General features: G+C 64.9%; 54 protein-coding genes and 1 tRNA gene (1 of these 55 only partly in view). 32 read left to right on the top strand and 23 right to left on the bottom strand.

The genetic code is table 11. The annotated features are described in order from the left end of the window. The 5 genes from AC0L23_RS22205 to AC0L23_RS22185 form a co-directional block, all read left to right on the top strand. Window positions 1–418 carry the 3' portion of a GatB/YqeY domain-containing protein gene (locus tag AC0L23_RS22205; protein ID WP_018453597.1) on the top strand. Its footprint begins 38 nt before the window's first position, so the window shows 418 of its 456 coding nt (coding positions 39–456); its start codon lies beyond the left edge, outside the window; it ends in the stop codon at window positions 416–418. 160 nt (window positions 419–578) lie between these two features. Further along, window positions 579–1,715, top strand: a complete 1,137-nt coding sequence (locus tag AC0L23_RS22200; RefSeq protein WP_085360531.1) for an epoxide hydrolase family protein — start codon at window positions 579–581, stop codon at window positions 1,713–1,715. A 118-nt stretch (window positions 1,716–1,833) separates the two neighbouring features. Beyond that, window positions 1,834–3,444: an acyl-CoA synthetase gene (locus AC0L23_RS22195; protein ID WP_094183291.1), complete on the top strand. Its 1,611-nt coding sequence runs from the start codon at window positions 1,834–1,836 to the stop codon at window positions 3,442–3,444. A 9-nt stretch (window positions 3,445–3,453) separates the two neighbouring features. Continuing rightward, window positions 3,454–3,921 carry a MarR family winged helix-turn-helix transcriptional regulator gene (locus tag AC0L23_RS22190; protein WP_018453600.1) on the top strand — a complete coding sequence of 156 codons (468 nt, stop codon included), beginning with the start codon at window positions 3,454–3,456 and terminating at the stop codon, window positions 3,919–3,921. Between the two features lie 81 nt (window positions 3,922–4,002). Then, window positions 4,003–4,446: a hypothetical protein gene (locus AC0L23_RS22185; RefSeq protein ID WP_085360599.1), complete on the top strand. Its 444-nt coding sequence runs from the start codon at window positions 4,003–4,005 to the stop codon at window positions 4,444–4,446. On the opposite strand, the gene AC0L23_RS22180 is transcribed toward AC0L23_RS22185, so the two are convergent. Continuing rightward, on the bottom strand, window positions 4,447–6,675 hold the full coding sequence (locus tag AC0L23_RS22180) for an ATP-binding protein (RefSeq protein WP_085360527.1): 2,229 nt from the start codon (window positions 6,673–6,675) through the stop codon (window positions 4,447–4,449). 310 nt (window positions 6,676–6,985) lie between these two features. Between AC0L23_RS22180 and AC0L23_RS22175 the strand changes: the two genes are divergently transcribed. After that, a complete protein-coding gene (locus tag AC0L23_RS22175) occupies window positions 6,986–7,759 on the top strand; it encodes a DUF2189 domain-containing protein (RefSeq protein ID WP_085384411.1) in 774 nt (257 codons plus the stop codon). A 27-nt stretch (window positions 7,760–7,786) separates the two neighbouring features. Here the strand turns inward: AC0L23_RS22175 and AC0L23_RS22170 are convergent, their stop codons facing one another. Beyond that, on the bottom strand, window positions 7,787–7,978 hold the full coding sequence (locus AC0L23_RS22170; RefSeq protein ID WP_018453604.1) for a hypothetical protein: 192 nt from the start codon (window positions 7,976–7,978) through the stop codon (window positions 7,787–7,789). Further along, the gene (locus tag AC0L23_RS22165; protein ID WP_018453605.1) at window positions 7,978–8,784 is read right to left on the bottom strand and encodes a transglutaminase-like domain-containing protein; all 807 of its coding nucleotides are present in this window, start codon (window positions 8,782–8,784) and stop codon (window positions 7,978–7,980) included. Before AC0L23_RS22165 ends, AC0L23_RS22170 begins: the two co-directional genes overlap by 1 nt. Before the next feature lie 360 nt (window positions 8,785–9,144). Between AC0L23_RS22165 and AC0L23_RS22160 the strand changes: the two genes are divergently transcribed. Continuing rightward, the gene (locus AC0L23_RS22160) at window positions 9,145–9,369 is read left to right on the top strand and encodes a hypothetical protein (RefSeq protein WP_007614662.1); all 225 of its coding nucleotides are present in this window, start codon (window positions 9,145–9,147) and stop codon (window positions 9,367–9,369) included. 18 nt (window positions 9,370–9,387) lie between these two features. Here the strand turns inward: AC0L23_RS22160 and AC0L23_RS22155 are convergent, their stop codons facing one another. Genes AC0L23_RS22155 through AC0L23_RS22145 form a run of 3 tightly spaced genes read right to left on the bottom strand, consistent with a single transcriptional unit; the run spans window position 9,388 to window position 10,674 of the window. Continuing rightward, window positions 9,388–9,900, bottom strand: coding sequence for an SRPBCC family protein (locus AC0L23_RS22155; protein ID WP_085360525.1), 513 nt, complete (start codon window positions 9,898–9,900; stop codon window positions 9,388–9,390). Continuing rightward, window positions 9,897–10,367 (bottom strand): SRPBCC family protein, encoded by a 471-nt coding sequence (locus AC0L23_RS22150; RefSeq protein ID WP_085360523.1) that lies wholly within the window; start codon window positions 10,365–10,367, stop codon window positions 9,897–9,899. The genes AC0L23_RS22155 and AC0L23_RS22150 overlap by 4 nt, the downstream gene beginning before the upstream one ends. Then, window positions 10,360–10,674: an ArsR/SmtB family transcription factor gene (locus AC0L23_RS22145; RefSeq protein ID WP_007614659.1), complete on the bottom strand. Its 315-nt coding sequence runs from the start codon at window positions 10,672–10,674 to the stop codon at window positions 10,360–10,362. The genes AC0L23_RS22150 and AC0L23_RS22145 overlap by 8 nt, the downstream gene beginning before the upstream one ends. Window positions 10,675–10,785: 111 nt before the next feature. Between AC0L23_RS22145 and AC0L23_RS22140 the strand changes: the two genes are divergently transcribed. After that, the gene (locus tag AC0L23_RS22140; RefSeq protein WP_085384410.1) at window positions 10,786–11,406 is read left to right on the top strand and encodes a LysE family translocator; all 621 of its coding nucleotides are present in this window, start codon (window positions 10,786–10,788) and stop codon (window positions 11,404–11,406) included. 11 nt (window positions 11,407–11,417) lie between these two features. On the opposite strand, the gene AC0L23_RS22135 is transcribed toward AC0L23_RS22140, so the two are convergent. Next, complete coding sequence (locus AC0L23_RS22135; protein WP_085360521.1) at window positions 11,418–12,224, bottom strand: N-formylglutamate amidohydrolase; 807 nt, start codon at window positions 12,222–12,224, stop codon at window positions 11,418–11,420. Between the two features lie 91 nt (window positions 12,225–12,315). Between AC0L23_RS22135 and AC0L23_RS22130 the strand changes: the two genes are divergently transcribed. Both AC0L23_RS22130 and AC0L23_RS22125 read left to right on the top strand, forming a co-directional pair. Continuing rightward, window positions 12,316–13,227, top strand: coding sequence for a transglutaminase family protein (locus AC0L23_RS22130; RefSeq protein ID WP_018453611.1), 912 nt, complete (start codon window positions 12,316–12,318; stop codon window positions 13,225–13,227). A gap of 45 nt (window positions 13,228–13,272) precedes the next feature. Next, complete coding sequence (locus AC0L23_RS22125) at window positions 13,273–13,671, top strand: gamma-glutamylcyclotransferase family protein (RefSeq protein WP_018453612.1); 399 nt, start codon at window positions 13,273–13,275, stop codon at window positions 13,669–13,671. Here AC0L23_RS22125 and AC0L23_RS22120 read toward each other — a convergent pair. Next, entirely contained in the window at window positions 13,668–14,231 is a 564-nt protein-coding gene (locus tag AC0L23_RS22120) for a chlorite dismutase family protein (protein ID WP_085360595.1), read from the bottom strand. The two genes, AC0L23_RS22125 and AC0L23_RS22120, sit on opposite strands and share 4 nt — an antisense overlap. A gap of 161 nt (window positions 14,232–14,392) precedes the next feature. On the opposite strand from AC0L23_RS22120, the gene dnaG reads away from it, so the two are divergent. The 3 genes from dnaG (at window position 14,393) to AC0L23_RS22105 (ending at window position 19,520) form a co-directional block, all read left to right on the top strand. After that, window positions 14,393–16,405 (top strand): DNA primase, encoded by a 2,013-nt coding sequence (gene dnaG / locus AC0L23_RS22115; RefSeq protein WP_018453614.1) that lies wholly within the window; start codon window positions 14,393–14,395, stop codon window positions 16,403–16,405. A 377-nt stretch (window positions 16,406–16,782) separates the two neighbouring features. After that, the gene (rpoD, locus tag AC0L23_RS22110) at window positions 16,783–18,933 is read left to right on the top strand and encodes an RNA polymerase sigma factor RpoD (protein ID WP_085360519.1); all 2,151 of its coding nucleotides are present in this window, start codon (window positions 16,783–16,785) and stop codon (window positions 18,931–18,933) included. A gap of 206 nt (window positions 18,934–19,139) precedes the next feature. Beyond that, on the top strand, window positions 19,140–19,520 hold the full coding sequence (locus tag AC0L23_RS22105) for a thiol-disulfide oxidoreductase DCC family protein (protein WP_410706472.1): 381 nt from the start codon (window positions 19,140–19,142) through the stop codon (window positions 19,518–19,520). An 18-nt stretch (window positions 19,521–19,538) separates the two neighbouring features. Here the strand turns inward: AC0L23_RS22105 and AC0L23_RS22100 are convergent, their stop codons facing one another. Continuing rightward, the gene (locus AC0L23_RS22100; RefSeq protein WP_007614643.1) at window positions 19,539–19,775 is read right to left on the bottom strand and encodes a hypothetical protein; all 237 of its coding nucleotides are present in this window, start codon (window positions 19,773–19,775) and stop codon (window positions 19,539–19,541) included. A 503-nt stretch (window positions 19,776–20,278) separates the two neighbouring features. On the opposite strand from AC0L23_RS22100, the gene AC0L23_RS22095 reads away from it, so the two are divergent. Then, a complete protein-coding gene (locus AC0L23_RS22095; protein WP_085360517.1) occupies window positions 20,279–21,085 on the top strand; it encodes a lytic murein transglycosylase in 807 nt (268 codons plus the stop codon). A 195-nt stretch (window positions 21,086–21,280) separates the two neighbouring features. Here AC0L23_RS22095 and AC0L23_RS22090 read toward each other — a convergent pair whose 3' ends face one another. Next, window positions 21,281–22,114 (bottom strand): SDR family NAD(P)-dependent oxidoreductase, encoded by an 834-nt coding sequence (locus tag AC0L23_RS22090; protein ID WP_085360515.1) that lies wholly within the window; start codon window positions 22,112–22,114, stop codon window positions 21,281–21,283. A gap of 129 nt (window positions 22,115–22,243) precedes the next feature. Here AC0L23_RS22090 and AC0L23_RS22085 point away from each other — a divergent pair, with 129 nt between their 5' ends. The 4 genes from AC0L23_RS22085 (at window position 22,244) to AC0L23_RS22070 (ending at window position 25,724) form a co-directional block, all read left to right on the top strand. Further along, window positions 22,244–22,618 (top strand): response regulator, encoded by a 375-nt coding sequence (locus tag AC0L23_RS22085; RefSeq protein WP_018453620.1) that lies wholly within the window; start codon window positions 22,244–22,246, stop codon window positions 22,616–22,618. Window positions 22,619–22,674: 56 nt separating this feature from the next. Next, on the top strand, window positions 22,675–23,286 hold the full coding sequence (locus AC0L23_RS22080) for a LysE family translocator (RefSeq protein WP_473357435.1): 612 nt from the start codon (window positions 22,675–22,677) through the stop codon (window positions 23,284–23,286). Between the two features lie 565 nt (window positions 23,287–23,851). Further along, the gene (locus AC0L23_RS22075) at window positions 23,852–25,063 is read left to right on the top strand and encodes a GGDEF domain-containing protein (RefSeq protein WP_085360511.1); all 1,212 of its coding nucleotides are present in this window, start codon (window positions 23,852–23,854) and stop codon (window positions 25,061–25,063) included. 34 nt (window positions 25,064–25,097) lie between these two features. Further along, on the top strand, window positions 25,098–25,724 hold the full coding sequence (locus AC0L23_RS22070; RefSeq protein ID WP_018453624.1) for a peptidoglycan recognition protein family protein: 627 nt from the start codon (window positions 25,098–25,100) through the stop codon (window positions 25,722–25,724). Between the two features lie 184 nt (window positions 25,725–25,908). Here AC0L23_RS22070 and AC0L23_RS22065 read toward each other — a convergent pair whose 3' ends face one another. The 3 genes from AC0L23_RS22065 to AC0L23_RS22055 form a co-directional block, all read right to left on the bottom strand. After that, window positions 25,909–26,250, bottom strand: coding sequence for a hypothetical protein (locus AC0L23_RS22065; RefSeq protein ID WP_018453625.1), 342 nt, complete (start codon window positions 26,248–26,250; stop codon window positions 25,909–25,911). Window positions 26,251–26,440: 190 nt separating this feature from the next. Then, on the bottom strand, window positions 26,441–27,340 hold the full coding sequence (gene rpoH, locus AC0L23_RS22060) for an RNA polymerase sigma factor RpoH (RefSeq protein ID WP_007596598.1): 900 nt from the start codon (window positions 27,338–27,340) through the stop codon (window positions 26,441–26,443). A 217-nt stretch (window positions 27,341–27,557) separates the two neighbouring features. Further along, the gene (locus AC0L23_RS22055) at window positions 27,558–28,565 is read right to left on the bottom strand and encodes an RluA family pseudouridine synthase (protein ID WP_473357434.1); all 1,008 of its coding nucleotides are present in this window, start codon (window positions 28,563–28,565) and stop codon (window positions 27,558–27,560) included. Here AC0L23_RS22055 and AC0L23_RS22050 point away from each other — a divergent pair. From AC0L23_RS22050 to AC0L23_RS22040, 3 genes are all read left to right on the top strand, one after another. Further along, a complete protein-coding gene (locus AC0L23_RS22050; RefSeq protein ID WP_018453628.1) occupies window positions 28,564–28,908 on the top strand; it encodes a hypothetical protein in 345 nt (114 codons plus the stop codon). The genes AC0L23_RS22055 and AC0L23_RS22050 overlap by 2 nt on opposite strands. A gap of 223 nt (window positions 28,909–29,131) precedes the next feature. After that, a tRNA-Glu gene (locus AC0L23_RS22045) sits at window positions 29,132–29,206 on the top strand. 61 nt (window positions 29,207–29,267) lie between these two features. Then, entirely contained in the window at window positions 29,268–29,801 is a 534-nt protein-coding gene (locus AC0L23_RS22040; protein WP_085349596.1) for a 2'-5' RNA ligase family protein, read from the top strand. Window positions 29,802–29,863: 62 nt separating this feature from the next. Here AC0L23_RS22040 and AC0L23_RS22035 read toward each other — a convergent pair whose 3' ends face one another. Further along, on the bottom strand, window positions 29,864–30,817 hold the full coding sequence (locus AC0L23_RS22035) for an alpha/beta hydrolase (protein WP_085384409.1): 954 nt from the start codon (window positions 30,815–30,817) through the stop codon (window positions 29,864–29,866). Between the two features lie 992 nt (window positions 30,818–31,809). On the opposite strand from AC0L23_RS22035, the gene AC0L23_RS22030 reads away from it, so the two are divergent. Next, on the top strand, window positions 31,810–33,300 hold the full coding sequence (locus AC0L23_RS22030; RefSeq protein WP_085360509.1) for an amidohydrolase family protein: 1,491 nt from the start codon (window positions 31,810–31,812) through the stop codon (window positions 33,298–33,300). Between the two features lie 3 nt (window positions 33,301–33,303). Further along, complete coding sequence (locus AC0L23_RS22025) at window positions 33,304–34,269, top strand: CobW family GTP-binding protein (RefSeq protein WP_085349593.1); 966 nt, start codon at window positions 33,304–33,306, stop codon at window positions 34,267–34,269. Between the two features lie 10 nt (window positions 34,270–34,279). Here AC0L23_RS22025 and AC0L23_RS22020 read toward each other — a convergent pair whose 3' ends face one another. Continuing rightward, on the bottom strand, window positions 34,280–34,657 hold the full coding sequence (locus AC0L23_RS22020; RefSeq protein WP_026232569.1) for a tautomerase family protein: 378 nt from the start codon (window positions 34,655–34,657) through the stop codon (window positions 34,280–34,282). Window positions 34,658–34,767: 110 nt separating this feature from the next. Between AC0L23_RS22020 and AC0L23_RS22015 the strand changes: the two genes are divergently transcribed. Continuing rightward, window positions 34,768–35,367: a TetR/AcrR family transcriptional regulator gene (locus AC0L23_RS22015; RefSeq protein ID WP_085384407.1), complete on the top strand. Its 600-nt coding sequence runs from the start codon at window positions 34,768–34,770 to the stop codon at window positions 35,365–35,367. Between the two features lie 3 nt (window positions 35,368–35,370). On the opposite strand, the gene AC0L23_RS22010 is transcribed toward AC0L23_RS22015, so the two are convergent. After that, window positions 35,371–35,844, bottom strand: coding sequence for a hypothetical protein (locus AC0L23_RS22010; protein ID WP_018453635.1), 474 nt, complete (start codon window positions 35,842–35,844; stop codon window positions 35,371–35,373). A 12-nt stretch (window positions 35,845–35,856) separates the two neighbouring features. Further along, window positions 35,857–36,207, bottom strand: coding sequence for a hypothetical protein (locus AC0L23_RS22005; protein ID WP_240543218.1), 351 nt, complete (start codon window positions 36,205–36,207; stop codon window positions 35,857–35,859). A gap of 440 nt (window positions 36,208–36,647) precedes the next feature. Here AC0L23_RS22005 and AC0L23_RS22000 point away from each other — a divergent pair, with 440 nt between their 5' ends. The 4 genes from AC0L23_RS22000 (at window position 36,648) to AC0L23_RS21985 (ending at window position 44,430) form a co-directional block, all read left to right on the top strand. After that, a complete protein-coding gene (locus tag AC0L23_RS22000; RefSeq protein ID WP_085349591.1) occupies window positions 36,648–38,330 on the top strand; it encodes a methyl-accepting chemotaxis protein in 1,683 nt (560 codons plus the stop codon). A gap of 12 nt (window positions 38,331–38,342) precedes the next feature. Further along, a complete protein-coding gene (locus AC0L23_RS21995; protein ID WP_085360507.1) occupies window positions 38,343–39,008 on the top strand; it encodes an aspartate/glutamate racemase family protein in 666 nt (221 codons plus the stop codon). A 126-nt stretch (window positions 39,009–39,134) separates the two neighbouring features. Next, complete coding sequence (locus AC0L23_RS21990; RefSeq protein ID WP_473357433.1) at window positions 39,135–42,440, top strand: acetyl-CoA carboxylase family protein; 3,306 nt, start codon at window positions 39,135–39,137, stop codon at window positions 42,438–42,440. Window positions 42,441–42,549: 109 nt separating this feature from the next. Next, entirely contained in the window at window positions 42,550–44,430 is a 1,881-nt protein-coding gene (locus tag AC0L23_RS21985) for a sigma-54-dependent Fis family transcriptional regulator (RefSeq protein WP_085384405.1), read from the top strand. Window positions 44,431–44,620: 190 nt separating this feature from the next. Here the strand turns inward: AC0L23_RS21985 and AC0L23_RS21980 are convergent, their stop codons facing one another. Both AC0L23_RS21980 and AC0L23_RS21975 read right to left on the bottom strand, forming a co-directional pair. After that, window positions 44,621–45,190, bottom strand: a complete 570-nt coding sequence (locus tag AC0L23_RS21980) for a flavin reductase family protein (RefSeq protein ID WP_085384404.1) — start codon at window positions 45,188–45,190, stop codon at window positions 44,621–44,623. Window positions 45,191–45,247: 57 nt separating this feature from the next. Then, window positions 45,248–46,345 carry an LLM class flavin-dependent oxidoreductase gene (locus AC0L23_RS21975; protein ID WP_085360501.1) on the bottom strand — a complete coding sequence of 366 codons (1,098 nt, stop codon included), beginning with the start codon at window positions 46,343–46,345 and terminating at the stop codon, window positions 45,248–45,250. A gap of 239 nt (window positions 46,346–46,584) precedes the next feature. On the opposite strand from AC0L23_RS21975, the gene AC0L23_RS21970 reads away from it, so the two are divergent. From AC0L23_RS21970 to poxB, 3 genes are all read left to right on the top strand, one after another. Then, window positions 46,585–47,499: a 2-dehydro-3-deoxygalactonokinase gene (locus AC0L23_RS21970; RefSeq protein ID WP_085360499.1), complete on the top strand. Its 915-nt coding sequence runs from the start codon at window positions 46,585–46,587 to the stop codon at window positions 47,497–47,499. Between the two features lie 13 nt (window positions 47,500–47,512). After that, window positions 47,513–48,145 (top strand): 2-dehydro-3-deoxy-6-phosphogalactonate aldolase, encoded by a 633-nt coding sequence (locus AC0L23_RS21965; RefSeq protein ID WP_085360497.1) that lies wholly within the window; start codon window positions 47,513–47,515, stop codon window positions 48,143–48,145. Window positions 48,146–48,225: 80 nt separating this feature from the next. Next, window positions 48,226–49,962, top strand: a complete 1,737-nt coding sequence (gene poxB, locus AC0L23_RS21960) for a ubiquinone-dependent pyruvate dehydrogenase (RefSeq protein ID WP_085360495.1) — start codon at window positions 48,226–48,228, stop codon at window positions 49,960–49,962. Here the strand turns inward: poxB and AC0L23_RS21955 are convergent. Together AC0L23_RS21955 and AC0L23_RS21950 are read right to left on the bottom strand one after the other, a co-directional pair. Beyond that, the gene (locus tag AC0L23_RS21955; protein WP_018453646.1) at window positions 49,959–50,324 is read right to left on the bottom strand and encodes a hypothetical protein; all 366 of its coding nucleotides are present in this window, start codon (window positions 50,322–50,324) and stop codon (window positions 49,959–49,961) included. The two genes, poxB and AC0L23_RS21955, sit on opposite strands and share 4 nt — an antisense overlap. A 69-nt stretch (window positions 50,325–50,393) precedes the next feature. Further along, on the bottom strand, window positions 50,394–51,302 hold the full coding sequence (locus tag AC0L23_RS21950) for a PaaI family thioesterase (protein WP_085360493.1): 909 nt from the start codon (window positions 51,300–51,302) through the stop codon (window positions 50,394–50,396). Between the two features lie 148 nt (window positions 51,303–51,450). Between AC0L23_RS21950 and AC0L23_RS21945 the strand changes: the two genes are divergently transcribed. Next, window positions 51,451–51,771, top strand: a complete 321-nt coding sequence (locus AC0L23_RS21945) for a hypothetical protein (RefSeq protein WP_027565258.1) — start codon at window positions 51,451–51,453, stop codon at window positions 51,769–51,771. A 38-nt stretch (window positions 51,772–51,809) separates the two neighbouring features. Here the strand turns inward: AC0L23_RS21945 and AC0L23_RS21940 are convergent, their stop codons facing one another. Both AC0L23_RS21940 and atzD read right to left on the bottom strand, forming a co-directional pair. Then, window positions 51,810–53,279, bottom strand: a complete 1,470-nt coding sequence (locus AC0L23_RS21940; protein WP_085384401.1) for an amidase — start codon at window positions 53,277–53,279, stop codon at window positions 51,810–51,812. 124 nt (window positions 53,280–53,403) lie between these two features. Continuing rightward, window positions 53,404–54,516, bottom strand: coding sequence for a cyanuric acid amidohydrolase (atzD, locus tag AC0L23_RS21935; protein ID WP_085349583.1), 1,113 nt, complete (start codon window positions 54,514–54,516; stop codon window positions 53,404–53,406). Window positions 54,517–54,729 lie beyond the last annotated feature (213 nt).

Here is a 54,729-nt window from a genome sequence, read left to right as displayed (position 1 = left end):
CATGAAGGCCAAGGAAGAGCGCAAGCTGTCCACGCTGCGCATGGTCAACTCGACCATCAAGAACGCCGACATCGAGGCGCGCGGCAACGGCAAGCCGCCGCTCTCGGACGCGGACCTGCTCGGCGTGTTTCAGAAGATGATCAAGCAGCGCCAGGAATCGGTTGAGCTCTACGAGAAGGGCGGCCGTGCCGAACTCGCCGCGCAGGAGCGCGACGAGATCGCGGTGATCTCCGCGTACTTGCCGAAGCAGATGTCGGATGACGACGTCAAGAAGGTGATCTCGGACGCGATCGCCGAGACCGGCGCCGCCGGCATGAAGGACATGGGCAAGGTGATCGCCGTGTTGAAGACCAAGTACGCCGGCCAGATGGATTTCGGCAAGGCCTCTGGTTTGGTGAAGGCTGCTCTGACGGGCTAAGCGGCCGCGCCGAAGGTTTGCCAGGAGCTGACAGACTATCATCCTGGTCATGCCCGGCCTTGTGCCGGGCATCCACGTTCTTCAAAATGGAGAGAAAGAACGTGGATGGCCGGGACGAGCCCGGCCATGACGAGAACCTCCGATGAGCAGGGCCTCTCCCATGACCGCCATCAAGCCGTTCCGCATCGCCATCAGCGACGACGTCCTCACCGACCTCAAGTCGCGCCTCGCCCGCACGCGCTGGCCGGAGGCGGAGCTGGTCGATGATTGGAGCCAGGGCGCGCCGCTGGCATGGATCCAGGAAATCTGCACCTATTGGGCTGATGGCTACGACTGGCGCGCGCGCGAAGCAAAACTCAACTGCTTCGAGCAGTTCACCACCGAGATCGACGGGCTCGACATCCACTTCCTGTATGTGCGCTCGAAGGAGCCGTCGGCACTGCCGCTGATCATCACCCATGGCTGGCCCGGCTCGATCGTCGAATTCCAGAAGGTGATCGCGCCCTTGGTCGATCCTGTCGCGCATGGCGGCAATCCTGCCGATGCCTTCCACGTTGTCTGCCCGTCGCTGCCGGGCTTTGGCTTTTCCGGCAAACCCAAGACCACCGGCTGGGGCGTCGATCGTATCGCCGCGACCTGGGCCCAGCTGATGGACCGGCTCGGCTATACCAGATACGGCGCGCAGGGCGGCGACTGGGGCTCGGCAGTGACGACCTCGCTTGGCATGCAGGACGCCGAGCATTGCGCCGGCATTCACGTCACGCTCGCCTTCAACGCCGCGCCGAAAGTCGAGGGCGAACCGACGCCGGAAGAGAAGCGCGCGCTCGCCGGCCTCAAGCATTACGTCGACCTCGACTCCGGCTATTCGAAGCAGCAATCGACGCGGCCGCAGACACTCGGCTACGGCTTGACGGATTCGCCGAGCGGGCAGGCGGCCTGGATTCTGGAAAAATTCTGGGCCTGGACCGATTGCAACGGTCATCCCGAGAACATCTTCACCAAGGACGAGCTGCTCGACAACGTCATGCTCTACTGGGCGACGGAGACCGCGACCTCGTCGGCGCGGCTCTATTGGGAAAGCTTCGGCAAGCGCCGGACCACGCCGGTCGTCAAGGTGCCGACGGGCGTGGCTGTCTTTCCCAGGGAGATCATCACGCCGGTGCGGCGCTGGATGGAGCCGAACTTCCGCAACATCACGCATTGGAGCGAGATGGAGAAGGGCGGCCATTTCGCCGCATTCGAGCAGCCGGAGCTGTATGTCGGCGAGGTCAGAAAGTTCTTCCGGACGGTGCGCTGAGACGCATTCTCCGTCAGGCCCGGACTTGTCCCGGGCATCCGCGCCCTTAAACTCAGGTCAAACAAGAACGTGGATGGCCGGGACAAGTCCGGTCAGACGACGCTGCCGGGAAACGACCATGCTCACCGAAGCCAGCACCTATGACGAGCTCTACGGCAATTTCCGCTGGGAGATCCCGGCGCGCTTCAACCTGGCGGAGGCCTGCTGCGATCGCCACGCCGACGGCACCGGCCGGCTGGCGCTGGTCTATCTCGACGAGAACGGCGCCACCACGCGCACATCCTTTGACGAAGTCGCGGGGATGTCGCGCCGCTTCGCCAATGTGCTGAAGGCAGATGGTCTTGCCCGCGGCGACCGCGTCGCGGTGTTCCTGTCGCAGTCGCTGGAGCTGCCGATCGCGCACATGGCGGCGTTCCGATCGGCGATGATCTCCATTCCGCTGTTCGCATTGTTCGGCGAAGACGCGCTGGAATTCCGCCTGTCGAACTCGCAAGCCAGGGCGATCGTCACCGACGAGGGTGGCTGGGAGAAGCTTTCGAAGATTCGCGACCGTCTGCCGGAGCTGAAGAAGGTCTACATCGTTGGCGAACGAACGCCGGCGGGTACGACATCGTTCTGGAATTCGGTCAAGGCTGCATCGCCCGACTTCAGGCTCGTGGACACGTCTGCTGACGATCCCGCGCTGATCATCTACACCTCGGGCACGACGGGCAATCCGAAGGGCGCGCTGCACGCCCACCGCGTCGTGCTCGGACATCTCCCCAATGTCGAGATGTGCCACAACTTCCTGCCGCGCCCCGGCGATCTGATGTGGACGCCGGCGGACTGGGCCTGGATCGGCGGCCTCATCAACGGCCTGTTCGCGTTCTGGTACCACGGCATTCCCCTGGTCGGTCACCGCGCGCGAAAGTTCGAGCCGCAAGCGGCGATGCAGATGATGGCCGATCTCGGCGTGCGTAATGTGTTCCTGCCGCCGACCGCGCTGAAGCTGATGCGGCAGGCCGGCGTGACGCATTCCGGCGTCAAGCTGCGCAGCATCTTTACCGGCGGCGAGTCCCTCGGCGGCGAGCTGCTCGGCTGGGTGCGCGAGACCTTCGGCGTCGACGCGCACGAGGTGTTTGGCCAGACCGAATGCAATCTCGTGATCGGCAGCAACGCGAATCTGTTTCCGATCCGCCCCGGTTCGATGGGCAAGGCGACGCCGGGTTTCGACGTCCGCATCGTCAATGACAGAGGCGAGGAGCAGCCACGTGGCCAGCGCGGCATCATCGGGGTGCGCCAACCCTGTCCTTGCACGATGCTCGAATACTGGCGCAATCCGGAGGCAACGTCGAAGAAATATGCCGGCGAGTTCCTGCTCACCGGCGATCTCGGGGTGCAGGACGAGGACGGTTACTTCTGGTACGTCAGCCGCGAGGACGACGTCATCACCACCGCCGGCTATCGTGTCGGCCCGTCCGAGATCGAGCACACGCTGATGAAGCACCCGGCGGTGGCGATGGCGGCGGTGGTCGGCATTCCCGATCCGATCCGCACTGAATCGATCAAGGCCTGGATCGTGCTGCGCCCGGGCTTTGCCGCCAGCGACGCACTCGCGCGCGAGATCCAGGAGTTCGTCAAGGTGCAACTCGCCGCCCACGAATACCCACGGTTCGTGGAGTTCGCGGAGACACTTCCAATGACCGCCACCGGAAAGGTGCTGCGGCGCGAGCTGCGGACGAGGGGTTAGCTTCCTGCAATGGCAAAGACGTCTCAAGCCGCGGGGCTTCACCGCGCTTCACTTGCGAAGCTGAGCGAACTCGATGCGGCGCTGGAGCTCATGTATTACGGCTGGCGCGGGATGACACTCGAAGCCGACGCATATCTCGCCAAGCAAGGACTGTCGCGCCCGCACCATCGCATCCTCTACGTGGTGGCGCGCCGGCCCGATATCGCGATCGGCTCGCTGATCGAGATCCTCGGCATTTCCAAGCAGGCCCTGAACCGGCCGCTCAATTTGTTGCTTGAGCGCAAGCTCCTGACCTCAAAACGCTCGCCCGAGCAGCATCGCTCGAAGCTGCTGCGCCTGACGGCCGCGGGGCAGCGCATCGAGCAGCGCGCATCGGACCACGAGCGCAAGGTGCTGCGCGAGGCGTTCGATCGCGTCGGAGCGACAGGTGCGGCTGCGTGGATGGGCGTGATGGAGGCGATCGCCGACACCAACTGACGATTCCTGAAGTCAATATGGTTGACATGAGGAGTGGGCTTTGCCACTTTCCTGGCCAACGAGCCGTGGGAGGGCTCCGCCATGCGTCTTTCGGATATCGTGCTGCTCCTCAACGCGCTCTGGTTCGGCGGCGCCTTCATCCAGTTCAGCATTGCGCAAGCCAATACACTGAAGATTCTCCTGCCGCGGGAAGAGCGCACCAATCCGATCGCGCCGACATTGTCGGCCAGCGTGGCATTCCTTGGCGGCATCAATCTGCCAATCGGCCTTCTGTCGCTCTACTTTCTGGCAGCCCGTCCGGTCTTCTTCCAGCCGGTCGAAGCGCAGCTGGTGCTGTTCCTGTTCTTTGCCGCCTGCCATTTCAGCCAGTTCGCCTACAACCTTCCGGTCCTGCTGCGCGGAGGACGCGTCGGGGTCGCTTATTGGCCCGTGTTGAAAGGCCCGATGCTCAGGATCTTCGTCATCGACGCGGCCTTGTTCGTGGCCAATCTGGGTGCGGCGCTTCTCCTCGCGTCGCGCTCCTGACTACCGCGACGGCGTCGACAGCGCAGATCGCAGCATGGCGGCGAGGTCTCGCCGCCGGAACGGCTTGGTCAGGATGCGGGCATCGCCGATTGCGTCGGGCGCCGAGACCGGATTTTGGCTGTAGCCGGAGGTGAAGAGCACCTTGAGCCCGGGTCGCAGCTGGATTGCTTGCCGGGCAAGCTCCGGCCCGAACATGCCGCCGGGCATCACGACGTCGGTGAACAGCAGGTCGATATCCCCGGACTGGCGCAACAAGTCGAGCGCCGCCGGGCCGCTCGCGGCCGTGATGACGCGATAGCCGAGCGTCTTCAGCTCGCTTTCGACATAAGTCCGAACCATGTCGTTGTCTTCGACGACGAGAATGGTCTCGCTTCCTTCGCGCGTGACGATCCCTTCGGCGGGTGAGGCGTCCTCGTTTGGCGGTGTTGCCAGGCGGGGAAAGAACAGCCTGACGGTGCTGCCTTGTCTCGGTGCGGACTGCATCTGCACCAGCCCGCCGGACTGCCGCACAAAACCGTAGACCATGCTCAGGCCGAGCCCGGTTCCCTTGCCGACCTCCTTGGTGGTGAAAAACGGCTCGAACGCCCGGCTCGCCACCTCGGCGGTCATGCCGCTGCCGGTGTCGATCACGGCCACCATGACATAGTCGCCTGGTCGCCGTTCGCCATTGATGTCCAAGTCGGATTCACCGAGCGAGACGTTGCGCGCCTCGATGGTCAGCCTGCCGCCCAACTGCATGACATCGCGCGCGTTGAGCACGAGATTGAGCAGCGCAGTCGTGAGCTGGCCGGGATCGACGCTGATCAACCACAGGTCCGGTGCGAGCGCGAAGGTGCATTCGATGTGCTCGCCCAAGGGGCGGCGCAACAAGTGCTCCACCTCCTTAATCTTTTCGCCGATGTCGATGTCTCGCGGCCTCAGGGGCTGCTTGCGCGCGAAGGCGAGCAGGCTCCGCGTCAGGTCGGAGCCGCGTTCGGCAGCTGTCGCGATGTCGCCGGCGATCCGGTGCAACTCCTTGTTCCCCGCCAGCCTGTCGGCAAGGTGCTCCGAATTGCCGAGAATGACGGTGAGGAGATTGTTGAAGTCATGCGCCACACCGCCGGTGAGCTGACCCATGGCCTCCATCTTCTGGGATTGGCTGAGCTTCTGGTTGAGGTCCGCGATGGCCGCCCGTTGCTGCTCAAGCGACTCGGCGGTGCCGTTGAGCAGAGTCATCAGTCCGCCCAGCTCGCCGCGCGGATGGGGAGGAGGAATTCGCGCGCTGAGATCGCCGAGCCCGAGTCTCTTCGCCATGTTGGCGAGCCGCCCGACCTGGCGCCCGACGCTCACGGTCGCGAGGATCCATACGCCGGCCAGCAGCAGCAGCAAGGCCACCGCGAGGATCGCCATATCCTCATAGAGCCGGCGATTCGCCGCCGCGACCAATCCGTCCTTGGACCGTCCGACCAGGATGTAGAGGCCGGCATCACGGATCGAAGGTGAGTGGGCGACGGCCCAGACCTGCGTGCGGCCGTCGCGATCGGTCACTTCCTGAAATGCCTTTTGATCGGGAGCCGTCGCGAAGCCGAGCAGGTCGGATCCCGCGATCGACGCGCCCACGGGCGCGGTCCAGCCGGCTCCCGAGGGAGCGACGAGAACGGTGCCCTTGCCGTCAATGAGCAGAATATCCTTCTCGGCGAGCAGCCGCTTGTGGTGATACTCGGCGAATTTGCGCAGGTTGAACGAGGCAAGCAGCACCAGCTTCAGCGCGCCCGCCTCCGATCGCACCGGATATGCGATCTGGAGCACCGATATTCCGGTCAGCCGGCCGAATACCGGCTCAACCACGACGTTGCGCGAGACCAGGGCCTGCTTGAAATAGGCGCGATCCCTCAGATCGAGGGTGCGGTTGGTCCGTAGCGAGTCGCAGAACAGGCTGCCGTCCGGATCGATGGTCAGGATTCCCGTGAACTGAGGATATTCCTCGCGCACGTCCGACAGAAACGCCGAGCACGCCGCCTTGTCGCGCGTGTCGAGGTCGCGCGCGCGGGCCAGACCATAGTGAAGCTGAGCGGTGCCCTGAATCTTCCCACCCAGATCGCTCGCAATGTCGTCGGCCGAGGCCGCCAGATTGGCCAGGGCGGCGTTGACTTCACTGCTCCGGTTCTGCACGAAACGCAGCCCGACGAGGCTCGCCGGCACCAGCATGGCCGCGATGACGAGTATCAGTAGCCGGGTACGCAAGCTCATCGGTCGGACGGTCCATTCGGGTCATCGCGCGCTCGTTCAAAGACCCAATTTGCGGCACCACCCGCCGCTCAGTCCATAGGCATCGGGTCGAAAAAGTCCCCCACGGGGAAAGATTTGGAGCCGCGGGCAGCGCGGATGAGCTTCCCGAAGGGAGCGCCGCCGTCGGCGCGGTGGTTCTCCCGGGTCTGTGCCGGCGGCTTCGAGATACCATCGTCCGGCCATCAACTCGCGCGTGCGCACCGGCCGCGGGGACGCTAAGATCGAGGTCCGCGTGCGACGGAGATCGCGCCGGCCAACGAAGAGGAAGCTGATGTCCATTTCGGGCAAGGTCGACCCGGTGGTGCGTCCCGTCGCGGCGACCGACATCGCCGAGGCGCTCGTCGAAGGCCTGCGGGATTTCCAGGCGCTGCCGCTTTACGGCCTCTGCTTCGGTACGCTCTACGCCGCCGGCGGCATCGCCATCATGCTGTGCTTCACTGCGTTCGGCATGGTCTATCTGGTCTATCCGCTGGCCGCCGGCTTCGCGCTGCTCGGGCCATTCGTGGCGATCGGGCTCTATGAAGTCAGCCGCCGTCGCGAGCGCGGCGAGCCCGTCTCGCTCGGCGCGATCTGGTCGGCTGTGCGCGCGCGCAGCGAGATCGGCTGGATGGCCTTCGTCACGCTGTTCGTGTTCGTGGTCTGGATGTATCAGGTGCGGCTTCTGATCGCGCTGCTGCTTGGCCTGCATGCCTCGTTCTCGAGCCTGCAGGAGTTCATGACGGTGGTGCTGACCACGAACGAGGGCCTGCTGTTCCTCGGCATCGGCAACGCGGTCGCCGCGGTGCTGTCGCTGATCCTGTTTTCGCTGACGGTCGTGTCGTTTCCGCTGCTGCTCGACCGCGAGGTCGATTTCGTCACGGCGATGGTGACAAGCGTGCGCGCGGTCGTGGCCAGCCCGCTGCCGATGATTGGCTGGGCCGCGGTGATCGTGATAGTCCTGATCGTCTCGGCGCTGCCGTATTTTCTGGGGCTGGTGGTGACGCTGCCGGTGCTCGGGCACGCGACCTGGCATCTTTATCGGCGGATCGTGGTGCCGGTGGCGTAGCGGGAAGCCGGACGCAACGGCAGCGAGCTATTCGCCGGTTGCCAGCCGGCGTTCGCCGGATGAGGTCAGTTCGAGTTCGCCGAGGCGCCTGATTGCATAACCGAGGTTGGTCAGGCGCTCGCCGTGCGCTTGCGGGATTTCGCCTTGCGCCTTGCCCTTGCCGATCTCGGCCAAGGACGCAAATTCATCGGCGCTGAGTGCAACGCTGCTGTCTGTCATCAGGCAACCTCGTCGGTCCATACCTTGAAATTGACAAGGGTATTCGGACCGAAGGTTTGGGTGATCGGGACGTCCGCGGCATCGCGTCCTTGTGCGATCAACACGCGACCGATCCGCGGCGTGTTGTTGCGCGGATCGAACATGTGCCAGCTTCCGCCGAGATAAGCCTCAAACCAGCCGGCGAAATCTCCCACGGCCCAGGGCTTCGGCGTGCCGATGTCGCTGAGATAACCGGTGCAGTAACGCGCCGGGATGTTCATGCAGCGGCAGAACGCGATGGCAAGATGAGCATAGTCGCGGCACACGCCCTTGCCTTCGTCGTAGGCTTCCCGCGCCGTCTTGGTCGCGCGCGCGTGCTCATAGCCGAAGGCGATGTGACGATGAACGAAATCGCAGATGGCCTGGACCCGCGCCCAGCCGGGCGGCGTGTGCTCGAACAACTTCCATGCGATATCCGACAGGCGATCGGTCTCGCAGTAGCGACTGCCGAGCAGATAGACGAGCGTGTCGGTCGGCAGCGCCTCGACGGCGTGCTGAGCCGCGTTCGGGAACACTGGATCGGGCAGGCCGCTGTCGCTCACGACGCCGTCGCCGGCAAGGCGAAAGGCGCCAGCCGGCGCCACGATGCGGCTGCACCAATTGCCGAAGAGGTCGCGATAGGGAGTGATCGGCACCGAGGGTCTGGTGGTCAGCAGGTCGGGCACGATGACATCGGAGGCGCGGGTGAAGTGCGTGCCCAGCACCATGATCATAGGCGTGGGCTGCGGGAATTCGTACAGCATCTCAAACCCGACGCGGAGCTTCATACGATTTTCCCTTGGCTAAGCTCGTAACATGGCTACGAAGCGGCCGATCACAAGGCTTTGACGGCTTATTCGGTCGCGGGCGGCAATTGGCGCCTCAAAAGTGCGGCACGGGCGAGAAAATGATAGCTAATTGCGGCGCTTGCGCGCACGGTGCGGGAATGTCGAAAGATCTGTCGTTTCTGCGCCTATGCAGCGCCACGACTATTCGCGCGACGTGAAGCGCCTCATTCCCTCGCACCGGCGGAGCCGACTCGTAGCGACGTCGTAACAGCGGTCGTCGCGCATATTGCCCACTCCAGCGGTGAGTTGGACGCGGCAGGCGCGTGCCGCGGACACCTGAAGGTTTCACCGCGATCGATCATGAGATCGAACGCCAACCGAAAGCACCCGATGCAAACTCAACCGATGCAAGCTCTCTCGCCACGGCACGTCAAGACAGAAGAAGCGCTCCGGCTCGGCGTCGAGTCGGGCTGGTACGCGATCAAGGTCAGCGGAACCTTTGTCTCGGGCCCGCACGACTCGGAAGCGGATTGCAGTCGCAAGATCGACGAAATCAATCCGCCTCCGGTGAAGAAGAAGCGATGACGACACGGAGTTCGCCCGCTACGGCGTCTTGATACCCATCGCCTTCAACGCTTCCAGCATCTGCGCCGGCGGCGCCATCTTGATCTGCGGCGCCTTGCCCGTTTCCAGCAGGCTCTTCAGCCCCGACAGGATTGCGGGCCAGCCGGTGCGGCCGCCGGAAAGGATGTCGTCGCTGAGCGGGCGGTCGTGGCGTTCGCTCATGGTGAGGCGGACGGCCTCGCCGGCTTGTTCAATCGCGTAAGTGACAAGCGTCGTGCCGAGCTTCGCGACGAGGTCGGGCCAGTTGACGTTCCACGTCACCGTCAGCTTGTTCGGCGGAGCGTATTCGAACACATCGCCCGAAATGTGTTCCGAGCCATCAGGCGCGCGCACGACGAATTTGCCGCCGAGTCTTGGCTCCATCTCGACCGCAAAGCCGGAAAAGTATTTGCGGCTGAACTCGGCGGAGGTCAGCGCCTCCCACACCTGGTCCGGCGTCGCGGCGATGTAAATCGTGTAGACGGTGAGCGGTTTGAACTGATCGAGGTTCATTTTGCATCGAATCCCTTGTTGAGGGCTGCGTGCGGAATGGCCAGCACCTTGCCGCTTTCCAGCAGGCTCTTGAGCCCGGACAGGATCGCCGGCCACCCGTTGGAAACGGCGCCGAAATATTTGCCGCCTTCGACGAAGCCGTCATGCAGCACCGTCAAACGCACGAGCGAGCCGAACGGTTCGATGGTAAAGACCACCCGCGAGATCGGCTCACCGCGCAGCTCCTCGTATTTTTGGTGCTTGAAGCTGTAAGACAGCCGCCGCGGCGGATCGGCTTCGAGGATCTCGCCGGAATCGGTGGTCTCGCCGTCCAGCAGCAGCGCGAAAGGGGAGCCGATTTTCCAGTCGGACTTGACCTCGGCGCCGAACCAGTATTGCTTGGTGAACTCGCTCGATGTCAGCGCCTCCCACAGCCTCGTTGGCGTTGTCTCGATGTAGGTGACATAGACGAATTGCGGCTTACTCATCGCGCTTCTCCAACTGGCGTTTCAACTCGCCGAGTGCGGCGAGCTTGCCGCGCTCGAATTTCTTGATCCAGCGTTCGCCGATCTGATGGATCGGAACCGGATTGAGATAGTGCAGCTTCTCGCGGCCGTGCCTGATGGTCGTGACCAGATTGGCCTCTTCCAGAATGGCAAGGTGCTTGGTCACGGCCTGGCGCGTCATCGCGAGGCCTTCGCAGAGTTCGTTCAGCGTCTGGCCGTTCCTGGCGTGAAGTCTGTCGAGCAGCGACCGTCGTGACGCATCGGCGAGCGCTTTGAAGACCTCATCCATGGCGGCGATAATAGGCAACCAAATGGTTGCATGTCAAGGGCAAGGTCGTGACTTCCGTTCCCGCCCTCGCCATGCATTAATGCCGCAAACCGCTCCCAGCGAGTCCTCCCCATGATGTCTCTGCAAGCCTATCTCGCCTTCCTTGCCGCCTGCATCGCGCTCGCGCTGTTGCCGGGGCCGATCGTCACCCTCGTCATCGCCAACGGGCTGCGCCACGGCACGCGCGCGGCGCTGACCAATGTGGCCGGTGCGCAGGCCGGCCTCGCCATCGTCATCGGCATCGTCGCGGTCGGACTGACCTCGCTGATGGCGACCATGGGGTATTGGTTCGACTGGGTGCGCTTTGCCGGCGCCGCCTATCTGGTCTGGCTCGGCATCAAGCTGATCTGGGCGCCGGTCGAGGGCGTCAATGTGGATGAGCCGCCGGCGCCGCCGCGCGGCGGATTCTTCCTGCAAGGTTTCCTGGTGCTGCTGTCGAACCCGAAGGTGCTGGTGTTCTTCGGCGCCTTCATCCCGCAGTTCATGGACATGAACCGCGACCACTTCCCGCAGGTCGCGCTGCTGGGAGCCACCTTCATGGTCACTGCGGTGATGACGGACGCGCTCTACGCCATCGCCGCGGGGCGGGCCCGGAAGTTCTTCTCGGCTCGCCGCACCCGCATGATGTCGCGCATCTCCGGCGGCTTCATGATCGGCGGCGGCATCTGGCTGGCGCTGACCAGGGCGAAATAACCGCCGTCGGGCTAATCGACCAGCCTTTCCGCCCGCAGCTCAACCTCGATCTCTGCAAAAATCCGCGCCAGCCGCTCGGCCCATTGTTGCTGGCCAGACTGGTCGGCGATCAGATCCTGGCGGATCTCGATGCCGGTATTGGCGAGGCCGCGAGCTTCGCCGTGCACGGGGATGGTGTAGTCGGTGAGGTCGTTCACCGCATAGGGCTCGTTGTCGCCCACGACGAGATCGCCCTCGCTGCGGAGATGCCTGAGCAGCAGCTGCGGCAGCACGGTGTCGCGATTGTAGAGCGCGCCGATGTGCCAGGGACGCGCGACGCCGGCATAAACGGGCGTGAAGCTGTGCAGCGACACCAGCACCGTCGGCCGCTTGTCGTGCACGCGGCGGTCGATCGCGGCATGGATATGCCGGTGATAGGGCTCGAAAATCTCGCGGCGGCGCGCTTTGCGCTCCTGCTCCGAAATTCCCTCGTTGCGCGGGATCGCGGTTGCTTCGGAAATCAGGGGAATCGAGCTCACGGCGGCGGGCGGGCGGTTGCAGTCGATCACCAGCCGCGAATAGCGCTGGGCGATCAGATGTGCGCCCAGCATCTCTGCCAGCCGGTCGGCGACACCCCCAATGCCGATGTCCCAGGCGATATGCCGCGTCAGCTCGTTCTCGGCGACGCCAAGATCGCCAAGCGCAGCCGGCAGGACCCGTCCGTAGTGGTCCGAGGTGAGCAAAAAAGGCGATGTCCCTTGCGCATTCACCTCGTGCACCGGGGGGACGTCACCCTCGCTGAGGAGTTGATTGGTCGCCCCGATTGTGTCTAAAGCCATCCTGATTGCCTAATGAAACAGCAGTCACCCCGAAGAATCGGGCGGGATTGCTATAGATTGGTCCGCCCGACATCACCATGATTGCCTGACGATGCCGTTGCTGACGATTCATCACAAGACCGAATATCGCTACACCCGCCCCGTGGCGTTCGGCGAACACAGGATCATGCTGCGGCCGCGCGACGGGCATGATCTGCGCGTGCTCGACTCCAGGCTCGAGATATCGCCCGAGCCGATGTCGCTGCACTGGATCCACGACGTGTTCGGCAATTCCGTCGCGATCGCGAATTTCGACGAGCGCGCGGACGCGCTGATCTTCGACTGGCACGTCACCGTCGAGCACAATCCGGTCGAGGAGTTCGCGCTGACGCCGGACGACTCGGCCTATTTCTATCCTTTCGCGTATGACGATGAGGAGTTTCCCGACCTCGTCCACTACATCACGCCGCAATATACCGATCCCGATGGCGAGATCGCGGAATGGGCGCGCGGCTTTCTCGACGAGGACGCGCCGACGCCGACCTTCAAGATCCTGAGCGGCATGACCCACGGCATCCGCGAGCGGTTTAAATACCGCAAGCGCCACGAGCTGGGCACGCAGCATCCGCTCGACACCTTGCAGTCCGGTAGCGGGACCTGCCGCGATTACGCGCTGTTCATGATCGAGGCGCTGCGCCATCTCGGCATCGCCGCACGATTCGTCTCCGGCTACATCTTCCTGCCGGAGGATATCGAGCAGCGCCATGTCGGCGGCGGTTCGACGCATGCCTGGGTCCAGGTCTACCTGCCCAGCGCGGGCTGGATCGAGTTCGATCCGACCAACGGCATCGTCGGCACCCGCGACCTCATCCGCGTCGCGGTCGCCCGCGATCCGCGCCAGGCAATCCCGCTGCACGGCGTCTATATCGGCCCTGCCGGCGCGTTCGACGCCATGGACGTGACCATCAGGGTGGTGTCGGACGAGCAATGCAGCGGCGAGACACTCGAGGCGGAGGTTTTGTAGATCCGCTGCGATTTGCACGCTGCCGATTGATGGTTATAGAAGGCCATGACCTCCAATCGTCTCTTCGTCTACGGCACGCTGATGCGCGGCTTCGACCATCCGATGGCGCGGTTGCTTGCGGGCCACGCGGATTTTCTGGGTGAAGCGACCTGCCGCGGCCGGCTCGTTCTGGTGAAGCATTATCCGGGGCTGCTGCTCTCCGATGTGCCGTCCGACCGCGTCCACGGCGAACTCTTTCACCTGCGCGTGCCCGACGAACTCTTGCGCGAGCTCGACATGTACGAGGCCTGCGGCGAGGGCTTTCCGGAGCCGACCGAATATCTGCGCCAGCTGGTCGACGTGACAGGTGCAGACGGGGTGACGGCACCGGCCTGGACTTACATCTACAACTGGCCCGTCACCGATCTGCCGCGCATCGAATCCGGCCGCTTTCTTGGGCTCTAGCCCGACAGCACTTCCTTCACTGCGCGCACGTCGACCTCGCGCTCGACATAGCTCCACTCCTCGGTTCGCCTGAGCATTGCGACCAGCTCCTCGAACAGCGAGGCGTGCGCAGGCGCGAATTCGAACCAGGTCAGGAAGTCGAAGGGCCCGCCGAGGTCGCGGCAATGATAGAGCTGCCGCGCAATCGCAGGCAGGAAGCGCAGGCTATTCGCGATGTGATGCGACTTGTCCTCGAAGATCCTGCGGCGCTCTTCCTGGGTCAGATCCCACCAGGCCTGCGACTTGCGGATCGGGATCAGCGCCGCACTGGTTGCTTCCAGCCGGCCGAGGCCGGCCTGCACGGCAGTGAGCTGCTGCTTCTCCGGGCGCTCGGTGTAGCGCAAGCTGCTCGCGACACCGACCAGGCGCCAGGCATTGCGCGAGGGCACCAGCGGCAACGCGATGGCCTCGCTGTCGGTGACCGACAGCGTTGGCATGAAGGCGAGGGGCTCGCCCGTCACCGGCGAAATCGAGGTGATGCGCCAACCCCCGCTCTGGCCGCCTCGGAAGGTCCTGAACATGGCCCCCATGGAAGCGTGGAACCGGGGCGGGTTCAAGCTTTCCGTCGAATCTTCGACCTGTGAATAGCCGGGAGAAGCCCTAAGTGCATCGTATTTCCCGGGGGCATCCTTATATGCCTATTCGTTGGCAAAACGCCCGACTCACCCCAGAAATCAACCTGATGCGCTTCACGCCCCAATTCCTCGACGAGCTTCGGGCCCGGCTTTCGGTCTCCGAAGTCGTGGGCAAGCGCGTCAAACTGAAGAAGGCGGGGCGAGAGTGGAAGGGGCTGTCGCCGTTCCAGCAGGAAAAGACGCCGTCCTTCTACGTCAACGACCAGAAGGGCTTTTACCACGACTTCTCCTCCGGCAAGCACGGCGACATCATCAGCTTCATGATGGAGACCGACGGCCTGCCGTTCGCGGAGGCCGTGGAGCGGCTCGCCAATATGGCGGGCCTGCCGCTGCCAGCGGTGACGCCGGATGCGGCGCGTCAGGAGCAGCGGCGCCGCTCGCTGCATGACGTCATGGATCTCGCCGCCAAGTTCTTTGCCGAGACGCTGGCCTCTCGCGTCGGCGCCAAGGCGCGGGGCTATCTCGCCGACCGCGCGATCTCGCCGGCGACGCAATTGCAGTTTCGGCTGGGCTATGCGCCACCTGATCGCTTTGCGCTGAAAGAGCATCTCGGCAAGCTCGGCGTCTCCGTCGACGACATGGTCGAAACCGGCATGCTGGTGGCCGGCAACGACATCCCGGTGCCCTATGATCGCTTCCGCGATCGCGTGATGTTTCCGATCACGGATCTGCGCGGCCGCGTCATCGCCTTCGGCGGGCGCGCGCTGGAGAAGGACGTTCCGGCCAAGTACCTGAACTCGCCGGAGACGCCGCTCTTCCACAAGGGCGACAATCTGTACAACCACCAGACCGCGCGCAAAGCCACCCATGACGGCAGCCCCCTCATCGTGGTCGAAGGCTATGTCGACGTCATCGCCATGGTCACCGCGGGCTTTGCCGGCAGCGTGGCGCCACTCGGCACCGCGCTCACTGAAAACCAGCTCGCGCTGCTCTGGAAAATGGCGGACGAGCCGATCCTCTGCTTCGACGGCGACCGCGCCGGCCAGAAAGCCGCTTATCGTGCCGCGGATCTCGCCTTACCCTTCCTCGCGCCCGGCAAGAGTCTGCGCTTCGCCCTGCTGCCGGAAGGGCAGGACCCCGACGACCTCGTGCGCTCCGGCGGTCGCGGCGCGATCGAGGAGGTGATCGCGGCGGCGCGTCCGCTCGCCGAGATGATCTGGTCGCGCGAGCTCGAAGGCGGCAATTTCGCCACTCCCGAGCGCCGCGCCGCGCTGGAGGCGCGCATCAAGGAGCTCTCCAACGGCATCCGCGACGAGGTGGTGCGGCGCTATTATCGGCAGGATCTTGCCGAGCGGCTCCAGCGTGCCTTTGCCCCCGAAGGCGGGCGCGGCGGCTTTGGCGCCGGCCGTGGCAATTTCCGCCCCGGGCCCGGCGGTCGCCAGTTCCAGCCCCGCGGTGGGGGAGGCGCGAATCGATTCGGCGGTCAGGGATTTGGTGGCCGCCGCGGCCCGCCCGGCCCGATCCAGCTGCCCTCCGGGCCCTATCAGGCGGCGAGCGCGCAGCTGGCGGCAAGCCCGATCATGCGCGGCCAACGCAGCGCCATCTCCCGCCGGGAGGCCCTGATCCTGCAAATCCTGATCAACCACCCCTGGCTCCTCCACGATCATCTCGAGGAAGTCGCGGCCCTGGAGCTGGCCCATCCCGAGGTCCATAAGCTCCGGGCCGGCATCATCGCCGCCTTCGCCAACGACCATCACCATTCGCCGGACCCCGGCGAGCTCGCCGAGAAGATGCGCAGCGACCTCGAGAAGGGTGGATTTTCTCAGGCCCTTCAAAGGGTTGAGGGCGGCATCACGACCGCGGCGGTGTGGGGCGCCCGCGAGGGCGCCGCACGGGACGACGTTCTCTCCACCTGGCATCAGCTGGTCGCCTTGCATCGGCAGTACCATTCACTACTTAGAGAGCTGAAAGACGCCGAGCTGGCCTTGGGGGAAGATCCCAGCGAGGCCAACATGGCGTGGCTGCGCGACGTCAAGGCTCGGATAGGCGAAGTCGACGGCACCGAGGCCCTGATCGAGGGTTTTGGCGAACTGTCGGGCCGGTTCCAGAAGAGCGTGTGATGAAAGAATCATGCGGACGGCCGGGACCGGAACCGCTAAAAGACTCGCCAAATCCGAGGTTTGGCGGCAAAAACAGGGTTAATCGAGGCTTAACGGTCTTGTAGCACTTTGGCCACCAGGCGGCCGCAGGCAGAACAGACGCGTCAGGAATGAATCCGCGCAATTGCTGTTGGCACTACACCTGCATCCGCTGCGACAAAGAGGCTCTACGAAGCGTTAGGCAAATCCGGCGAGTGAAAGGTCGGGGGTGGCGACAAGAGGTCCGCGCCGCCCTTTCCGTGTCGAGATCTGACGAAGCGAGAGCATCGAGCAACAGGTTCAAGTGATTTTGCGCGGGCGCGGCGAACGTCTGTGTGAAACGCGTTTAGGAGCAATGGATGGCCACCAAGGCAAAGACGCTGCAGGCGAAGGACAAGGAAAAAGACGACAAGGCAGCGGACGCGCCGGAGAAGGACTCCCAGGATGCGCCCTCGCCGTTGCTCGATCTGTCCGACGCGGCCGTGAAGAAGATGATCAAGCAGGCCAAGAAGCGCGGCTTCGTGACCTTCGATCAGCTCAACGAAGTTTTGCCGTCCGACCAGACCTCTCCCGAGCAGATCGAGGACATCATGTCCATGCTCTCGGACATGGGCATCAACGTCACCGAAGCCGACGATAGCGAAGGCGAGGAGGACAAGGACGAGAGCGGCGAGGACGAGACCGACAACGAACTGGTCGAAGTCACCCAGAAGGCCGTCACCGAGGTCAAGAAGAGCGAGCCGGGCGAGCGCACCGATGATCCCGTGCGCATGTATCTGCGCGAGATGGGCACCGTCGAGCTGCTGTCGCGCGAAGGCGAAATCGCGATTGCGAAGCGCATCGAGGCCGGCCGCGAGGCGATGATCGCAGGTCTGTGCGAAAGCCCGCTGACCTTCCAGGCCATCATCATCTGGCGCGACGAGCTCAACGAAGGAAAAATCTTCCTTCGTGACATCATCGATCTCGAAGCCACCTATGCCGGGCCCGATGCCAAGGCCGGCATGAACAATGCGATGATCGCCGGTCCGAACGGCGAGACCGGTGAAGCGACGGCCGAAGGCGGCCAGGCCACCGGCGCCGCGCCGGCGCATGTCGCGCCGCCCGCCGCACCGCCGGCGCCGACCCCGTTCCGCGCCGCGCCTGCGCCCGGCAATGCCGGCGACGCCGCGAAGGATCCCGCGGAGTCCGCCGCCGAAGCCGACATGGACGAGGACGACGAGTTCGAGAACCAGATGTCGCTTGCGGCGATCGAGGCCGAGCTCAAGCCGAAGGTCGTCGAGATCTTCGACAAGATCGCCGACAGCTACAAGAAGCTGCGCAAGCTGCAAGAGCAGGACATCCAGAACCAGCTCGAGAGCACCTCGCACGGCCCCTCGCTCTCGCCGCACCAGGAGCGCAAATACCGCAAGCTCAAGGACGAGATCATCGTCGAGGTGAAGTCGCTGCGCCTGAACCAGGCGCGTATCGACTCACTGGTCGAGCAGCTCTACGACATCAACAAGCGCCTCGTCTCCCATGAGAGCCGCCTGATGCGCCTTGCCGACAGCCACGGCGTCGCGCGCGAGGACTTCCTGCGCAACTACACCGGCTCGGAGCTCGATCCGCGCTGGCTCAACCGTGTCTCGAAGCTGTCGGCCAAGGGCTGGAAGAACTTCGTCCATCACGAGAAGGACCGCATCAAGGACCTCCGCCACGAGGTGCATCAGCTCGCGGCGCTGACCGGCTTGGAGATCATCGAGTTCCGCAAGATCGTGCACTCGGTGCAGAAGGGCGAGCGCGAAGCCCGCCAGGCCAAGAAGGAGATGGTGGAAGCCAACCTCCGTCTCGTGATCTCGATCGCCAAGAAATACACCAACCGCGGCCTGCAGTTCCTCGACCTGATCCAGGAAGGCAACATCGGTCTGATGAAGGCGGTCGACAAGTTCGAGTATCGCCGCGGCTACAAGTTCTCGACCTACGCCACGTGGTGGATCCGGCAGGCGATCACCCGCTCGATCGCCGACCAGGCGCGCACCATCCGCATCCCCGTGCACATGATCGAGACGATCAACAAGATCGTGCGCACCTCGCGGCAGATGCTTAACGAGATCGGCCGCGAGCCCACTCCTGAGGAATTGGCCGAAAAGCTCGGCATGCCGCTGGAGAAAGTGCGAAAAGTCCTCAAGATCGCCAAGGAGCCGTTGTCGCTGGAGACGCCCGTCGGTGACGAAGAGGATTCACACCTCGGCGATTTCATCGAGGACAAGAACGCGATCCTGCCGATCGACGCCGCGATCCAGTCCAACCTGCGCGAAACCACCACGCGCGTGCTGGCCTCGCTCACCCCGCGCGAAGAGCGCGTGCTGCGCATGCGCTTCGGCATCGGCATGAACACCGACCATACGCTGGAAGAAGTCGGCCAGCAGTTCTCGGTGACGAGAGAGCGTATTCGTCAGATCGAAGCGAAAGCGCTGCGCAAGCTGAAGCACCCGTCAAGGTCGCGGAAGCTGCGGTCGTTCCTGGATAACTAGTTCAAACGCCGCCACTTGGCTGTTGAAACAAGAACGGCGGGCGAAAGCCCGCCGTTTTCGTTCACGCCTACTTCGACAGCGTTCAGCCCAAAGAGGCTCATGCTTTTCCAATCGAATATACATCCGACGAGAGAGGCGCATCGATTCTGGAATTCCGGGTGGATGGCTCCAGCCTCGACGTCGCACAGATCGACATCTATGCTTCGATGATGCCGGCTCACCTCACCGTCTGGTACAACACCCGTTGCCCTGTCTGCGATGCCGGCATCGACTGGCAGCGCAACAAGCTGTTGGCGCTGGTGCGCGCGGGCACGATCCAATTCAGGGATATCAACGAGCAGCCCGATGCGCTGGCGCACTTTGGCGCCACGCTCGACGACGTCAGGCGCTGCCTGCATGCGACCGATGCGGCCGGCCAACTCATCGTCGGCGCGGATGTCGCGGTTGCGCTGTGGGGGCTGACGCCGGGGGAGGGGTGGCTTGCGGAGTTGTTCGGCAATCGCGTGGCGCTGCCGTTCACCCGGTTCTTCTATAACCGGTTTGCCGATCTGCTGTTTGCCTGGAACAGGCGGAGCGGGCGCTGGTGAGCGCCTGCCTGGGTCGACCTATTTCTTCTTCGCGCCGACCCGCTCGAGGTTCTTGATCTCAAGCGCCGGGCGGCCGGATTTTTCGGCGATCTCGCGGTCCTGCTCCATGATATAGGCGCGGGCCGGCTCGTCGCCGTCGAGGCCGCCGAGCAATTCGGCGGGCACGCGCCGGTTGGAGCGTTGTGAGCCGTCTTCATAGAAGACGTTGAAAAAGGCGAATTCGCCCTTGGGATTGGTTCCGGGTTTTTTGGCCATGGCCGGCTTTTCGTCGATCAGGGGGCCATAGTCAAATGACTTTGGCAGGTTTCCGGTGGCTGGGCGCGGACCCTGCAGCGGCAGAACCAGCTGCGCGATCGATCGACGAACCCATTTACGAGGCGCCTCGATGTCGGGCGGAAGAGTCCAACGCTTCGTAAAACCCGATGCGCTCCTTAGGAGATCCTTGCCTCACCCTTGCCTCAACAAACGGCGGGCCGCGAAGCCCGCCGTTTATTTTGGTCTTCAGCGTCGCCCGGGGCTGGCGGGGCGACAACCTAGGATAGAATGTTATAACCGGCGCCATGCCATGGCAAGGCAAATCGCTGGCGCTGCGATGCCGCAGCGAGCGCATGAGATATGCAGTGGTCGCGACATCGGACTTCATTCGTCGAGCCAGGATGCGATTGGTTCTGGTGAGGATTTGCCGCTTTGACGCGAATCTGGTTCCCGGGCATGATCGCGCGCCGCTCTCCCGCCCATTCCCTGTAGGATTCATCCGAATGTCGAAATACGCCTTGGCCATCGCCTTCATCGCCTGTCTGGCCGGCGGATCGGCGCAAGCCGCGCGCTGCGGCGGCGACTTCAACAGCTTTGTCGCCAGCATGGCCTCGGAAGCGCAGGCCGCCGGCGTCTCGGCGAGCGTGACCAGCGCGGCGCTCAGCGGCGTGCAGCAGGACGGCGCGGTGCTCGCCTTCGACCGGCGCCAGCGCTACACCTTCAACAAGAGCTTCGAGCAGTATGTCTCGACCCGCGTCGGCCCCGGCCGCATCAATGGCGGCAAGGCGCTGTTGCAGCGCCATGCCGCGCTGCTCTCACGCATCGAGCAGCAGTTCGGCGTGCCCCGCTATATCCTGGTTGCGATCTGGGGGCTGGAGAGCGATTTCGGCAAGGGCGACATCGGCAAGCTGCCGGTGGTCCGCACGCTGGCGACGCTCGCGCATGACTGCCGCCGCACCGAGCTATTCCAGGGCGAGCTGCTCGCGGCGCTGAAGATCGTGCAGCGCGGTGACCTGCCGCTGCGCGACCTGATCGGCGCCTATGCCGGCGAGATCGGCCAGACCCAGTTCCTGCCGTCCTCCTACATCAAGTACGGCGTCGATTTCGACGGCGACGGCCACGTCGATCTCCGCCACAGCGTCCCCGACGTGCTCGCCTCGACCGCGAACCTGCTCCACACCAGCGGCTTCAAGATGGGCCAGCCCTACGGCGAAGGCACCGCCAATTTCGAGGCCATGCGCGAATGGAACAGGGCGGTGATCTATCGCAAGACGATCGGGTATTTTGCCGATCGGCTGGCGGGGCAGTGAGGGGAGCCAAAGAGACGGAGCACTCGCGCACATACTTGGTGTCATCGCCCGCGAAGGCGGGCGATCCAGTATTCCAGAGACCGCGCGAGAATACGGAGAGGCTGCTGCGTACTGGATTCCCCGCCTTCGCGGGGAGTGACAACGGAGAGGTCCGTGAACGCTCGCCAGGACGACGGTTTAATTCGACGGCGCCCCTCACTCCGTCCCCTTCGCCATCCTCTCCAGCTTGCGCTGCAACGGCGCCCAGTACGTTGCCGGGCGGAAGCGCTGCAGGAGATCCATGAAGCGGGCGTCGTTGCCGATCAGGATGCGCGGCTCGTTTCTCTCGATGCCCTTGATGATGCGCAGCGCGGCGTCCCGGGGCGTGGTCCTTGCCGCGTTCTCGAACCGCTCGATCGATTGCGACCGGCGTGCGTTGTCGGTGACGCCGACCCCGGTGCGCGAGTTGCGGGCGATGGCGGTGGCGACGCCGCCAGGATGCACGACCGACAGCCTGACAGGGCTGCCCGCCATGGCCAGCTCGTGCCGCACGCTCTCGGAAAAGCCGCGCACCGCGAATTTCGCCGCGGCATAGGCCGACTGTCCCGGCGGGGCGATGATGCCGAAGATCGAGGACAAATTGACGATGTGTGCCTCGCCCAACGTCTTCAGATGCGGCAGGAAGGCGCGCGTGCCGTGCACCACGCCCCAGAAATTGATGTCGAACAGCCAGTCCATCTGCGCCTGGTCGATCTCCTCGAACGATCCCATCAGTGCAACGCCGGCATTGTTGACGACGATGCCAAGTGCGGGATGCGCGGTGGCCGCCTCACGCGCGAATTGCGCGATGTCGTCGGGCTCGCTGACATCGACGCGATGCAGGCTGAGCTTGCTTGCGGCGCCGATCTCGGCCGCGAGCGTCTTCAGCCCGGGCTCGTCGCGATCGGCGAGCGCGAGATCGCAGCCGCGCCGCGCAAGCTCGATCGCCAGTGCGCGGCCGATGCCGCTTGCCGCTCCGGTGATAGCGGCGGCGCCGCGGATTGCAGTCATGATGATCCCCCGTCGAGCCACTTGAGCGGAACTATGATTTACATTTTTTCATATTGGAACCGAACCGCATGGCGGTTCCCTCCTTAACCTACGTTACTTGATGAAGACAGGCAGCATTGGGAGCCGCCGATGGGACAAGCAAAGCCGTTTCGAGCCACCGCACTGATCGTGGAAGACGACCTCATGCAGAGGGAGATGCTCAGTCTTCTTCTCGAAGAAAGCGGCTACGACGTCATTCAATGCGAGAGCGCCGAGGCGGCCGAGCTTGTGCTGGAGAAGAGCGCCGGCGCGCTCTGCCTGATGATGACCGACGTTCAGCTTGCCGGCCGCATGAACGGCGTCGAGCTCGCGCATGTCGCCAAGGACCGCAACCCGAAGCTCGACGTCGTCGTCACCTCCGGCCGGCCCTTGATGCAGGCCTTGCCGAACGGCGCGAAGTTCTGGGCTAAGCCATGGGCGCCGCTCGACGTGCTCCGCGAGGCCGAGATCGCGCAGCTGTCCTGAGGGTCGATCCGGCAGGCCGGCTTTCGTGGTCCGCGGCGCGGTGATAAGGTCGGTCCATGACCTTGTCCTTCCTGCTCACCTCGCTGATCGTCGTCGCCTCGCCCGGCACCGGCGTGCTCTACACGCTGGCGGCCGCGCTGACCCGCGGCTCGCGCGCGAGCGTCGCCGCTGCCTTCGGCTGCACCCTCGGAATCGTGCCGCACATGACGGCCGCGATGCTGGGGCTCGCCGCCGTGCTCCACACCAGCGCGCTCGCCTTCGCCGCGCTGAAATGGTGCGGTGTCGCCTATCTGCTCTACATGTCCTGGCAGGCGCTGCGCGAGACCGGGGCGCTGGCAGTCGACGGCGAGATCCGCGAGCGTTCGGTCGGTCGGGTGATCGTGACCGGCTTCCTGATCAACATCCTCAATCCAAAACTGTCGATCTTCTTCCTGGCTTTCCTGCCGCAGTTCATCGCCGGGGACGAAGCCCATGTGCTGGCGCGAATGCTGGAATTGAGCGGCGCCTTCATGGCGATGACGTTTGCGGTGTTCGTGGTCTACGGCCTCTGTGCGGCATCGGTGCGCGAGCGCGTCATCTCCCGCCCGCGTGTCATGGCCTGGCTGCGCCGGAGTTTTGCCGCCGGCTTCGCCGCGCTCGGCGCCAAGCTGGCGTTCGCGGAGCGATAGCTTCTCCAGCCAATAAAAAAGCGGGCCTTGCGCCCGCCATCTTCCAACTCAGAACTCCCACCCGACGCCCGGGCGGAGCGTGCTCCACCCGGGCAAAGAATAAGAAGCCTCGCTACTTCTTCTTCGCTGCCTTCTTGGCCTTCTTCTTCGTCGCCTTCTTCGCCTTCTTCGCTTTCTTAGCCATAGGATCCTCTTCAGGGTTAATGGTGAAACGCGACACGAGGGATGCTCGGCGGAGGGCCAGCCTCGCAACATCCTCGATGACAAGCTCAGCAGATTCGCGCGCTTCTGCCCCGCGCTGTCACATCCGTGTCATCGCGTTATCCACAGCTCAGATGCATTTTCGGGTGATTTTGGCTCGCGAATCCGCATCGCCGGCATGCCTAACGATCCGACAATGCGCCAGCCGTTCATGAATCCAAAACCAAAGTCATGCTTTCGCGGATCGCAGTGAGACTCCGTTAAGCGCGGCGGCGGCATTGTCCCCCCAAGAAAACGGGGACGGGATCATGGACGGTCAGCTGGCAGGGACGGAGGGCGCGACGCTGCGCGCGCCGCGTGCGCCATGCTGAACGTGCCGACACTCTGGACCGTGTTCGTCGTCAACTTCCTGGCGCTCGGCCTGATCTGGGCCTACGTGATGCGCACCTATCCGAAATTCGCGGCCGCGCGGTTCTGGATGGCATCGTCCTTTATCGGCGCGACCGGCGCGATGACGGCCCTGCTGCGCCTGTTCGTCGCGTCTCCGTTGCCGCTCCTGCTTGGCGCCGCCGGCGTCATCGCGGCGAGCTGCCTTGCCGCCATGGGCATTCAACGCTTCTATCACCGGCCCGTCTCATGGCGCGTCATGATCGCAACAGCAGGCTTAAGCCTCGCCGGCGTCGTGTTCTTCGTGGTCGGCTTCGACAACATGCAGCTGCGCATGCTCTGCTACACGCTCGGTCAGGCCGTGCCGCTGGTGCTGGCGCTGCGTCTGTTGCTGTCGCCGCCGGAAGGCCGCGTCAGTCCGGGCGCCCGGCTGTCCGGCATCGTCATCCTCGCCATTATCGCGATCCTCGTCGTCCGCACGGTGGGCAATCTGCTCGGCGGCGATTTCTCGGCAAGCGCCGGCGGCCAGGCTCATGGCGTCATGGTGCTGGGTCTCCTGTTCCTGTCCATGACGCTCAATTTCGGCTTCCTGCTGATGGCGATGGACAGCTTGCGCAACGAGGTCGCCGACCTCGCGCTACTCGACGATCTCACCGGCGTCGCCAACCGGCGGCATCTGTTGCAGCGGCTGAGCGAAGAATGCGCCCGCTCGGAGCGCAGCAGCGAGCCGTTCTCGCTGCTGGTCATCGATCTCGACGGCTTCAAGACCATCAACGACACCCATGGCCATGCCGCGGGCGATGCCTGCCTCCAGCACTTCACCCTGATGGCGCAGACGCGCTTGAGGCCCGGCGACATGCTCGCCCGCACCGGCGGCGACGAATTCTGCGTCGTGCTGCCGTCGTCGACCTTGCGCGAGGCGGCTGCGATCGCCCGCCGCGTGCTCGAGGTCTGCCGCCAGGATGCCGTCAGCTGCACCGGCATCGACATTCCGATTGCGATCTCGATCGGGGTGGCGCAGTGGGACCGCGGCGTCGGCCAGTTTCCGGACCGCCTGATCGCGCATGCCGACCACGCCCTCTATGCGGCCAAGAAGAACGGCAAGAACGACTTTGCCGTCCACGATCCAGCGCCACCGCTGATGCCTGACCCGATCGGTTCAGGCGAGGCCTTGCGCAAATTCGCGTAAGGGCGTGCTAACGTCAGGTCCGCATTGGACCCGCATGATGATCTCTCGCCTGCTCGCGGCCGTTCTCGCCGCCCTCATTCTGATCGCACCTGCCGCTGCGACCGACGCCGAGCTCGCAAAGCTCGCGCGCGCCTCCGGCACGCCCGACATTCCCGGCCTGAAGATGGTGTGGCTGGCGCCATGGGGCGATGTCGGCAACGCAAAAGCCTGGCGCAACATCATCGTGCACCAGACCGAGGGACCGGCAGGCTCGGCGCGCGGCGGCGCCGAGATGCAAACGAAGAATCCCACGCGTCGCGGCGTCACATTGTGGGTCGAGACCGACGGCACCGTCTATTGGGCGGTCGCGGAAAACCTGGTGCCGACCCATGGCGACGGCGCCAACCGCAACGACAACAAGTACATCGACAACAAGCCGACCTACCGCCAGGTGGTGCGCGACAATTCGATCGGCGTCGAGTTCGCCGGCAACTATCCCGACGTCACCACGGGACCGACCGCGGCGCAGGTCGCGGCGTGGAAGATCCTCGTCCAAATCCTGCGCGCGCGCTACGGCATCCCGCTCGACCACGTCTATGCGCACAACTGGATCGACTACAAGGATGCCCGCTATTGCGAAGGCTGCTGGCTTGCGACGCTGGCGCGGACATGGGAGGAGTGAGCGAGGCGCCGACGATGCGCTCTTCCCTTCTCCCCTTGCGGGAGAAGGTGGCGCGAAGCGCCGGATGAGGGGTTGTCTCCGCGAATGACGATGTGAGAGACGTGCTCGCGGAGACAACCCCTCACCCGTCTCGCCGCTATCGCGGCGAGCCACCCTCTCCCGCAAGGGGAGAGGGGAAGATCAATCACACCGGCTCCGACATCCACCCGAAAAGCCGCCGGATCAAGCCCGGTCGCCGCGGCAGTTCCGGCGGGCCGTCCGCGGCCAGCACGCGCTTGAAGAAGTAGTCCAGGAACACCATGTCGTTCGGCTCGGTGACGGTGAATGTCTCCTCGCCGAAATAGACGCTGTAATTGAAGAAGAACGGACCCATGAGCGGGATCGTCGCGGTCGAGGCATAGTCCTTCGAGATCACGAACTCCGACGGCTCGAGCCCGTGCTCGCGCATCGCCTGCTCGACCAGCGGCAGCTTGCGCATGAACTGGGCGGAGAAGCCGCCCACGGTGGATTGCAGGATGATCGACACGGCGCGTGTCCGTTCTCTTGATGCTGTTGGCCCGATCCCTTTGGTCGGTCAACCGGCAGTGCGGGTTCAAGATGCCTGGTCCGCGTCCCCGCGAACATGCTGCGCCTCACACGCAAACAAAAAAGCCGGCGTCGCCGCCGGCTTTCTGTCTCTTGTTGATCCGCCAATCTCTGGCGCCAAAACCTCGCGCTTAGAGCGCGGCTTCCAGCGCGGCCTGTTCGGCCTTTGCGATCGTGCCCTTGACCGCGGACTGCACCTTCTCGAAGGCGCGGACCTCGATCTGGCGGACGCGCTCGCGCGACACGCCGAACTCGGCGGCAAGGTCTTCCAGGGTCATCGGCTCGTCGGCGAGGCGGCGGGCCTCGAAGATGCGGCGTTCGCGCGGGTTGAGCACGCCCATGGCGCCGTTCAGGGCGTCACGACGGTGATCATACTCCTCGTGCTCGGCCAGCATGGCTTCCTGGTTGGGCGAATTGTCGACCAGCCAGTCCTGCCATTCGCCGGCTTCGCCGTCGTCGCGGATCGGAGCGTTGAGCGACGCGTCGCCACCGAGGCGGCGGTTCATGTCGACCACGTCCTGAGCCGTGACGCCGAGACGCTTTGCGATGATGGCCACCTGGTCGGGGCGAAGATCGCCTTCGTCCAGAGCGGAAATCTTGCTCTTCGCCTTGCGCAGGTTGAAGAACAGCTTCTTCTGGTTCGCGGTGGTGCCCATCTTCACGAGCGACCACGAACGCAGGATGTACTCTTGAATCGACGCCTTGATCCACCACATCGCGTAGGTTGCGAGACGGAAGCCCTTCTCGGGCTCGAACCGCTTCACCGCCTGCATCAGGCCGACATTGCCTTCCGAGACGACCTCGGAGATCGGTAGGCCGTAGCCGCGATAGCCCATGGCGATCTTGGCCACGAGACGGAGATGGCTGGTGACGAGTTGGTGCGCGGCGTCGCGATCATCGTGCTCGCGCCAACGCTTGGCGAGCATGTATTCCTGCTGGGGTTCCAGCATCGGAAACTTGCGGATTTCGCCGAGGTAACGGGAAAGGCCGGATTCGCCATTAAGGACCGGCAGGGTAGCTGTACGGGCCATAGTGCGCCCTCCAAACAGGTTCAGGCCCCCGATAGCGGCGGGCCAGGCAGACGACCGCTTGGTTAAAGCCGATCGGTGCTGCGATGTTCCGCGTTGGTCTTCAACGCAAGCGCAATATACTCCATCGGAAGGCAAAAAGGGAAGGATTGCTGACGTCACGTCCCCGTGTGGCAGCTATAACTTTTTGTAATGTAAAGCATCTCTGAAGCGGCCTGCGTCATAGCGCCGCTTTGAGGGCCCCCTGAAGGAGAAGCAAATCCTCCGGCAGAGGCGTCTCCCAGTGAAGTAATTCTCCAGTCCTCGGGTGCTCCAATACCAGCAGGTAGGCGTGCAGCGCCTGCCGCCCCAGCGCGGCGAGGGCGGCCTGCGACTCGGGGCCCAGCTGGTTCGCCTTGGTCTTGAAATGCGGGCCGTAGACGGCGTCGCCCATCAGGGGGTGGCCGATATGGGCGAGGTGGACGCGGATCTGATGGGTGCGTCCGGTCTCGAGTTCGCAGGCGAGCAGCGTCGCGATCGGCTTGCCGTCGCGTCCGGCAAAACTCTCCAGAAGCTCCCAATGCGTCACGGCCTCGCGGCCGCCCTGGCGCACCGCCATTTTCTCGCGCGCATGCGGGTGACGGTCGATCGGCGCGTCCACGGTGCCGCGATGGCGGCCCGGCAGCCCCCAGGCGAAGGCCATGTAGCCGCGCCGCATCGGCCCGGTACGGCCGTGATCGGCGAATTGCGCGGTGAGCGAGGCATGCGCGAGGTCGTTCTTGGCGACCACCATCAACCCGGTGGTGTCCTTGTCCAGCCGGTGCACGATGCCGGGCCGGCGCACCCCGCCGATGCCGGAGAGCGAGCCGCCGCAATGGGCGATCAGCGCATTGACCAGCGTACCGGTCTCGTGGCCCGCCGCGGGATGCACCACCAGCCCCTTCGGCTTGTTGAGGACGACGATGTCGTCGTCCTCGAACACGATGTCGAGGTCGATATCCTCGCCTTTCGGCTCCGGCGCGGCCGCTTCCGGCACGTCGATTGTGATCGTATCGCCGGAGGCGACGTGATAAGCGGGGTCCCGGATCGCGGCGTCCCTGAGGCTCACCGCGCCCCCCAGAATCAGGGCTTTCAGCCTCGATCGCGATAGCTCGGCAAGGTGCAGCGCCAGCACGCGGTCGAGCCGGGTCGAGCCCTCGGAGCCTTCGACGACAACCTCCAACCTTTGCGCAGAGCCAGAATTTTCCATGACGACGTCTGATACCGTTGTTCCCGAACCGAGCCCCGAGCAGGCCGCGCTGTTCGCGCGGGTGCGGCGGATGATGCTGATCGCGGGGTTGACCACGGCGCTGGCAATCTGCGCCGTGCTGATCGCGGTGGGCTACCGCCTTTTCAAGTCCGAGGGAAGGGCGCCCGAGCCGGCAGGCGACGTCACCGCGACTCTCCCGAAGGGCGCCAAAATCGTCTCGAGCGGCGTCGCCGGCGACCGGCTCGTGATCACGCTCGACATCGGCGGCGTCACCGAGATCCGCACCTTCGATGCCCACACGTTGAAGCCGGCTGGAAAGCTGAAATTCGCCAATGAGCCGTGAGTACGGCCTCGGAACTCGCCGCCATCGTCGTCTTGGCGAAGGCCAGGACCCATAACACCGGCTGGTGTGGTTGCGGGGACTGGTGGTTGGCACTTCGCCCACAACCACGCCTTGGGGTAATGGGTCCTGCATTCGCCAGGACGACAGCGGAGAGCGAGCATCCGAAACCCCTCGATCCCCGCTTGCCGCCGGCAAAATTCGAGGCTATGTCCTCTCCCTCAACGCTCCCTTCGTCTAGCGGTTAGGACGCGGCCCTCTCAAGGCTGAAACAGGGGTTCGATTCCCCTAGGGAGCGCCATTGTCTTGAAGCCAGCCTTCCCCTGATCTCGATTTGATTGTTCCGCCCCTTGGGTGCGCCTGTGGCATTGGCGATCAATATCCGGTCTGACAACGATTCAGCAGGCGAGATCGTGCGGCTGTGGCATCAGGTTGCCGTCTTCGAGGCCGAGCCCTCGATGCGTGCCCTTGGCTACCGGCCTCATTTTACGTTTGCCATCTACGATTCCCCGGCGGCTCACGAGAAGGCTGCGTGCGATGCGATGCTGGCAGCTAGTTCTGGCGAGAGGCAACTGCGGATCAGGTTCAAACGAATTCGCTGGTTCGAAGCTTCTCCGCTTGTCCTCTGGGCGGAGCCGGAGGCCAACGAATCCCTGGCTCGCATCCACGGCATCATCAGCGCGGCAATCGATCCAGCGCATTGTCGTCCTCACTACCGGCCCGGCGCTTGGACGCCCCATTGCACGCTCGGCACTGCTATTGCCGATGAACGCCGCGATGATGCGATGGACTTCGCGCACGCGTTTGACCGCAACATTGAAGTGTTGTTCGACGTGGTGGATTGCGTCGCCTTTCCGCCTGTGCGGATCATCGCCGAGCGAAAATTGCCATTGTAGTTGGTTGTCGCTTCGGTGTCATTGATCGCGACGCATCAAACTCATGCCGCGCGGGCGCTCTCCTAAGCGATCGTGCCGTCGATCGAGCGGCGGATCACCCGCTGTACTTCTGCATTCGACAGAAAAAGATCGTGGTTGATGATGCCCCAGCCTTCCGCTGACGCATCGACCACGCGTACGCCGAGGCGCGCGATGACGGCTTTTTCGGCGGCGCCGACCCTGGTCATTCCACCTGCGATCTGTCCCGACAACGCCAGTGCGCGATCGTTCGTCGCGGCGATCACGGTGATTTTGCCCGCAAGCGGACCGATGCGCTGGATCGCTGACGAGAACACGTCCATGTCGATATCGGGCGCGGCAAACACCACGGCGCCGATCTTGCTCGTCACTGTGTCGCCGTATCGCGCATAGAGCTGACGCAGGCTTTCGAGCGACAGCATGGTTCCCATGCTGTGCGCAACGATGTTCACGCGGCCGGTGCCTGGCGCCGACACGAGTGTGGAGAGCACGCGCTCGAACTCGTCGCGGGACCACATCGCACTGTCGCGGTCATAGGCATAGTCGAACAGTCCTGCCTTGGAGGGCCAGGAGAACACCATGGTCCGGCCGCGGAACTTGATCCCATCGGAGAGATGGGCGCCATCCAGCACCGCCGTCTCGAACGTCTGCTTGAAGCCGTGCACATAGATCAGCACGTCTCCTCCGCCGGCCTGCGCAACGAGATCGCCAACGTCGGCCGACACCGGTTCGACCCGGTCAAGGCGCCAATCGCCAAGTCCAACCGAGGCCAGAGAAAGGCGGCTCTCGTCCGGCGCCCCCAGCTTCGCCCGCGCGATTGTCATGGTCGTCGCGCGCTCCGGCCCGAACCAGGGCTTCGTGCGACCGCCGTTCACCGGCTTGCGCGTGGTGGTGACGAGCAATGTGGGGTCAAGGGATAGCGATGACGCGTCGAAACGCGCCCCGGTCGCACCCAAGCCGGCGCATCCGCCAAGCGCGAGGGCGGTCCCCGCCGACATAAATCCGCCGAGGAGAGCGCGGCGCGAAATAGAATGACGAGGGTCGCGTTGCAGGAGACGTCGAGCGATCACACGAAACCTTTGGGAACTTTGCCCACCGTAGCGCCCCGCTACATCTCTGAATGACAATGGGGGCGAGAAGACGGCGGAGCTGCTCTGCGGTCCATTGCATGGTCGTGCAGTCCATCGTCTCCGCCGGTAGAGCGAAACAGCCGCAAACGCAAGTCAATCCCTCTCCGCAAAAATATTCCAGTTTACCGAAATTCGGAAATATCGTATGTGTCGGCCATCCCAGCCCACAAAAGGGGCGGTCGTACGTCGTCACGAACGCGGGTTGGGAGTTGCGGTGGACGCGGGCGGCGTTAAAGGCGGGCTTGTGCGTGCAGGGCGAGATGAACCTCGTGAGCATGGCACGAACCGCATCGACGGACGGCGCTCAAACCTCGCGAAGCCTCTGGCGAAGCAGGGCCATGTCCTGCGAAGCTTGGGCGAAGCAGGATGCCTGCGTACGGCGAAACCGTGTGGTCTTGGCCGTCGTTGCTACGGTCAAGCCTTTGCGAAGGCGTCATCGCGTCAACCGGCGCGGTGCCGTGCATTTCGCGGAGGTGACGGAGGCAAGAAGGAACTCGTCTCCGGGGAGAGCGCGGCATAGGCCGTCAAACCATCGCGCAGGGAAGGCCTGGTCTCGGCTGCCCTGTGTCTCCCCTGTGCATTGCGTGTGCAATCAGTTCGCATGGGGGTTTTTATGGGTGCCAGCCGGCGCCCGGTCTTCCCTGCGCCCTTTCTTTTCGAGGGGGTGAAGCGAGAAGCATAGCTCGGGCAAAACATGCCGCGAGGCTGCGAGCGCATGTCCGCGACCCGCATGCAAACTGACCTCCCTTTCGAGCCTCCCTTTCGAGCTTCCTTGCGAGCATGATGCGTCGGCATCGGTGGAGGTGGTCGTCCCTCCCGGAATCTGCCTTGATGCGAATTCAGCGCGGAGGAATTTTGACATGAGCGGCTTGGTGATCTCTGGCGGCCGGGTGGTGGATCCCGCCAGCGGAATGGACGCCATCGGGGATGTGGCGGTCGTGGACGGCAGGATCGCCGCGGTTGGCGCCTCGCTCGGAAGCGCCGAGCGGACAATCGACGCGACGGGGCTAGTGGTCGCCCCCGGCTTCATCGACCTGCACGCGCATGGCCAGTCGCTCCCCGCGGATCGGATGCAGGCGTTCGACGGCGTCACGACGACGCTCGATCTCGAAGCGGGCGTGCTGCCGGTCGGGTCCTGGTATGAGCGCCAGGCGCGGAAGGGGCGCGTGTTGAACTACGGCGCGGCCACCAATTGGGCTTTCGCGCGTATTGGCGCGATGACGGGCTCCAATGCGGAGAGCTCGCTGGAGGCGTTCGGCAACGCCATGCGCGATCGCCGCTGGATGGACAACGTCGCGAGCGATGCGGAGGTTGCCGGCATCCTCGAGCGCCTTTCGCGCGGCCTGAACGAGGGCGGCATCGGCATCGGGATCTTGAACGCCTATGCGCCGGGCGCCGGCGTGCAGGAGCTGACCGCGGTCTGCCAGCTCGCGGCCGCGCAGGACGTGCCGACCTTCACCCATGTCGCCTACATGTCGCGCATCGATCCCGAGAGCGCGGCGGAAGCCTATATCCGCCTGATCGGCTATGCCGGAGCCACCGGCGCGCACATGCACATCTGCCATTTCAACTCGTCGAGCAAGACCGACGTCGAGCGCTGCCGCGTGCTGATCGCGAAAGCGCAGGCGCAGGGCCTGCCCATCACGGTCGAGGCCTATCCCTACGGCACCGGCTCGACCGTGCTGGCGGCCGCCTTCTTCAGCGACCCCGAATTCGTCGAGCGCAACGGCACCGGTTACGATTCCGTGCAGCGGGTCACCGACGGCCATCGCTTCAGCGATCGCGAGGAGCTCCTGAAGGCGCAGGCGGAAGAGCCGTCCTCGCTGGTGCTGTGGCACATCCTCGACACCGAGAACAATGCGCATCACCGCGACCTCCTCGACATGTCGGTGCTCTATCCCGGCGGCGCGATCGCCTCCGACGCGATGCCGTGGACGACGTCGGACGGCAAGACCTACACCGGCGATGCCTGGCCGCTGCCGGATGACGCCACCTCGCATCCGCGCTCGGCGGGCTGCTTCACGAAATTCATCCGCGAATGGGTGCGCGAGCGCAAGACCGTGTCGCTGCTCGAAGGCGTGCGCAAATGCGCGCTGATCCCGGCGGAGATCCTGTCGCAGAGCACGCCCGCGATGCGCGCAAAAGGTCGGCTCGCGAAGGATGCCGATGCCGACATCGTCGTGTTCGACTACGAGAAGCTCTCGGACCGCGCGACCTTCACGGCGATGAACCGTCCCTCCGAAGGCGTGCGGCATCTGATCGTCAGCGGCCAGCCGTTAATCACAGATGGTGTGCTGGACGTCGCGGTGCGGCCCGGCCGTCCCGTGCGCCGTCCCGTCGTCGGGAGCTGAGACATGCCGGTCCCCATTCTCCTGGTGACGGGCTTTCTGGGGGCCGGCAAGACCACTGTCGTGAACCATCTGCTGGCGCATGCGGAGGGGCGGCGAATCGCCGCTGTGGTCAACGATTTCGGTGCGATCAACATCGATGCCGAGCTGATCGCGGGCGCGAGCGACGGCGTGGTCAGCCTCGCCAATGGCTGCATCTGCTGCTCGCTCGAAGGCGACCTGCTGCGCACGCTTGCGACGCTGCTGCGGCGTGATCCGAAGCCGGAATACATCGTCATCGAGACCAGCGGCGTCGCCGATCCCGCCGAGATCGTCCGCAATTTGATGGATCCCGTGATCCTGCGCGAAGCGCCGTTGGAAACGGTGCTCTGCGTGATGGACACGGCGACACCGCCGGCCGCTCTCGACGACGCGCTGCACCGTTCGCAGCTGCGCGTCGCCGACATCGTGGCGCTGAGCAAGCTGGATCTGGCGGATGAGGGTGCGGGCGCGCGTATCCGCGAGGCCATCCGCGCGCAGCGCGTTCCTGCCGTGGTGGTCGACGCGCAGCACGGCGAGATTCCGTCCGCGCTGCTGTTTCCCGCGACCGTCGATCGTGCGCCCGCGCCGCGCAAACCCGGACCGAAACGTCCGGCAGAGCAACGCTTCGAAACCCTGAGCTGGACCTCGGACCAGCCACTTTCGCTCGCCCGCTTGCAGCAGGCCATCGGCCGCCTCGCGCCAAAACTCGCGCGGGCAAAAGGCCTGTTGGAGACCGTCGAGCAGCCCGGGCGCCGGATGGTGTTTCAATTCGCGGCCGGCCGCGCCACGCTCGCCCCTGCAGATGCCGCGCTCGCCGTTAGCGATGCCGCGCTCGCCGTTGGCGATGCCCCGGCTCTGCCGTGCGCGCGGATTGTCTTCATCGTCGAGCTAGGCGTGCTCTCGAAGGCGGAGCTCGACGGGATCATGGAGACCTGCGTTGCGGATCGTTGAAGCTGCCGCTTCAGGCGAATTGTGCGATGCCGTTTCCAACGGACCAATTCTCCGCGGGCGCATCGAGGACATTGACGAACACGTCCTCGGGGCGGAGGCCCGGTTTTTCGCCGAGCAGGTCCGCGATCCGCCGGTACAGGGCCTTCTTCTGCTCGGGGGTGCGCGAGGCGAACACGGTGATCTGGATCAGCACGGCATCGTCGCTGCGCGTGACGCCGTAGGCATTGCCGCAGCGGAAGTTCGCGGGCGAAAGCTCGCTGATGGTCATGAACTCGTCGCCTTCAGGGACGTTCAGCGCTTCGCGCATGGCGCGGTAGAGGCCGTCGAGGATCGCCTGCCGGTAGACTTCCGGCTTTCCGGCGCGCATCGAAATGTGGAGGAGAGGCATCGCGAAATCCTCATTGACGAAAGGGCGCATCGGCCCCAGTTTGTTTTTGACGCGGCGTCAGGAAATCATGTTTTTGACATCGTGTCAAATATGCTTGGTAGGAGCAAAGCTTGAGGCCGCGCGAGTTCGACCACGACGATGTCCTGCGTATCGCCTTCGACCAGTTCTGGCGCAAGGGCGTCCGCGGCACCTCGCTGTCGGATATCGCGCGCGACGCCGGTGTCCAGCGCGGTAGCCTCTACAACGCCTTCGGCAGCAAGGAGGCGCTGTTCGTCCAGGCCTACGAGCGCTACGCGGGCGATTATCTCGTCGCCCTGCAAAAGGCGCTGGGTGCGGGCTCATTGCGAAAACGCCTCACCGCGTTCTTCGACCTGACCATCAGCAACTTCCGCGCCGGCACGCCCCCGCGCGGATGTCCGACGACGCGCGGGCTGATGGAGCTCGGCGCGGCCGAAGGCGAGGGGCTCGACGAGGAGGCGCGGCAGGCCTTCGCGAACCTCATCTCGCGCATCACCGTTCTGGTTCAGGAGACGTTGTCGGCGGGTGCGGCGCGCGGTGAATTCAACGGCAATTCCGCGTCCGCAGCGCTGCACATCATCACGGTGACGCGCGGCCTCGCCGTGCTCGAACGTGCCTTCGGCGACGAGCCCCAGCTGCGCAAGATCGCGTCCCACACCATCGATCTCGTGCTCGGCAGGAAGGGCGGCTAGGGGTCAGCAGACCGCGAGCGCGTTGACCGCCCGCGTCGTCACGGTCTCGTTCTCGTTGCCGACGAACTGGCAGACGACAGTTTGGAGCTCGCCCGGCTGCTTGCCGCGTGCGACCGCCAGCAGCCGCATCAATTCCGCCTCGTCCTTCGACAGGCGCCGGCACGATGGCGGCATGAAGCACAATTGGCAAGGCCGGCCGCTGCGCAGGATTCTGACCAGCGCGGCAACGCGTGCGACCAGCAGCGGACTGTCGGTGATGCCAGGCGCCTCGTCGGCAAAGCGATAGGCCGCCTCCCAGCAATCGGACGCGCCGGTCGCATAGGCGGCAGCGATGAACCGGAACAGCGAGAGCGTGACGCGGCCAAAATCATCGTAACTCTCGACGTCAGGCCGCGTCGCAAGCGCGGCCTGAAGCGGACAGAGCCGCGCCTGGCCGGCTTCCGTGACAGGCACAGAGCCGCAACTATCCTGCATCATGCGCGATCCCGGTCAGTGCAACGTGGGGCTTCCGACCAGCCAGCTCTTCATCGCCATCGTCTGGTCATGGTCCAAAGACGGAACGTGCCGGTCGGGCAGGATGAGACCCGCCATGCGGAACATCGTTGCAAGCCCCCGCACGGGTGCGAGAGCCCAATCGGCGCCGACCGGCGGCAGCCAGCATTCGAACTGCTCGCGCGCGATATCGTCGCGCTCTTTCTGCGCGGCCGCGATCGCCCGTAACATGCTGTGCTCGCTGTCGGACATGCGGGGGCAGGTCGGGCAGTGCACCGCGATGGCCGTATGCGCCGTGCAGGCAAAGATCTCGATGATGGATTCCAGCGAAGGCACGGCGTCGCCCACGCCAAAATGGTCGTCACTTGCTGGATGTCGGCCGCGGTCGGAACGGCGCTTCCGCTGCGCGCCTTGGCCCGAAATCCCCAAATGAAGAGCCGCTCCGCTGCGCTCAGCGCCGGAAGGTCGAGAGACCCTGTCGATGTCGATTGGTGCATTGAGCCTCTGGCCTCCGGCTGCGCCCATGCCCCGGCTGGCGCCGATGATCTGCGCCGATCGTTCCGTCAGAGCCCCCTGCAAGTCAACGCTCGGAGGGGCGATGTCGAGGTCTTCTAGTTTTGAAGAGTTCGCATCTCGGATGCAGCCAGCCTCGCGAGCCTGCGAGCCGTCTGCGGCATGCCGGTAGGATGCATGGAGTTTTGCGGGGTGGGGGAACCCGAATGCTTAAAGCTTTGCTAAGGGGCGCGGGATAAACTGGCATATCAGCCTTCCAAATCTTGCGAGCACCAATGTTTTTCTCCCGCATCAGTTTCAAGCTGGTCCTGATTGTCGGCATCAGCCTCCTTGGCATGATCGCGCTGGCGCCGATCGCGCTTTCGACCTTGCGCGCGCAGATGATCGCCGATCGTCAGGCCAAGACGCAGCACTTGGTCGACGTCGGCTACGGCATCCTGGCGCACTACCAGAAGCTCGAGAGCGAAGGAAAACTCCCGCGCGAGCAGGCCCAGGCCGGCGCGATCGCGGAGATCAAGAGCCTGCGCTACGACAAGGTCGAGTATTTCTGGCTGAACGACATGACCCCCAAGATGGTCATGCATCCGATCAAGCCCGAACTCGACGGCAAGGATCTCTCCGGGATGAAGGATCCGTCCGGCAACGCGCTGTTCGTCGGCTTCGTCGACGTCGTCAAAAAGCAGGGCGCGGGCTTCTACAGCTACCTCTGGCCGAAGCCCGGCTTCGACCAGCCGGTCGGGAAAATCTCCTATGTGAAGGGCTTTGCGCCCTGGGGCTGGATCATCGGCACCGGGATCTATCTCGACGACGTCGACGCCGTTTTCCGCCAGAATGCGATGACCTTCGCCCTGGTGTGCCTGGTCGTGTTCGTGCTCGTGCTCGGCGCCTCCTTCGTGATCGGCCGCAGCGTGACCCGGCCGCTGGCGAAGATCACGGCACTGACCGACCGCCTCGCCGCCGGCGACAGCGCGTTCGACGTGCCCCATACCGATCGTCGCGACGAGATCGGCGGGCTCGCCAAGGCGCTCGCCGTGTTCAAGGACAATGCGTCGGCGGTCGGCCGCATGCACGCCGAACAGCAGGAGACGAAGCAGAAGGCCGACGAGGAGAAGCGCAAGACGATGACCGACCTCGCCGGCAAGTTCGAAGCGAACGTTCAAGCCGTCGTCCGCGACGTGTTCAAGGAGGCGCGCGCGATGCAGCAGGCCGCGCAGGGCATGTCCGAGACCGCCGACAAGGCGACCGACCGTGCGAGCCTCGTCGCCACCGCCTGCCAGCAGGCATCGAGCAACGTGCAGACGGTGGCCTCCGCCGCCGGGCAGCTGTCGTCCTCGATCGCCGAGATCAGCCAGCGCGTCGCGCAGGCTGCAAGCGTGGCCGACAAGGCCGCCGCCGACGGTCAACGCACCAACGACACCGTGCAGGGACTTGCTGCAGCCGCGCACAAGATCGGCGAGGTCATCGACCTCATCAACCAGATCGCCTCGCAGACCAATCTGCTCGCGCTCAACGCCACCATCGAGGCGGCGCGCGCCGGCGAGGCCGGCAAGGGTTTTGCGGTGGTGGCAAGCGAAGTGAAGTCGCTGGCGAGCCAGACCGCGAAGGCGACCGACGAAATCGGCGCGCAGATATCGGCGATCCAGGCCGAGACCAACCAGGTGGTCGGCAACATCGACAGCATTCGCAAGACCATCATGGAGGTCAACGAAATTTCCTCGTCGATCGCCGCAGCCGTCGAGGAGCAGGGCGCCGCGACGGCGGCGATCGCGCACAGCGTACGGGAGGCCGCCTCCGGCACCGACCAGGTTTCGCAGAACATCTCGGGTGTGACCGACGCGACGGCGGAGACCGGCCAGGCCGCCGGCCTCGTGCTGCAATCGAGCGGCCGGCTGTCGCAGAAGCTGCAATCGCTGGAAAACGAAGTCAGCGCTTTCGTTGCGGGGGTACGGGCGGCCTAGTATAGCAGAAGGATGAGCGCGCGCATCCTTCTGATCAATCCGAACAGTTCTGTGGCGACCACAGCGATGATGGTCGCCATCGCGAGGTCAGCCGCCGTGGACGGCTTCGACATCGACGGCGCGACCGCAACGCGCGCGCCGCAAATGATCGTGACGCCGGATACGCTGGATGCAGCTTCCACCGAAGTTCTGGAGATCGCGCAGTCACACCGGCATGCATGCGACGGTATCATCGTCGCGGCGTTCGGCGATCCTGGGTTGGCCGGGATCAAGGCCGCGATGAAACTGCCGGCGGTCGGCATCGGCGAGTCCTCGATGCTCGCAGCTGCCGAGAACAGCCGCCGCTTCGGCGTGGCGACCACGACGCCGCTGTTGGAAGGGAAGATCGACGCCGTGCCGGAAGCGCTGGGGTTGCGATCGCGTTATACCGGCGCCCGCTTCGCCAAAGGCGATCCGCAAGACCTGATGCGCGATCCGGCGCGATTGCGCGCAGCACTCGCCGGCGCGGTCGAGGCTTGCATCGCGCAGGATGGCGCGGAGGCGGTCGTCATCGGTGGCGGTCCGCTGGGCGAAGCCGCGCGCGAGCTTCAGCCGATGTTCACCGTGCCGATCATCGCGCCGATCCCGTCTGCCGTGGCGCGGATTATTCGCCTCATCACGGCGCGCGCGACCGATTGAAATTCCGGCCCGCGGGAACGGTCGTCGGGACCGCGTTCTTGCCCTTGACGGCCTCGGTTAAAGTGACGAAGCAGAACCATGGGACCTGCCGACCCGCGCTTGGGCACGCGGGCATGGAGACGCTGCATGTCGTTCAAGAAGCTCCTGATCGCCAATCGCGGCGAGATCGCCATCCGCATCGCGCGCGCCGCCGCCGATTCCGGCATCGCGACGGTCGCGATCCATCCCGCGGACGATGCGATGTCGCTGCATGTGCGGGTTGCCGACGAGCCCGTCGAAATCCCCGGTCGCGGCGCGCGGGCCTATCTCGACATCGAGGCCGTGGTCAAGGCGGCGAAGAGCGCAGGCTGCGACGCCGTGCATCCCGGCTACGGCTTCCTCAGCGAGAACGCTGCGTTCGCGAAGGCCTGCGCCGATGCAGGCATCGCCTTCGTCGGGCCCCAGGCCGCGGCGCTCGAGTTGTTCGGCGACAAGGTGGCGGCACGGCAACTGGCAAAGCGCTGCGGCGTCCCGATCATCGCCGGCACCAGCGGGCCGTCCTCGCTGGAGGACATCGCGGCGTTCTTCACCTCGCTCGGCAGCAACGCGGCGATCGTGATCAAGGCAATGGCCGGCGGCGGCGGGCGCGGCATGCGCGTGGTCGAGCGCGCTGCCGATCTCGCGGAGGCCTATGCGCGCTGCCAGTCCGAGGCCAAGGCCGCGTTCGGCTTCGACGGCGTCTATGCCGAGCGGTTGATCCGGCAGGCGCGCCATATCGAGGTGCAGATCATCGGCGATCGCGACGGCGCGATCTCCCACCTCTGGGAGCGCGAATGCACCATTCAGCGCCGACACCAGAAGCTGATCGAGGTGGCGCCGAGCCCGTCGCTCAGCGACGGCTTGCGTGGCCGTATCATCGCGGCGGCGAAGCAACTCGCCGTGGCCGCGTCGTACGACAATCTCGGCACGTTCGAGTTCCTGGTCGACGGTGCCGCCGAAGACAGTTTTGCCTTCATCGAGGCCAACCCGCGGCTTCAGGTCGAGCACACCGTGACGGAAGAGGTGCTCGGCCTCGACCTCGTCCGCGCCCAGCTCGCGGTTGCTGCCGGCGCCTCGCTTGCCTCGATCGGCCTGGCGCAAGGCTCGATCCCGAAACCGCGCGGCTATGCCATGCAGTTGCGCGTCAACATGGAGACGCTGGACGAGCTGGGGGCGACGCACCCGACCGGCGGCGTGCTCGCCGTGTTCGAACCGCCGTCGGGTCCCGGCGTCCGCGTCGATAGTTTCGGGTATGCCGGCTACAAGACCAGCGCCGCCTTCGACTCGCTCCTGGCAAAGGTCATCGTGCATACGCCCGGTGAAGCCTGGCACGACGTGGTCGCCAAGGCTTCGCGCGCCTTGCGCGAGTTTCGGATCGACGGCGTCATCACCAACATCGCCTTCCTCCAGGCGGTGCTGGCGCATCCCGACTTCAGGTCCAACCGCATCGCGACCGACTTCATCGATTGCAACATGGGCAAGCTCGTCGAAGCCGCGGATGGCGCGGCCAAACCACTTTATTTTGCAGCGACGGAGCGAAACGGCGGTCCCGGCACCGAGGCGCATACGGCACAGACCGTGCCCGAAGGCACAGTGATGGTCGCGGCACCCTTGCAGGGGACCATTGTCACTATTCAGGTGAAGGAAGGCGAGGTCGTGCGCCCGGGCCAGCAGCTCGCCGTGATCGAATCCATGAAAATGGAACATCTGGTCATGGCCGAGCAGGGCGGCCGCGTCACGAAGCTACTCGCCGGCGACGGTATCACGCTGATGCATGGCGAGCCGATCATGTATCTGGAGCCGCTCGACGTTGCGGCGGACGCGTCGGCAACGGAAACCGATGTCGATCTCGACCACATCCGTCCTGATCTCGCCGAACTGATCGCCCGCCAGGCCAACACGCTCGACGAAAATCGCCCTGCCTCCGTCGAGCGCCGCCGCAACACCAATCAGCGCACCGCGCGCGAGAATGTCGCGCAGCTCGTCGACGACGACTCGTTCATGGAGTACGGCAGCCTTGCGATTGCGGCGCAGCGGCGCCGGCGCAAGCTCGACGATCTCGTCAAGAACACGCCGGCCGACGGCCTCGTCATGGGCGTCGCGACCGTGAACGCCGAGAAGTTCGGTCCCGAAGGCGGGCGCTGCATCGTCGTGGCCTACGACTACACCGTGCTCGCGGGCACGCAAGGCCACATGAACCACAAGAAGATCGACCGCATGCTGACGCTCGCGGAAGACTGGCGCGTGCCGCTGGTGTTCTATGCCGAGGGCGGCGGCGGCCGCCCCGGCGATACCGACCGGCTCGGCATGACCGGGCTTGATGGTCCGTCCTTCGTGCAGTTCGCAAGGCTCTCGGGTCTGGTGCCGGTTATCGGCATCGTCTCCGGCTATTGCTTCGCCGGTAATGCCGCGATGCTCGGCTGCTGCGATGTCATCATCGCGACCAAGAACGCCTCGATCGGCATGGGGGGCCCCGCGATGATCGAAGGCGGCGGGCTCGGCGTCTATCACCCGGCCGAGGTCGGTCCTGTTACGTTCCAGTCGCCGAACGGCGTGATCGACATCCTCGTCGAAGACGAAGAGGAGGCAACATCCGTTGCGCAAAAATACCTATCCTATTTCCAGGGCGCGGTGACGGAGTGGCAGGCCGCCGACCAGCGCCTGCTGCGCCGCGCGATCCCCGAGAACCGACTGCGCGTCTACGACATCCGCAGCGTGATCGACCTCGTCGCGGATAAGGAGGCCGTGCTGGAGCTGCGCCGCGACTACGGTGTCGGCATGATCACAGCGTTGATTCGCATCGAAGAGAAACCGTTCGGCCTGATCGCCAACAATCCGCGCCATCTCGGCGGCGCGATCGACGCCGATGCCGGCGACAAGGCCGCGCGCTTCCTCCAGCTCTGCGACGCCTTCGATCTGCCGATCGTCTCGCTGTGCGACACGCCCGGCTTCATGGTCGGCCCGGAAGCCGAGAAGACGGCGATCGTGCGTCACGTCTCGCGCATGTTCGTGACAGGCGCGAGCCTGACTGTGCCGTTGTTCGGCATCGTGCTGCGCAAGGGCTATGGGCTGGGTGCACAGTCGATGATCGGCGGCGGCTTCCACGCCTCATTCTTCACCGCGGCGTGGCCGACCGGCGAGTTCGGCGGCATGGGCCTGGAGGGTTACGTCCGCCTCGGCTTCCGCAAGGAGATGGAGGCGATCGCCGACCCCGTCGAGCGCGAGACTTACTATCGCAACAAGGTCGCCGAGCTCTATGCCAACGGCAAGGCGGTCTCGATCGCCTCCGTGTTCGAGATCGACAACGTCATCGACCCCGCCGAGACCAGGCGCTGGATCATGGCGGGCCTGCGCTCGGTGCCGAAGCCGCCGGCGCGGACTGGGAAGAAGCGGCCCTGTATTGATACGTGGTGAGGGCGGTGCAGCAATTCTGATTGCGCTTCGCCGCGTTCCCGGTTCCCGATTGACATCCCCGCCTGCGGTGCCAGACTTTGCACAATAACGCAGGGTGGAGACGTCCGCGATGGCCAGCCTTTCGGCCTCGAACCATGTCGCCCGTGTCTTGTCCGTCGCCAATCAGGTTACAGACCGCTTGGCCGACGTCGATGCCTCTTCGCGCATTGCCAATTCCTGGCGGCGCTGCCTGGTCAGCCACAAGCTCGATCCCGGCCGTCAGGGGCCGCCGCAGACGCTCACCGAAGTCGAGATCCGTCACGTCGCCGAACCCATGGAGGAGACGATCCGGCTTGCAACACCGGAGCTCGACGACCTCGCCCGGATACTGCGCGGTGCCGGCTATTGCGTCAACCTGGCAGACGTGAACGCAACCATGCTGTTCAGCCGCCTGCCCGGCGAGGCCGACGCACGACTATTCATGGACTGGAAGATCTACACAGGCTCGAATTTTTCCGAGGCCTCCGAAGGCACCAATGGGCTCGGCACCGCGCTCGCCGAGCAGAAGCCGATCCTGGTGCATCGCGACGAGCATTTTCGCGCGCAGTGGCACATGTTTTCCTGCGCCGTGACGCCGCTGTTTGACCAGGCGGGACGGCTCGCAGGCGCCGTGAACATCACCTCCTGCCGCGAGGACCTCGAACGCACCGCACATCAGCTTGCGCTCGCGGTGACGATGGAGGCAACGCGGCGCATGGAGGGCGCGATCTTCCGCAGTCATTTCCGCAACGCCTGGATCGCGACCGTGCCGGGCGACGGCGGCAGCGGCCTGCTCGCCTATGACGACGATCGCCGCATCGTCGGCGCCTGCCGTTCGGCGCGCGCACTGCTGGGTCTCACCGACGGCTTGATCGCAGCCGGCATCGATCTGTCGCGCTATGTCAAATTCGACCATCCCGCCGCGCGCGACGCAGACGATCTCGTCGAGCTGCGCCGGGCCGATGGCAGTTCACTAGGGCACGGCCATGTCGCGCCGCCGCTGCGGGCGAGGGCCTCGACCCGTCCGCTCGCGCCGCGCCGCGATGCACCGGTCGATCGCTTCGATGCGCTGCAGCGGCTCGCCGGACGCGATCCCAGCCTGATCAGGAGCGTGAAGCGACTTAGAAGCATCGGCGATCGCAATCTGCCGGTGCTGCTGCATGGCGAGACCGGCGTCGGCAAGGATGTGTTCGCCCGTGCCATTCACGCAGGCGGCAATCGCGCACGCCACAACTATGTCGCGCTTAACTGCGCGGCGATGCCGGAAAGCCTGATCGATGCCGAGCTGTTCGGTTACGAGGCCGGCGCCTTCACCGGCGCGCGCCGCGACGGCTCGAAGGGCCTGATCGTGCAGGCCGACGGCGGCACGCTGTTCCTCGACGAGATCGGCGACATGCCGATCGCGCTGCAGACGCGGCTGCTACGGGTGCTGGAGAACCGCGAAGTCTGGCCGCTCGGCGCGCTGAAGCCCGTGCCGGTCGACATTCGCCTGATCAGCGCCACCCATCGCGATCTCGGCCGCATGGCCGAGGAGGGCGCCTTCCGCACCGACCTCTATTTCCGTCTGCGCGGCATGGAGGTGCGGCTGCCGGCCTTGCGCGAGCGCGCCGACCGCGACGACGTCATCCGCCAGATCGCTCACGAGGAGGCGCCGAATTGCTCGCTCTCGGACGAGGCCTGGGCGCGGCTCGCGGCCTATCCCTATCCCGGCAACATGCGCCAGCTTCGGCATGTGCTGCGGCTCGCCGGCTGCACGGCGGAGGACGGCGTCATCACCGATGCCGACCTCGATCTGCCGCCGTTTGGTGGAAGGGCGGCGGAGCCGGATTTGGCAGCGGCGGAGCGCGCTACGATCGTGGAGGCGCTGCGCAAGCATGGCGGCCGCGTGACGGAAACAGCGCGCGCGCTGAAGCTGAGCCGCGCCACGCTGTATCGCAAGATCAAGCAGTTGAAGATCGAGACGACGCAGTAGCGATCTTTCTTCCCTCTCCCCTTGCGGGAGAGGGCGGCTAGCCGCGAACGCGGCGAGACGGGCGAGGGGTATCTCTCCGCACTTGACTCTCTTGCTTCTGAGTCCGCGGAGAGATACCCCTCATCCGGGGCTTCGCGCCACCTTCTCCCGCAAGGAGAGACGGGAGCGGCAGCGAGCCTGCTGGCGCTCTCTACGAAAAATCGCTCCAGCTCAGATGTCGCGAGTCGAGGTCGCCGACTGTTACGGTGCCGCGGATTTCGCGCGGGGCGTGGAAGCTGCTGCGCAGATACACGAGCGGCGCCGCCCCGTCGGAATGCGATGCGCCGCGCACCTCGCCGACGAAGATCGAATGCGTCTTGGTCTCGAATTCCTGCGCCAGCACGCAGTCGAATGCGGCGACCGCATCGCTCAGCACCGGCGCGCCGGTCACCCCGCGCGTCCACTCCCCGAACGCAAAACGGTCGTCGCCATTGACGCCCTTCTGGCCACTGAAGGTAAGCGCCAGGAGGGCGTGGTCCTCGTGCAGGAAGTTGATCGCGAACGCGCCTTCCTCGCGGATGCGCGCGTGCGCACTGGCGTTGCGGTTGACGCACACGATCAGGGATGGTGGCGAGTCCGACAGTGAGCAGGCCGAGGTCACCGTCAGCCCCGTGCGCTTGCCGTGCTCGGCGCCGACCGTCACCAGCGCGACCGCGCCGGCGCACTGGCGCATCGCCTGCTTGAAATCCTTAGCGTCGAAAGCACTGGCGTCCACCCTCACGCGGAAATCTCCGAAATGGATGCGGGTGCGGCACGATCGCGCCGCACCCGCGCCGGGTCAAGCCGCCTTCTTCGCGGAGCCGAGATGCTTCAGGCGCGGCATCACCTCGTTCTTCAGCATCGACAGCGAGTGATGCCAGGCTTCAGCCTTGTGCTTGTAGTCGAAGCCGAACACCAGCAGCACGCCGAAGCCGCCGACCTCCTCGTAGATCTTCTCGATTTTCTCGGCGACGGTCGCTGGCGAGCCGACGATCCAGTTCCGCTTGGCGCAATATTCGACGGTGACGTCGCTATCGGGCACGTCGGGCGCGTGCTTCAGATAGTCCTTGAAGCCGAAATGGCCGAGCAGCGGCAGGAAGTACTCGCCCATCATCCGGCCCATCATGTCGCCGGTCGAGAGCCGCCACGCTTCCTCGTCGGTATCGGCGACGAACACCTCGCGCACCAGCCGCCAATCGGCCCGGTCCGGCTTGCGCCCGGTCTTGGCGGCACCGGCTACAACCGAATCCCAATGACTGCCGACATAGGCCGGGTTCAGGTTGAGGCTCATTGGAATGAAGCCGCGCTCGCCGGCGAGCTTCAGCGTGTCCGAGTTCTTCGAGAGCCCAGCGACGCCGATCGGCGGGTGCGGCGTCTGCAACGGCTTGATGTGGGGTTTCAAGAAGTCGAACATCGTGTCCGGCTTGGTCACCGTCCAGAATTTGCCCTTGTAGGTCCAGGGCGCGGGATCGCTCCACATCTTCAGAATGATCTCCAGCGCCTCGCGCGTCATGTCGCGGTTCTGTCCGCTCATGCCGTCGACATTGAACATGGCCCAGTCGCTCGGCAGGCCGCTCGCCGCGACGCCGAAATTGAGCCGACCTCCCGAGAGGTGATCGAGCATGGCGACGCGGTTGGCGAGCTCGGCCGGGTGGTGATAGGGCAGCAGGAAGCCGCCCGGCCCGATACGGATATTCTTGGTCTGCATCAGCGCCTGCGCGATCAGCAGATCGGGCGTGGGATTGGGTTCCCAGGGCGCGGTATGGTGCTCGCCGACCCAGGCCTCCTGATAGCCGAGCTCGTCGAGCCAGCGCATGACCTGCAGGTCCCAGTCGTTCCCTTCCTTCAGGCCGCACTCCGGCGGGTGCGAAGGCATCGTGAAATAGCCGATCTCCATGGGTTTCCTCATCTGATGTTGACGCGTCTTATTGCGCGGTTCACGGACGTGAGCAGGGTTGCTTGAGCAAGCGGTGTGCCACCGCTCCGCAAGCGGTGTGCCAGCGCTACAGCGGCTCAGTCCCGCGAGAAAACGCTGGTTTGCGGCGGCAATAGCCGATATCCCGTGGCGAATTTGCGGGCCGTCGTCTCATTGTCGCGAGACGGCGTCTTGCCGGTGAGACGAGGACGAGAACCGAGATGACCGAACCCGCTTACGTCGCGGTGGACTGGGGCACCAGCAGCTTCCGGCTCTGGTTGATCGATCGTACCGGCGTAGTGCTGGCCGAACGCCGCAGCGGCGAGGGCATGCTGGCGGCGGCAAAGACCGGCTTCGCGGCCGTGCTGCAATCCCATCTTGCCGCCGTCGAAGCACCAGCTCATCTGCCGGTTCTGGTCTGCGGCATGGCCGGCGCCAAGACGGGCTGGGTCGAAGCCGGATATGTCGATACACCCGCGCCGCTCGCGGCCGTCCTGGAGCAGGCCGCGCACGTGCCGGGCGAAGCACACGATATCCGCATCCTGCCGGGTATCGCGCAGCGCGATACAAGAGCGCCGGACGTGATGCGCGGCGAGGAGACGCAGCTGCTCGGCGCGCTTGGTCTCGATGCCGCAGGTGAGGCGCTGGTCTGCATGCCCGGCACGCATTCGAAATGGGTACGCCTGAAGGACGATACGATCGCGCATTTCTCCACCTTCATGACCGGCGAGCTCTTCAGCGTTGTGTCGCGCGAGACGATCTTGTCGCTTGCGGTCGCAGGCGCCGAAGACGCCGAGGACGTCGCGAGCTTCAAGGCGGCGGTGAGAGCTGCGTATGAGGCGCCGTCGTTCGCGGCCAATTTTCTGTTCAGCGCGCGCTCGCGTCAGCTTCTGTTCGGGAGCACACCGGCCGCGGCGCGCGAAACGTTGTCGGGCACTTTGATCGGCATCGAGCTGGCCGCCGGGCTCTCCGGCGCCGTGCCGAAAGCAGGCATTACGTTGATTGCCTCGGGGCGGCTCGCGATGCTGTACAAGTTGGCTTTCGATGCGTTGTCGGTCACCGTGAACCCCGTCGATGCCGATGAAGCGGTCCGCCGCGGTCTGTCGATGGCGGCTGCCGCGATCTGGACGAAATGAGAGGACTGTTGAAATGAGCGTTCCCTTTCCGGCGATGAAGCGGCCACTGCTTGCGATCCTGCGCGGCGTGAAGCCCGAGGAAACGCAGGCCATCGTCGGCGTGCTGATCGAGGCCGGCATGACCGCGATCGAGATCCCGCTAAACTCGCCCGATCCGTTCCGCTCCATCGCCACCGCCGTCAAGCTCGCGCCGGCCGGCGTGCTGATCGGCGCCGGCACGGTGCTGACCACAGCGGATGTCGATCGGCTCAACGATGTCGGCGGCAAGCTGATGGTCTCGCCGAATGTCGATACGCAGGTGCTCACACGTGCGCACCAATACGCCATGGTCACGTTGCCGGGCGTGTTTTCGCCGACCGAGGCGCTGCTGGCCGCGCGCTCCGGCGCCTCTGGCCTGAAGTTCTTTCCGGCAAGCGTGCTCGGCGCGTCCGGCATCGCCGCGATCCGCGCCGTGCTGCCGGCCGGCGTGATGATCGCCGCCGTCGGCGGCGTCTCCGACCAGAATTTCGCGGAGTACATCGAGGGTGGCGCGACGGCGTTCGGGCTGGGCTCCAACCTCTACAAGCCCGGCATGACGGTAACGGACGTTGCCGCTCGCGCAAAATTGACGATCGCGGCCTACGATCGGGCGATTGCGAAAGACTGAAGCAGCAATAAACAAGCCGTGATGCCGTCACGGTTGCGCGTTATCCTATCTTGCCGCAGAGGCGAGATCAGGAGACCGACATGGCAATCAACAACGTGGCCGATCTGTTCGTGGCAACGCTCGAACAGGCTGGCGTCAAGCGCATCTACGGCATCGTCGGCGACAGTCTCAATGCGCTGACCGAAGCGCTGCGGCGGCGCGGCACGATCGAATGGATCCATGTCCGGCACGAGGAGGTCGCGGCCTTCGCCGCCTCCGGGGAAGCGGAAATGACGGGCAGCCTTGCGGTGTGCGCGGGCTCGTGTGGTCCCGGCAATCTGCATCTGATCAACGGCCTGTTCGACGCCCATCGCAGCCGCGTTCCCGTGCTGGCGATCGCCGCGCAAATTCCGACCGCCGAGATCGGCAGCGGCTATTTCCAGGAGACGCATCCGCAAAACCTGTTCCGCGAGTGCAGCCATTATTGCGAGCTGGTCTCGGATCCGAGTCAGCTTCCCTACGTGCTGGAAAACGCGATCCGCGCGGCGGTCGGCATGCGCGGCGTCGCCGTTGTCGCCACGCCGGGCGACGTCGCGTTCCGCAGCCCACCCAAGCGCGCGCTGTCGACGGCGCGTGGCCTTGCGCTGTCGGCGCCGAAGGTTATGCCGCAGGCCGATGAACTGAAGGCACTCGCGGACCTCTTGAACGGCGCCGAGCGCATCACCCTGTTTTGCGGTCGCGGCTGCACCGGCGCGCATGCGCCGCTGATGCAGCTTGCGGAAGCCTTGAAGAGCCCGATCGTGCATGCGCTGGGCGGAAAGGAGCATGTCGAATACGACAATCCCTACGACGTCGGCATGACCGGCTTCATCGGCTTCTCCTCCGGCTATGCTGCCATGCACGCCTGCGACGCGCTGGTGATGCTCGGGACCGATTTTCCCTACAAGCAGTTCTTCCCGACCGATGCCAAGATCGCGCAGATCGACATCCGTCCGGAAAATCTCGGGCGCCGCTGCAAGATCGATCTCGGCCTCGTCGGCGACGTCAAGCTCACCCTCGAGGCGCTGCTGCCGCTTCTGAAATCCAAGACGCAGCGCAAGCACCTCGACGAAGCGATCGCGCATTACAAGAAAGCGCGCGAAGGCCTCGACTCGCTCGCCAAGGGCACGCCGGGCAGCAAACCAATCCATCCGCAATACCTGGCAAAGGTCATCAGCGACCATGCGAGCGATGATGCGGTGTTCACCGCCGATGTCGGCACGCCGACGGTGTGGGCCGCGCGCTATCTCGAGATGAACGGACGCCGCCGGCTGATCGGCTCGTTCGTGCACGGCTCGATGGCCAACGCCATGCCGCAGGCGATCGGCGCGCAGGCCGCGCAGCCCGGCCGGCAGGTGATCTCGCTCTCCGGCGACGGGGGCTTCACCATGCTGATGGGCGATCTGATCACGCTGACGCAGATGAAGCTGCCGGTGAAGGTGGTCATCTTCAACAACGGCGTGCTCGGCTTCGTCGCACTGGAGATGAAGGCGGCCGGTTTCGTCGACACCAATGTCGATCTGGAGAATCCGGACTTCGCGGCGATGGCGCGCGCGATGGGTATCTTCGCAAGGCGGGTCGAGGATCCCGGCGAGCTCCCGGGCGCGGTGAAGGACATGCTGGCTCACAACGGACCGGCGCTGCTCGATGTGGTCACCGCCAAGCAGGAGCTGTCGATGCCGCCGACCATCACGCCCGAACAGATCAAGGGCTTCAGCCTCTGGGTCTTGCGAGCCGTGATGAACGGACGCGGCGACGAGGTCGTCGATCTCGCCAAGACCAATTTGCTGCCGCGCTAACCCCGCTTGACCGACGGCACGGGCAGCCGCTCATGGCGGCGCTGGAAGCGTTGCCAGTGCAGCACGATGCCGATCAGCAGCGCCGGTACGAAGCCGAGCGCGATCACGAAATGCGGCAGCTGCGCCGGCGAGATGAACGCAATGCCGATGTCGGAGATCAGCCAAAGCGCGGCGAACATCACCGCGAAATCGGTGCGCGGGCAGCGCAGATAGTAGAACACGGCGGTGATGACGACGGCGGGTCCGATGGCGATGCCGATCATCACCGTCGTCAGCTCCTTCGGCGTCAGCGCGTCGAGCACCATCGCTGCCAGCAGCCAGAGCGCGGCGAACATGGCGATGATGTCGAGCGGATGCCGCAAGCCAATACCTCTCGTGAGGGGACGCGCTATCGTTGTGGCCCAGACCTTGGCCGTCAAGGGAAAATGCGCCTATTCCTCGTCGTTTCCGGGCGTCGGCCGCAGCATGAAATGGCCGAAGGCTGTGGCGATCGGCTTGTTCGCATCGTCCTGCCAGGCCCGTGCCTCGAAGGCGACGATGCGCCGGCCCTGTTTCACGATCGAGACGTTGGCGAACGTGTCGAGCGCGCGGCCGGAGCGCAGATAGTTGACGGTCAGTCCGATCGGCTTGGGCAGTGCGGTGGCGCCGAGTTCACGGGCCACTCCGAAGATCGCGGTGGTTTCGAGGAAGGCGCCGGTCATGCCGCCATGGATCGCAGGCAGAATCGGATTGCCGATGATCTTTGGCGAGAACGGCATCGTCAGTGTGCCGTCGTCGTTGACGCGAATGCCGAGGCAGCGTGCGAACGGGCTGTTGGCGAACGGGCCTTCCGGATCGTCCGGCGCCTCCAGCCTCGGGATGCCGGGCGAATCCATCCTGCGATCCGCGAGCATGTTGGTGCGGTTGGCGCCGATCATGAAACAGGCGGTCGCGGTCGCGACCGGATCGTCCTCGGACTCCTGATAGGCGGTGGAGCGCACGAAGGCAATCGAACGCGTGGTGCGGTAGCAGACCGAATGCGCCTTGATGTCGAGGCCCGGCGTTGCCGGCTTCTGATAGTCGATGCGCAGATCGAGCGTCGCGATCGCGCTTGTGCCGTCCAGCGCGAGTTGCACCGCCATGCCGCAACTCTCGTCCAGCATCGCGGTGACGACCCCGCCATGCAGGACGCCGGTCTCGGTGTCACCGACAAAGACCGGCCGGTAGGGCAGGCTGGACCAGGCTTCGCGCGGTGCGAAGCGGTCGAGCTGGAGCCCGCTGATCTGGCCGTAATCGGAGCGGCGACCCTTGATCGCCTCGGCGAGGTCCTCGAACGAAAGTGTGGTCGGTGAGCGGGACATGAGGACGTTCTAGACCAGTGGCGGGCGCGGCGCAAAACCCCGGATGCGCGTCCCACGGCGGGTGCCGGGGGCGGTTTGGCCTCGACAGGGCGGGCCGAAGCAACGATGGTGGGCGCCTCGTTCGTTCGACCAGCCGTAAGGAGTGCCCATGGCCGATCCCGAAACGCCCGCCACCAGCCAGGGGCCCGTCATCATTTCGACATCGAGCTCGGAGCGGGCGCCGATCATCTATTTCGACGGTGCCTCCTGCTTCGGCCACCACAACGGCGCGATTCAGATCGAGCTTGCGGCGAACCTTCTGATGCCGGTCGGCGCCGCCGTCAGGGTTGACGTGGTCCAGACCGCGCATCTGCGTTGCAGCGTGGCCGCGGCGCTGGCTCTGCGCGAAGCGCTCGAAAAGGCGCTGGCAATGTACCAGCAGGGCCAGCAGCAGCCCCGGCCGGAGGAAATTCCCTCGGTGAAGAACTGAGGCCGTTCGCGGATCGCAAGTTAATGCGATCAACTCGCTCAGCTCACATGCACCTTCGGCTTCCTGCCGTCGTTCCACTTGCCGTCGAGCGCGCGCTCGATCTGGGCGGCGAGTTGCAGCAGGAGGCCGTCATTGGCCTGTTTCGCAATCGCCTGGATGCCGAGCGGCAGGCCGTGGTCCTGCGTGGCCATCGGCATCGAGATCGCCGGCATGCCGCAGAGATTGGCGAGCGGCGTGAAGGCGAAGAAGCGCCAAAGATTGCCGAACCAGTCGAGCACGTCGGGGTTGTCGGAGATGGTGAGATATTCCCGGGTGCCGACCTTCGGCGTCGGCAGCGCCGTGATCGGGGTCAGGATCACGTCCCACTGCTCGAAGAAGGCGCCGAAGGCGCGCGAGGTCGTGTTGAACACGCCTTGCATCTTCGCCCGCTCGGCGAAGCTCGTATGCCGGCCGGCTTCCCAGATCCGGATATTCATGGGTTCGATGAGATCTTCCGGCGGCCGTTCCAGTCCGCGCGCGGCGAGCATGTTGGAGATCACCACGGCAAAATTCGAGATGTAGCAGGTGGTCTGCGCCTCGAACGCGGCGCGGAAGTCGAGTTCGGGCAGGGCGTAGTCGACGTGATGGCCGAGGCCTTCGAGGAAGCGGCCGGCCTTCGCCAGCTCGGCCGCGATCTCGGGCGTCGCGGTGTAGTCGCCCCAGGTGTGCGACAGCGCGATACGAAGCTTTGACGGATCGCGCTTGATCATCTCGGAATAGGGCTGCGCTGTGGTCCAGAACGGCATGAATTCGCCGGGCGCCGCTCCCCTTGCATGATCGACGAAGGCGGCGGTGTCGCGCACCGAGCGCGACTGGCAGCCCTGGATCGAGACGAGGCCGGTGAGATCGGACATGTGCGGTGCGAGCGAGAACACGCCGCGCGAGACTTTCAAGCCGATATTGCCGTTGACGCCGGCGGGAATGCGGATCGAGCCGCCGCCATCAGTCGCGTGTGCGATCGGCACCACGCCGGCCGCGACCATTGCGGCGCTCCCGGCCGACGAGCCGCAGGTGGTGTAGTCGGTGTCCCAGGGATTGCGCGTGACATAGACGGCCGGATTGTCGGCCGAGCTGCAGACGCCGAACTCCGGTGTCGTGGTGCGTCCGATCAGGTTCAGTCCGGCCTGGCGGAATTTGCCGGTCAGGAACGTGTCGGCGCTGGCGCGATTGCCGCGCATTAACAGCGAGCCCATCTCCTGGAGCCGGCCCTTCATGGTCGGGCCGAGGTCCTTCATCAGGAAGGGCAGGCCTGCGAACGGGCCGGCGAGATTGGCGCCGTCCTTGGCCGGATCGGCGATCACGTCATCGAATAGCTCGACCACGCCCGACAGTGCCGGGTTGACCTTGGCGACGCCCGCGGCGGCCTGGCGCGCCAACTCCTTTGCCGTGAGCTCGCCCTTGCGGACGCGCGCGGCCAGCCCCACGCCATCGTGCTGCGCCCATTCGTTCCAGCTCATCGGGAAAGTCATGCGATCCAAACCTCTTCGTGCGCCGCCATCTTAGTTTCGCACAGGAACACTTTAATCAACTGAGCGGCGCGAAGGGCAGGGTTGCGCCGGATGGAGAGGTAATCCCGAATTGCATGCGCGCGCATCAATTGGAGAACTTTGCGATCACCGCGACCGGCCCGCCGCCGGCTGGGCCCTGATGCTCGGCGCCGCCGGAGACGTAGACCGCACCAGTGCCGGCGAGGCCGGCAATCAACCCGCCAACGGCAGCCCGGGCGTGGCGTGTCGAGCTGATATCGGTATCTTCGAGCATGGTGTGGCGGAAGCCGCGCACGCTGCCATCAGGGGAGGCCTCGGCCTTGGCGAAGATGTTGACAAGCTTGCTGCCGGTCGGCGTCTGTTGCCCGGCACGGAGCCCAACGCTCTCCAGCGCCGCAAGCACCGCGGCGGCGTCGATCGCATCGCTCATCACGGCATGCCCGATCTCGAATTCGCTCGTCGAGGACATCGAATTGCCGAGCACGATGACGACGTTATACATGAGCTCGATCCCGGACGAGGTCGAGGCGACGTTCGAGAACAGATCGTAGCGTCGCAGCACGTCCTCATCACGAACGCCGGTTGCGATCTCGCCGAGCGCGACCGCAACGCCGAGCGCGGAAGCGCCGCGCGAATAGGCCATCGAACTGTAGGCGCTGGTCGTCGCTGTCTTGTGACCGCGCGCATTCGCCGCTTCGACGCGCTCGCTGGTGAGCAGCGGGCATTTGATCTGCACGAAATGGACGTCGGCGGGATCGGCGATCCCGGCATCCGCCATCGCGGCCTTCACGGCCTTGGCTGTCTCCGTGATCTGAGCGGAGCGGCCGAGCTCTTCAGGGAGAAAATCCCGCGTGTGCGCCATGCCGATGCTCAGGCGCTTGCCGGAGAGGCCTGCCGGGCGCTGTAGAATGTCCTGGCGCGTGAACACCGTGATGTGCGGGCTGAGCACGCCCTCGGTGCCGCCCGACATCACGAAAGCGATGCGTTGCTCGACCTCCTGCGGCGACAGCCCGAGCTGCGGCGCCAGCGCCGTGCACAGCGCGGCAACGGCATATTCCCGGGTAAAGTCATTGACGCCGCCATTGCCTTCGGTCTTGCCGAGGATCGCCAGGATGGATGCCGGATCGATCGCGCCGGAGCCGATCATGCTCATCAATCCGGAGACGTCGCCGGGGCCTCTGGTGGCGACCTTGAAGACGCCGACCGATGTCGTCCGCATTATAATCCTCACATGAAGTTCAGGAGTCCGGCAGACAAAACAGCCGCTGAACCGGGGCGCCTGTCAAGGTGTCGAGGCAATCCCCATTGTCGTGCCGGGGGAAAGCACGGACCCCCCACGGCCGGGGCCCGGGGCGGAGCCCCCCCCCATTTTGCGGGAACGCCAAGCGAGGCGAAAAAAACCCAAGGTGGCGCGCGGGCCCCGCCCCCTGGT

It is taken from the genome of Bradyrhizobium sp. MI1.4 (genome assembly GCF_055811315.1).
The sequence above is the reverse complement of the archived record's forward strand: the minus strand, read 5'-3'. Positions and strand labels throughout refer to the sequence as shown.

What these genes read in the sequence shown, in the direction of transcription:
- AC0L23_RS22030 (WP_085360509.1), top strand. Translation starts at nt 31,810, where the DNA reads ATGAGCGGCTTGGTGATCTCTGGCGGCCGGGTGGTGGATCCCGCCAGC.
- AC0L23_RS21970 (WP_085360499.1), top strand. Translation starts at nt 46,585, where the DNA reads ATGACCGAACCCGCTTACGTCGCGGTGGACTGGGGCACCAGCAGCTTC.
- AC0L23_RS22175 (WP_085384411.1), top strand. Translation starts at nt 6,986, where the DNA reads ATGTCCATTTCGGGCAAGGTCGACCCGGTGGTGCGTCCCGTCGCGGCG.
- AC0L23_RS22035 (WP_085384409.1), bottom strand. Translation starts at nt 30,817, where the DNA reads ATGTCGGCGGGGACCGCCCTCGCGCTTGGCGGATGCGCCGGCTTGGGT.
- AC0L23_RS21995 (WP_085360507.1), top strand. Translation starts at nt 38,343, where the DNA reads ATGAGCGCGCGCATCCTTCTGATCAATCCGAACAGTTCTGTGGCGACC.
- AC0L23_RS22150 (WP_085360523.1), bottom strand. Translation starts at nt 10,367, where the DNA reads ATGAGTAAGCCGCAATTCGTCTATGTCACCTACATCGAGACAACGCCA.
- AC0L23_RS22010 (WP_018453635.1), bottom strand. Translation starts at nt 35,844, where the DNA reads ATGATGCAGGATAGTTGCGGCTCTGTGCCTGTCACGGAAGCCGGCCAG.
- AC0L23_RS22080 (WP_473357435.1), top strand. Translation starts at nt 22,675, where the DNA reads ATGACCTTGTCCTTCCTGCTCACCTCGCTGATCGTCGTCGCCTCGCCC.
- AC0L23_RS22105 (WP_410706472.1), top strand. Translation starts at nt 19,140, where the DNA reads ATGATGCCGGCTCACCTCACCGTCTGGTACAACACCCGTTGCCCTGTC.
- AC0L23_RS22120 (WP_085360595.1), bottom strand. Translation starts at nt 14,231, where the DNA reads ATGTTCAGGACCTTCCGAGGCGGCCAGAGCGGGGGTTGGCGCATCACC.
- dnaG (WP_018453614.1), top strand. Translation starts at nt 14,393, where the DNA reads ATGCGCTTCACGCCCCAATTCCTCGACGAGCTTCGGGCCCGGCTTTCG.
- AC0L23_RS22190 (WP_018453600.1), top strand. Translation starts at nt 3,454, where the DNA reads ATGGCAAAGACGTCTCAAGCCGCGGGGCTTCACCGCGCTTCACTTGCG.
- atzD (WP_085349583.1), bottom strand. Translation starts at nt 54,516, where the DNA reads ATGCGGACGACATCGGTCGGCGTCTTCAAGGTCGCCACCAGAGGCCCC.
- AC0L23_RS22185 (WP_085360599.1), top strand. Translation starts at nt 4,003, where the DNA reads ATGCGTCTTTCGGATATCGTGCTGCTCCTCAACGCGCTCTGGTTCGGC.
- AC0L23_RS22070 (WP_018453624.1), top strand. Translation starts at nt 25,098, where the DNA reads ATGATGATCTCTCGCCTGCTCGCGGCCGTTCTCGCCGCCCTCATTCTG.
- AC0L23_RS22000 (WP_085349591.1), top strand. Translation starts at nt 36,648, where the DNA reads ATGTTTTTCTCCCGCATCAGTTTCAAGCTGGTCCTGATTGTCGGCATC.
- AC0L23_RS22025 (WP_085349593.1), top strand. Translation starts at nt 33,304, where the DNA reads ATGCCGGTCCCCATTCTCCTGGTGACGGGCTTTCTGGGGGCCGGCAAG.
- AC0L23_RS22155 (WP_085360525.1), bottom strand. Translation starts at nt 9,900, where the DNA reads ATGAACCTCGATCAGTTCAAACCGCTCACCGTCTACACGATTTACATC.
- AC0L23_RS21950 (WP_085360493.1), bottom strand. Translation starts at nt 51,302, where the DNA reads ATGTCCCGCTCACCGACCACACTTTCGTTCGAGGACCTCGCCGAGGCG.
- poxB (WP_085360495.1), top strand. Translation starts at nt 48,226, where the DNA reads ATGGCAATCAACAACGTGGCCGATCTGTTCGTGGCAACGCTCGAACAG.
- AC0L23_RS22180 (WP_085360527.1), bottom strand. Translation starts at nt 6,675, where the DNA reads ATGAGCTTGCGTACCCGGCTACTGATACTCGTCATCGCGGCCATGCTG.
- AC0L23_RS22195 (WP_094183291.1), top strand. Translation starts at nt 1,834, where the DNA reads ATGCTCACCGAAGCCAGCACCTATGACGAGCTCTACGGCAATTTCCGC.
- AC0L23_RS22020 (WP_026232569.1), bottom strand. Translation starts at nt 34,657, where the DNA reads ATGCCTCTCCTCCACATTTCGATGCGCGCCGGAAAGCCGGAAGTCTAC.
- AC0L23_RS22145 (WP_007614659.1), bottom strand. Translation starts at nt 10,674, where the DNA reads ATGGATGAGGTCTTCAAAGCGCTCGCCGATGCGTCACGACGGTCGCTG.
- AC0L23_RS22125 (WP_018453612.1), top strand. Translation starts at nt 13,273, where the DNA reads ATGACCTCCAATCGTCTCTTCGTCTACGGCACGCTGATGCGCGGCTTC.
- AC0L23_RS22100 (WP_007614643.1), bottom strand. Translation starts at nt 19,775, where the DNA reads ATGGCCAAAAAACCCGGAACCAATCCCAAGGGCGAATTCGCCTTTTTC.
- AC0L23_RS22160 (WP_007614662.1), top strand. Translation starts at nt 9,145, where the DNA reads ATGAGATCGAACGCCAACCGAAAGCACCCGATGCAAACTCAACCGATG.
- AC0L23_RS22095 (WP_085360517.1), top strand. Translation starts at nt 20,279, where the DNA reads ATGTCGAAATACGCCTTGGCCATCGCCTTCATCGCCTGTCTGGCCGGC.
- AC0L23_RS22135 (WP_085360521.1), bottom strand. Translation starts at nt 12,224, where the DNA reads ATGGCTTTAGACACAATCGGGGCGACCAATCAACTCCTCAGCGAGGGT.
- AC0L23_RS22200 (WP_085360531.1), top strand. Translation starts at nt 579, where the DNA reads ATGACCGCCATCAAGCCGTTCCGCATCGCCATCAGCGACGACGTCCTC.
- AC0L23_RS21990 (WP_473357433.1), top strand. Translation starts at nt 39,135, where the DNA reads ATGTCGTTCAAGAAGCTCCTGATCGCCAATCGCGGCGAGATCGCCATC.
- AC0L23_RS21965 (WP_085360497.1), top strand. Translation starts at nt 47,513, where the DNA reads ATGAGCGTTCCCTTTCCGGCGATGAAGCGGCCACTGCTTGCGATCCTG.
- rpoD (WP_085360519.1), top strand. Translation starts at nt 16,783, where the DNA reads ATGGCCACCAAGGCAAAGACGCTGCAGGCGAAGGACAAGGAAAAAGAC.
- AC0L23_RS22165 (WP_018453605.1), bottom strand. Translation starts at nt 8,784, where the DNA reads ATGAAGCTCCGCGTCGGGTTTGAGATGCTGTACGAATTCCCGCAGCCC.
- AC0L23_RS22170 (WP_018453604.1), bottom strand. Translation starts at nt 7,978, where the DNA reads ATGACAGACAGCAGCGTTGCACTCAGCGCCGATGAATTTGCGTCCTTG.
- AC0L23_RS22130 (WP_018453611.1), top strand. Translation starts at nt 12,316, where the DNA reads ATGCCGTTGCTGACGATTCATCACAAGACCGAATATCGCTACACCCGC.
- AC0L23_RS22055 (WP_473357434.1), bottom strand. Translation starts at nt 28,565, where the DNA reads ATGGAAAATTCTGGCTCTGCGCAAAGGTTGGAGGTTGTCGTCGAAGGC.
- AC0L23_RS22140 (WP_085384410.1), top strand. Translation starts at nt 10,786, where the DNA reads ATGATGTCTCTGCAAGCCTATCTCGCCTTCCTTGCCGCCTGCATCGCG.
- AC0L23_RS21975 (WP_085360501.1), bottom strand. Translation starts at nt 46,345, where the DNA reads ATGGAGATCGGCTATTTCACGATGCCTTCGCACCCGCCGGAGTGCGGC.
- AC0L23_RS21985 (WP_085384405.1), top strand. Translation starts at nt 42,550, where the DNA reads ATGGCCAGCCTTTCGGCCTCGAACCATGTCGCCCGTGTCTTGTCCGTC.
- AC0L23_RS22050 (WP_018453628.1), top strand. Translation starts at nt 28,564, where the DNA reads ATGACGACGTCTGATACCGTTGTTCCCGAACCGAGCCCCGAGCAGGCC.
- AC0L23_RS22085 (WP_018453620.1), top strand. Translation starts at nt 22,244, where the DNA reads ATGGGACAAGCAAAGCCGTTTCGAGCCACCGCACTGATCGTGGAAGAC.
- AC0L23_RS22090 (WP_085360515.1), bottom strand. Translation starts at nt 22,114, where the DNA reads ATGACTGCAATCCGCGGCGCCGCCGCTATCACCGGAGCGGCAAGCGGC.
- AC0L23_RS22075 (WP_085360511.1), top strand. Translation starts at nt 23,852, where the DNA reads ATGCTGAACGTGCCGACACTCTGGACCGTGTTCGTCGTCAACTTCCTG.
- AC0L23_RS21945 (WP_027565258.1), top strand. Translation starts at nt 51,451, where the DNA reads ATGGCCGATCCCGAAACGCCCGCCACCAGCCAGGGGCCCGTCATCATT.
- rpoH (WP_007596598.1), bottom strand. Translation starts at nt 27,340, where the DNA reads ATGGCCCGTACAGCTACCCTGCCGGTCCTTAATGGCGAATCCGGCCTT.
- AC0L23_RS21940 (WP_085384401.1), bottom strand. Translation starts at nt 53,279, where the DNA reads ATGACTTTCCCGATGAGCTGGAACGAATGGGCGCAGCACGATGGCGTG.